This is a genomic window from Streptomyces toyocaensis, assembly GCF_000725125.1.
In the GTDB taxonomy this organism is placed as follows: Bacteria; Actinomycetota; Actinomycetes; order Streptomycetales; family Streptomycetaceae; genus Streptomyces; species Streptomyces toyocaensis.
Genome location: NZ_JFCB01000012.1, coordinates 56,502 through 112,490, shown reverse-complemented (window position 1 = coordinate 112,490; position 55,989 = coordinate 56,502). Strand labels below are relative to the sequence as shown.

The window sequence follows — 55,989 nt, the reverse complement described above, 5'->3', positions numbered from 1 at the left end:
TGCTGATGCAGCACGTGCAGCATCTCCAGGAGATGCACATGAGAGTCCTGCAGCAGCGGATCGAGGCGGACATGCGGCTCGGCCGGCACGGCGGGCTTGCGGCGGAACTCAGAAGCCTCGTCGTCCGCCATCCGCTCAATGAGTGGCTGCACGGCCAGCTCATCACCGCCCTTTATCTGAGTGGCCGCCGCGGAGATGCCCTGCACGCCTACCAGGAACTCCGCGGAATACTTCAGGAAGAACTCGGCCTGGATCCGTCCCGTGCCGTGCAGCAGATACAGCAGGTGATTCTGTCCGGCGGCGATGAAAGTATGCTCCGGCATCCGCACAACTGGCGGTGGGGGGCGGCTGTCGGACAACTTCCGAACGCCTCCTGAAAAGCGCCGCATACGTATGGCATTCACCCATGAAATGTCCGTGGAAGTCCAGTTCTGACCGAGGAGGGAAACGTGCGCAAGGTGCTCATCGCCAACCGTGGCGAAATCGCTGTCCGCGTTGCCCGGGCCTGCCGGGACGCCGGTATCGCGAGCGTGGCCGTCTACGCCGACCCGGACCGGGACGCGTCGCATGTCCGCGCCGCGGACGAGGCGTTCGCCCTGGGCGGTGACACCCCCGCCACCAGCTACCTCGACATCGGGAAGGTCCTGAAGGCCGCCAAGGAGTCCGACGCGGACGCCATCCACCCCGGCTACGGCTTCTTGTCGGAGAACGCCGAGTTCGCCCAGGCCGTGCTCGACGCCGGCCTGGTCTGGATCGGCCCCCCGCCGCAGGCCATCCGCGACCTCGGCGACAAGGTCGCCGCCCGCCGCATCGCCCGGCGCGCCGGAGCCCCCCTCGTCGCCGGCACTTCCGCCCCCGTCTGCGGGGCCGACGAGGTCGCCGCCTTCGCCGAGGAGCACGGCCTGCCGATCGCCATCAAGGCCGCCTTCGGCGGCGGCGGACGCGGCCTGAAGGTGGTGAGGACCCGGGAAGAGGTGCCGGAGCTGTACGACTCGGCGGTGCGTGAGGCGGTGGCCGCCTTCGGGCGCGGTGAATGCTTCGTCGAGCGTTACCTCGACAAGCCCCGCCATGTGGAGACGCAGTGCCTGGCCGACCAGCACGGCAAGGTGATCGTCGTCTCCACCCGTGACTGCTCGCTGCAGCGCCGCCACCAGAAGCTGGTCGAGGAGGCCCCCGCGCCGTTCCTGTCCGACGAGCAGGTCGCCGAGCTCTACCGGTCGTCCAAGGCGATCCTGAAGGAGGCCGGCTACGTCGGTGCGGGAACGGTGGAGTTCCTGGTCGGCCTGGACGGCACGATCTCCTTCCTCGAGGTCAACACCCGCCTCCAGGTCGAACACCCCGTCACCGAGGAGGTCGCCGGCATCGACCTGGTCCGCGAGATGTTCCGTATCGCCGACGGCGAGGAACTCGGCTACGACGACCCGGTGCTGCGCGGCCACTCCTTCGAGTTCCGCATCAACGGCGAGGACCCAGGACGGGGCTTCCTCCCGGCCCCCGGCACCGTGACGACGTTCGTACCGCCGTCCGGTCCCGGTGTGCGGCTGGACGCGGGTGTCGAGTCCGGCTCGGTGATCGGTCCGGCGTGGGACTCGCTGCTGGCGAAGCTGATCGTCACCGGCCGCACTCGCAAGGAGGCGCTGGAGCGGGCCGCCCGTGCGCTGGAGGAGTTCCAGGTGGAGGGCATGGCCACGGCGGTCCCGTTCCACCGCAAGGTGGTCACCGACCCGGGGTTCGCGCCGGAGCTGGCCGGCTCCGGCAAGCCGTTCACGGTCCACACCCGCTGGATCGAGACCGAGTTCGTCAACGACATCGAGCCTTTCGCCGCCCCCGCCGACACCTCCGAGGCCGACGAGGAGGCCGACCGCGAGACGGTCGTCGTCGAGGTCGGCGGCAGGCGCCTGGAGGTCTCCCTGCCCTCCTCCCTGGGCATGTCGCTCGCCCGCGCCGGCCTCGCCGCCGGTGCCAAGCCCAAGCGCCGCACAGCGAAGAAGTCCGGTCCCGTCGCCTCAGGCGACACGCTCGCCTCGCCCATGCAGGGCACGATTGTCAAGATCGCCGTCGAAGAGGGCCAGGCGGTCCAGGAAGGCGACCTCGTCGTCGTCCTGGAGGCCATGAAGATGGAGCAGCCCCTCAGCGCCCACAAGTCCGGCACCATCACGGCCCTGTCCGTCGAGGCCGGCGCCTCCCTCACCTCCGGCGCCGCCATCTGCGAGATCAGAGGCTGACCCACGCTCCCGTCCTCCGCCTCACCTCTTCCTCACCTCTGTCAAGGAGCCAACATGCTTGCCACCCATCGCCGTTGGCGTGCGTCCGGCACCGCCTCGGGCGTTCTCGCCGTCGCGGCGGCCCTGGTCCTGTCCCTCACCCCGGCGGCCCAGTCCGTCGAGCCCCGGCCGTCCCGGAGCACAGCGCCGGTGACCGCTCTTCCGGAGACGATCCAGGGCACCGGTCACGCGATCCACCCCGAGGGCTTCGCCTGGGACCCGACCAGGAACGCGTTCCTGATCGGGTCCCTGCGCTACGGGACGATCTCCGTCGTGGGCGCCGACGGCATACCACGCACCCTTGTCGACGACCCCAGCCTGATCGCGACCGGCGGCATCCGGGTCGACCCGGCCCGCAACCGCCTCCTGGCGACCTACGGCGATGTCTACGCCGGGCCGAACGCCCTGCTCAGCGTTGGATCCAGCCCGCAGACACGCGGCCGCTACGCCGGTGTGGCCATCTTCGACCTGACCACCGGTGCCCTGAAGAAGCGCGTCGACCTCAGCCGGTCGCCGGGCCTTCACCTGGCCAACGACCTCGTCCTCGACCCGGCGGGCAACGCCTACGTCACCGACTCCTTCACTGGCAAGATCTTCAAGGTGACCAAGTCCGGCACCGCGTCGACCTTCGCCTACGACGAGAAGATCGACGCCGGTTACGACTCCGCCGGCATGCCCAACGTCGGCGTCAACGGCATCGTCTACCACCCGGCCGGCTTCCTCATCACCGTCCGCTACGACACCGGCCGGCTCTTCCGGATCCCGCTGCGCGCTCCCGGCGACGTGACGGAGATCAAGCTGGACCGCCGCATCCCCGGCACCGACGGCATGGCGCTCGGCGCCGACGGCACCCTCTACGCGGCGACCAACACGATCCGTTCCGACGGCGTCGACGCCCTGTTCAGGCTTCGCTCGGACGACGGCTGGAAGAGCGCCCGCGTGGTGAGCGAACAGGCATCCCCCGAGGCGGCGCCCACGACGATGGCTCTCACGCCGTCCGGTGACTACGTCCTCAGCAGCAACGTCGACGTCCTTTTCCGGAGCGGCGGCACGGAGACCAGGGACGGCTTCGTCCTCCGCCGCTACTGACACATCGGGAGGTGCGGGCCATGGCGCTCGACCAGTCCTTCGTGGGGCGGAGCTATCCGCCCACCGAGCCCTACGAGGTGGGCCGGGAGAAAATCCGTGAGTTCGCGGAGGCGGTGGGTGACCCGACCCCGGCGTACACCGACCCGGAGGCCGCCAAGGCGCTCGGCCACCGGGACGTGATCGCCCCGCCGACCTTCGTGTTCGCGATCACCTACCGGGCCGCGGGCGAGGTCATCGAAGACCCCCGGCTGGGCCTGGACTACAGCCGGGTGGTGCACGGCGACCAGAGGTTCGCCTACAACCGCCCGGTGCGGGCCGGCGACCGCCTGTCGGTCACCTCGACCATCGAGTCGGTCACGTCGATGGCCGGCAACGACATCCTGGACATCCGGGGCGACGTCCACGACGAGGCCGGTGAGCACGTCGTGACCGGCTGGACCAAGCTCGTGGCCCGCGCGGCCGGGGAGGCGTGATCACCCCATGGCGGCGAAGATCGCATACGACGACGTCCAGGTCGGCACCGAGCTGCCTGCCCGGACCTTCCGCGTGAACCGTGCCACTCTCGTCCGGTACGCGGGTGCCTCAGGTGACTTCAACCCGATCCACTGGGACGAGAGGTTCGCCAAGGAGGTCGGACTGCCGGACGTCATCGCGCACGGCATGTTCACCATGGCCGAGGTGGCCCGGGTGGTCACGGACTGGACCGGCGACCCGGGTTCGGTCGTCGAGTACGGCGTCCGCTTCACCAGGCCCGTCGTCGTCCCGAACGACGACCAGGGCGCGACCATCGAGGTCAGCGGCAGGATCGCGGCCAAGCTCGACGACCACACGGTTCGCGTCGACCTCACCGCGACCAGCGCCGGACGGAAGGTGCTGGGGATGTCGCGGGCGGTCGTACGGCTGGCCTGACATCCGCTCCTCACCCTCGCCACCCCTACTCCCCTCCCACAGGAGAACGATGCTCCAGCGCCGGCTGTCCACCCTCGCCGTCCCGGCCCTCGGCCTGGGCTGCATGGGGATGAGCGATCTCTACGGCCCCGGCGACGACGCCGAGTCGGTCGCCACCATCAGGCACGCCCTCGATCAGGGGGTCACTCTGCTCGACACCGCGGACATGTACGGGCCGTTCACCAACGAGCGGCTCGTCGGCCGGGCGATCGCGGACCGCCGGGACGAGGTCGTACTCGCCACCAAGTTCGGCGTCGAGCGCCTGCCGGACGGCACCCTCAAGGGTGTCAACGGCCGTCCCGACTACGTACGGTCGGCCTGCGACGCTTCCCTCCGACGCCTCGGCGTCGACCACATCGACCTCTACTACCAGCACCGCATCGACCCGACGGTCCCCATCGAGGAGACCTGGGGCGCGCTGTCCGAGCTCGTGGCCGCGGGGAAGGTGCGCCACCTGGGCATCTCCGAAGCCGCACCGGCAACGGTGCGGCGGGCCCACGCAGTCCACCCGATCACCGCGGGACAGTACGAGTACTCCCTCTTCAGCCGCGGCATCGAGGACGAGCACCTGCCCACCCTGCGGGAACTGGGCATCGGACTCGTCGCCTACGCCCCCATGGGGCGCGGCCTGCTCACGGGCACGGTGACGAGCACCGGCCAGTTCCCCGAGGGCGACGTCCGCCGGCTGGCGCCGCGTTTCCAGGAGAGCAGCCTCCTCACCAACCGGGCCCTCGTCGAGCGGTTGCGCGAGCTCGCCGCCGCGGCGGACGCCACGCCCGCCCAGCTCGCCCTCGCCTGGCTGCTGTACCAGGGACTCGACGTCGTACCGATCCCGGGAACCAGGCGGCGCAGTCACCTCGACGAGAACCTGCGGGCGTGCGACGTCCCCCTCACCGACGAACTCGCCCGGGCCGTGACGGAGGCCATACCCGCCGGTGCCGTCGTCGGCGAGCGCTACGACGCGGCGCGGATGGCCACGCTGAACCTGTGACCCGCGAACGCCCTCACCGCTGCGCTGAGGCGTCCGTGTCGATCACCGTGCAGCGGTGACGCGTTCGCCGGTGTCGGGCCCGGTCCGGATCCCGGGCACGGCCACCTCCGCCGGCACCCTGCGCATGACCAGATCAGCCCCATGCCTGGAAAGGTAGGACCACGACATGACCATCACCGTCCTCGGCGCCTCGGGAGCCACCGGCCGCCTGGTCGTCGAGCAACTCCTCAGTCTCGGTCACTCGGTGCGTGGTGCCGTACGGAAACCGGAGAAGGCGGCCAAGTCGGCCGTCGGCGGCGTCGATCTCGTCGCGCTCGACCTGGCGGCCCCAGACCACCGGTTCGCGGAGGTCTTCGCCGCGACCGAGATCGTCGTCAACGCCGCCGCGAGCCGCAGCATGAGCAGGAGGCAGGCCGACCTGATCGATCGGCAGGGCATCATCGCAGCCGTCGACGCGGCGGCAGCCGCAGGTGTGAAGCGGTGGATCCAGGTGTCCATGATGGGCAGCGGCGACCCCGCGCGACTGCCGGGGTACCTGCGGGCCACCGGTCAGGCCAAGGGCGCGGCCGACGTGCATCTCGCGGCATCGGGCATGACCTGGACGGTCATCCGCCCGCCGTGGCTCACCGACGGTGCCGCCACCGGCCGGATCACGGTCGGCGAGCAGGTGCCCGAAGGGTCGTTGGCCCGGGCGGACCTCGCCGCCGTCGTCGTCGCCTCGCTGGACGTCGCCACGACGCACAACACGTGTTTCGAGGTCTCCGGAGGAGGGCGCCCCGTCAGGGAGTCCCTGATGACCCTCGCCTGACCGATCAGCGGGCCTGCCCGGTGTCCACATCGTGAGCTCCCGCAAGGTGTCGACGCCGGCAGCGCTGTCGCTCCCCGGGGCGCAACCGGTCCCGACCTTGGGTGATGAGCCCGGCGTTCCAGATCACCCCAGGCGCGGTCCGGCGAAGCGGGAGCGCCCACCCCGGCCTGCGCTCCGCGCATGTCGACCAGGCTCCACGAAGGCAGGCCGGCGCGCGGGTCGGAGCGGGTGGACGGGACGCCCTTCGGCTGCGGACGAGGGAACGCCCGGGTCAGCCCCGTGATCCGCGTCACCGGCCGGGGGGACGTCGGACCGGAGGGGGCGTGGGCCGGGAAACGGGCCGTTCGTGTGACGCCGGTGCGCCGGAGTCAGCTCCGCGACGTGCGGGTGACCCGTATCCGGTACGTCTCCGTCTCCGCATCCGCCGCCGTCACCGCCACCCTGATCCCCGCCCGGCGGTCCTCGAAGCGCTCGCCCGGGGTGAACGGCGCGTCCGAGAGTTCCGCGTGGACGTTCGGGGCGCGGGTGCAGCCGCCGCTGTCGCGGCGGGAGTCGTGGACGGTGATCGGGCCCATGCCGGTGTCCACGGTCGCGTCGACGCGGTAGACGAGGATGCCGGGGCGGCACACCGCCTCGTCGTTGCCGGCGCGGGTGCGCAGTTCGACGGCGTAACCGGAGTGGCCGTCCAGGGGGATGAAGACGAGTTTCGGGCCGCCCGCCCGCGCCAGGGGGGTGAGCGCGTACTCCCGCGTGCCCCGGTTCGCCGCGCAGCCGACCTGGGACGCGTCCAGCCAGCCCAGCTTCCACTTGTGCCAGGCGAGGAGGTCGTTGTTGGCGCCCCAGTCCTCGCTCATGATGTCCCAGTGGCCGACCGCGCCGCCGCCCTCGGCCGTGTACAGGTCGGGCAGGCCGAAGACGTGGCCGTTCTCGTGCGGCAGGACGCGGTAGCCGGTGAGGTCGTAGGAGCCGGAGCCGTCGTCCTGGCGGGAGTAGACGAAGGACGCGTTGGCGACGGGGACGCCGTCGGCGGTCGGGGCCTCCCCGTTGCCGGCGAAGGTGACGGACAGGACCGTGTCGAGGGCGGCCGGGCCCGCGTTGGGGGTCACCAGCACGTTCAGCAGGTCGTACGACTGGAAGTCCACCTCGGGATCGGCCTCGGCCACGATGTCGCGGACCAGTTCGCGGTAGCCGGGGTCGAAGGGGGCGCCGCGCTCTATGCCGTACGCACGGAAGGACTTGGGCATGCGCAGCCAGTCGGGGACCGGGATCTCGGGGCGGTAGTCGAGGCGGCCGTAGGAGCTGGTGGCGAACCACTCGCGGGTCTGGGGGAAGAACTCCCGGTAGCGGTCGAGGGCGTCGCCCTCGCCGGGGGCGTCGGAGAAGTCGATCATCAGGGTGAGGGCGCGGACCGTGCCGGTGGAGCGGGTGTAGCCGGGGGCCGTGGGGATGCCTTCGGACATCTGCACGTCACGGTCGCCGCTGATCAGGCAGGGGCCGTGGGCGGAGGTGGGGGACAGGGAGCCGGGTCCGGCGCCGGCGACGGAGGCGCCGGGGGAGAGGTGGCCGTGGCCGGCCGAGGTGCTGACGGCGAAGGTGAGGGCGGAGACCGATGCCAGTGCGGCCAGGCGGCGCGGGGATATCCGGCGTCGTCGCGGCTGCGGCTGCATGCGGGGACCTCCGCTCGACACGGCAGCCGCCCGTCACCGACTGCACCCTCCCGATCACCCTGCGACGCGGGGTGTGGGGGCGCTCGCCGGGAGGGCCGATCGTGGGGCGCCGGGGGACCCGTATGTGAGGTGGGTCACGGGAAACTTTCCGGGAAGGCGGAAATAAGCGGGGATCACTTCCCCGTTTAGACCTGTGTTCGCGCGAAACGGGGATTCCCTCCCCGGATTCGAAGGGACACGCAGGACCAGCGACAAGCCGCCCCACCGAGGAGTGCACCGTGCAGACCGCGACCCCCGTCACGCGCAAGGCGACCCGGCCCCGCGCCGACGCCCTGCGCAACCGGGAGCGGATCGTCACCGCCGCCCGCGAGATGTTCGTCGAGTTCGGGTGCGAGGTGCCGCTCGACGACGTCGCCCGCCGGGCGGGCGTCGGCAATGCCACGGTGTACCGCAACTTCCCCGACCGTGACGCGCTGATGCGCGAGGTCGTCTGCTCCGTGATGGACCGTACGGTGCGGGCGGCCGAGCAGGCGCTGAACGAGACCGGGGACGCCTTCGAGGCGCTGGAGAGGTTCGCGCACGCGGCCGCCGACGAGCGGATCAGCGCGCTGTGCCCGATGGTCTCCAGCACCTTCGACCAGCACCACCCCGACCTGGAGGACGCACGCCGGCGAGCCGAGAGCCTCGTCGCGCAGCTGATGGACCGCGCCAAGGCGGCCGGTCAGCTCCGTGCCGACGTGGAGTACGGCGATCTGATGGTGGGCGTCGCCCAGCTGAGCCGGCCCCCGGCCGGTACCGGCTGTGACAACGCCGACCGCTTCGTCCACCGCCATCTGCAGCTGTTCCTGGACGGGATGCGGGCCCCTGCCCGTACCACCCTGCCGGGTTCCGCCGTGACCGTGGAGGATCTGCGCCGCTGAGCGAGCCCTGACACAGCGTCCGCGCCGCCCGTCCCGAGCACGGGCTTCGCCTCGAACGGCCGTCCAGGGGACGCGTCGTTCCTTGAAGACACCCGTTTTTCCGTCACACGTTCCCGATTTCCGTCACACGTACCGAAGTGGGTACCCCCATGTCTGAAACAGGTTCAACGGCCGTGAAGGCCCCGAGCGGCCCGGACGCCAACCGCTGGAGAGCGCTCGTCTTCATCGCCCTCGCCCAGCTGATGGTCGTCCTGGACGCGACCATCGTGAACATCGCGCTGCCCTCCGCCCAGCAGGACCTGGGCATCTCGGACGGCAACCGCCAGTGGGTCGTCACCGCGTACGCCCTGGCCTTCGGCGGTCTGCTGCTGTTCGGAGGCCGGATAGCCGACCTGTGGGGACGCAAGCGGGCCTTCGTCCTGGGGCTCGGGGGCTTCGCGCTGGCCTCCGCGCTCGGCGGCGCGGCCACCAACGAGGCCATGATGTTCGGCGCCCGCGCCCTGCAGGGCGCGTTCGGCGCACTGCTCGCGCCCGCCGCGCTGTCCCTGCTCGCGGTGACGTTCACCGACGGCAAGGAGCGTGCCAAGGCGTTCGGCATCTACGGTGCGATCGCCGGTGGCGGCGGTGCCGTGGGTCTGATCCTCGGCGGGTTCCTCACCGAGTACCTGGACTGGCGCTGGACGTTCTTCGTGAACATCCCGTTCGCCGTCGTCGCCGCGGTCGGCGCCTACTTCGTCGTCCGTGAGCCGGAGGGCGGCCGCAACCGCTCGCCGCTCGACGTCCCCGGCGTGATCCTTTCCACCGTGGGTCTGGTCGCGCTCGTCTACGGCTTCACCCGGGCGGAGTCAGAGGGCTGGAGCGACTCCGTGACGGTCGGCATGTTCGTCGCCTCCGCCGTGCTGCTCGCCGCCTTCGTGGCCGTGGAGGCCAGGGTCAAGGCGCCGCTGCTGCCGCTGCGCGTGATCACCGAACGCAACCGCGGCGGGGTCTACCTCTCGCTGGGCCTGGCGATCATCGCGATGTTCGGCCTGTTCCTCTTCCTCACCTACTACCTGCAGATCGTGCAGGGGTACTCGCCGGTCAGGACCGGCTTCGCCTTCCTCCCGATGATCACGGGCATGATCGTGGGGTCCACGCAGATCGGCACCCGGCTGATGACCAGGGTCGCGCCACGGCTGCTGATGGCCCCCGGCTTCGTGGTCGCCGCGCTCGGCATGCTGCTGCTGACCCAGCTGGAGATCGACTCCTCGTACGCGGCCCTGCTGCTGCCGGCGATGCTGCTGCTCGGCCTGGGCATGGGTACGGCGTTCATGCCGGCCATGTCGCTGGCCACGCTCGGTGTGGAGCCGCGCGACTCCGGTGTCGCCTCCGCGATGGTCAACACCTCGCAGCAGGTGGGCGGCGCGATCGGTACGGCCCTGCTGAACACGATCGCCGCCTCGGCCACCACGTCCTACGTCGCCGACCACGTCGGCGGTGCCACCAGCCGGTCCCAGCGGCAGCTGGTCCAGCTCCAGGGGCAGGTGCAGGGCTACACCAGCGCGATCTGGTTCGCCGTCGGGATCCTGGTGGCGGCCGCCGCCATCGCCGCGGTCCTGATCAACGCGGGCCGGCCGGGCGGCACCGCGGTCGCCGGGTCCTCCGACGAGACCGTCGGTTCCGAGCCGGCCGTGCCGGTGGCCGTCCACTGACGGGCGGGCCGCCTCTCACCACCCGTGCGGAGGAGGAGGGGACGCCTCCCCCGTACGGCTCCCCGGACCTGCCCCGGCTCCCGCCTCGTCAGCGGAGCCAGGGCAGGTCCGCACCCGCTTCGCTCGGCTGTAGTCCCTCGGCGACGATCCGCATGATCTCGCCGAGGGACTTCTGCTGTTCCGGGGTGAGCCGGTCGAAGACCGCCTGGCGCACGGCGGCCACATGGCCGGGCGCGTGCCGGCGCAGTACGTCCCGGCCCTCGTCCGTCAGGACGGCGAACTGGCCCCGCTTGTCGGAGGGGCAGTCCTCGCGGCGCACCCAGCCGCTCTTCTCCAGCCGGGCGACGGCGTGCGAGAGGCGGGAGCGGGTGATCTTCGCGGACATCGCCAGCTCGGTCATCCGCAGGCGCCTCTCCGGGGCCTCGGCGAGCTTCACCAGCAGGCCGTAGTACACGTGCGGCATTCCCGCATCACGCTGGAGCTGACGGTCGAGGTGGTCTTCCAGGAGTGTGGTGGCGTCGATGTACGCGCGCCAGACGCGCTGTTCCCCGTCGGTGAGCCAGCGTGGTTCCCCGTGGTCTGCGGATGTGGGTGCCGTCTTCATGTACTCCACTGTACGGCGGACCTTCTTGAAGGTTAAACAAAACTGGCGTACAGTCGATAGGGAAGTTGAGTCTTCAAGTAAAACTGCCCGTCCCTGGCCGCCCCGGGTGGCCGGGGGAGCCCGCCGGAAGGAGTCGCCGTCATGACCGCCACCCCTCAGGAACGCATGCCCGCGCTCTACCTCAGTCACGGCGCCCCGCCCCTGGCCGACGACCCCGTCTGGCCCGGCGAGCTGGCCGCCTGGTCGGCGGAACTGCCCCGCCCGAAGGCGATCCTCGTCGTCTCCGCCCACTGGGAGGAGGCGCCCCTCGCCCTCGGCGCCACCGAGACGGTCCCTCTCGTCCACGACTTCTGGGGCTTCCCCGAGCACTACTACCGGGTCACCTACGGCGCCCCCGGCGCCCCGGCCCTCGCCGACTCGGTGCGCAAGCTGCTGCGCGCCCCCGGCATGCCCGTGCAGGACGTCCCCGACCGGGGCCTGGACCACGGGGCGTACGTCCCGCTGGTGGAGATGTACCCCGGGGCCGACATCCCGGTGCTCCAGGTGTCGATGCCGACGCTGGACCCGGTGCGGCTGATGGAGATCGGGCGCAGGCTCGCGCCGCTGCGCGACGAGGGCGTGCTGATCATCGGCTCCGGCTTCTTCACCCACAACCTGGCCGCGCTGCGGCAGGGCGGGCTTCCCGCCTGGTCGACGGAGTTCGACGCCTGGGGGCGGGAGGCGCTTCAGGCGGGTGACGTGGACGCGCTGCTGGACTTCACCCGCACGTCCCCGGCGGGCCTGCTCGCCCATCCGCGCACCGAGCACTTCGCTCCGCTCTTCGTGACCATGGGCGCCGCGGACGCCGTCGGTGAGCTCGGGGAACAGAAGTCCGTGATCGACGGGTTCTGGATGGGGCTGGCCAAGCGGTCGGTGCAGTTCGGCTGAGTCCGGGAGCGGGTCACAGTTCCTTCTCGTACCAGGCCACGTCCCACCACCGGCCGAACTTGCGGCCCACCTGCCGGTAGATGCCGACGTGCCGGAAGCCGAAGCGCTCGTGCAGGCGCGTCGAGGCGTCGTTCGGCTGGGCGATGCCGGCGTAGGCGCGGTGCAGGCCCTCGTCCGCCAGGGCCTCGAAGAGGGCCTTGTAGAGCAGGGTGCCGATGCCGCGCCGGCCGGAGTCCGGAGCGACGTAGACCGTCGTCTCGACGGACGTCGCGTAGGCGGGCTTGGGGCGGAAGGGGCTCGATGTGGCGTACCCGAGGATCCGCCGCCTACCGCCGTCCGTGGCAACCAAGAGACGGTGCGGGCCGTCTACAGGGTGGGAGAGCAGCCAGGGGCGGCGCTCCTCAGGGGTGAAGGGCGACGTGTCGAATGTGATCGCCGTCTCACGTACGTAGTGGTTGTAGAGGTCGGTGAGGGACGCCAGATCGTCCTCCCCGCCCGGCCTGACCAGGACCTCTGCGTGCTCCGACGGCATCGCGCCTCCCCGCGTGGCCTGACAGGGTACTGCATGATCAGAAAATTGGGAGGTCGGGTTGGGAATTCTGTCCGGATTCCAGTCGTTGTTTCCTACGGATGCGGGCACCCGAGCAGAGTCCGAAGAGACCTGAAGAACGTGCCGAGCGTCCGCGAGACCACCCGCTGACCTCATCATCGCAAGGGAGCACGCATGGCAACCCGTGCCGTCGCCCGTCGCCAGTCCGCCTCCGGCGAGACGGTCGACTCGGCAAACAGTGTTCGCGCCCATGGCGGCGAGATCGCCGATCGCGACCTGGTCGGCATGTACCTCGACGAGATCGCGCGCACGCCGCTGCTCGACGCCGCCAAGGAAGTCGAGCTGTCCCAGATCATCGAAGCGGGTGTGTTCGCACAGCAGATCCTCGACGGCCTGGAGGAGAACAAGGCCGGGGCCACCCCCGAGGAGCTCCGGGCCCTGGTCGACGCGAGCGAGCGGGCCAAGGACGTCTTCATCCGCTCCAACCTCCGTCTGGTCGTCGCCGTGGCCCGCCGCTACCCGCGCAGCGGCCTGCCGCTGCTCGACCTGATCCAGGAGGGCAACGCCGGCCTGGTGCGCGCTGTCGAGAAGTTCGACTACCGCAAGGGCTTCAAGTTCTCGACCTACGCCACCTGGTGGATCCGCCAGGCCATCACGCGGTCGATAGCCGACCAGTCGCGCACCATCCGGCTGCCCGTCCACCTGGTGGAGGAGCTGGGTCGCATACGGCGCGTGCAGCGCGAGTTCAACCGTGAGCACGGCCGGGACCCGGAGCCCGCGGAGATCGCCGCCGAGCTCGGTTCCACGCCGGAGCGCGTCACCGACGTGCTGGACTGGGCCCGTGACCCGGTCTCGCTGAACATGTCGGTGGACGACGAGGGCGAGACCCAGTTCGGCGACCTCCTGGAGGACACGTCCGCGGTGTCGCCGGAGCAGTCGGTGCTGACGCTGCTGCGCAGCGAGGAGCTGGACGACCTGATCGGCCGCCTCGACCAGCGCACGGCCTCCATCATCAAGATGCGCTACGGCATCGAGGACGGCCGCGAGCGGACACTGACCGAGGTCGGCAAGGAGCACGGCCTGACCCGCGAGCGCATCCGCCAGATCGAGAAGCACGCGCTGCTGGAGCTGAAGAAGCTGGCGCGTGACACCGGCTTCGACGCGGCCGCGTGACCGCCCGCGCCCGTCGCGCCGGGGTGGCGACCGCGTCCCGCGCGGTAGCGTGAACACCCCGGCCGCGTACGCCGGGTGGCGGAAGACCGCGCAAAACATGGCTGTTCCCCGCCGCTTCAACCGGCCGGCACCGGGAACAAAGATTCAGGGCCCGGGAGTTCGGACCTCGGGAACTCGATTCCCGGACCCGCGAGAGCCACGTCCCGACGCACAACCCCCCCGGCGCCGGGACGTCCCAAGGCCGGGTTCGGCGCCCCTCCCCCCGGGCGCCGGGCCCGGCTTTTCTCATACCGCCGGGGCTGGTCAGCGGGTCACCCCGAACCTGAACCCCGGGGTGACCCGCCAGATGGCAGATTGTGCCACATGGGCATAGCCTGCCGGGCGTGAGCAGCACCACCCCTCCTTCCCCTCCTTCACCGCCCACGCCGTCGCTGAACGAACGGCGCAAGTCCGAGACCCGGATGGACATCGCCCGCGCGGCGGCCGGTCTCTTCGTCCGGCAGGGCTTGCGGGCCACCCGTGCCGAGGACATCGCCCGGGCGGCCGGTATCGCCCCGCGCACCTTCTACCGCTACTTCGCCAGCAAGGAGGAGGCCATCGGACCGCTCTACGCGGCCGGTGCCCAGCGCTGGGTGGAGGCGGTGCGCGCCGCCCCCGCCGGGGCGCCCGTGCCGCAGGTCCTGGAGGACGCCGTGCGCCATACGCTGACGCCCGGCCTCGGGGTGTCGGTGGCCTCCTGGGACTGGGCGCGCACCCTGATCCGGCTGGCGCAGGCGGACCCCGCCCTGCGCCGGGTGTGGGCGGAGGCGTGCCAGGCGTCGGAGCGGAAGCTGACGGAGGCGCTGGCGGAGCGGCTTCCGGCCGGCCGGCTCCACGACGCCGACGACGTTGCCGAGCGCAGCCGACTGAGCTTCGCCGCGGCCGTCGCGAGTGCGGCCGTACGCACGGCCATGGAGAGCTGGGCGGCGGGCGACGGCCCCGCGGACGGCCCCGGGGGGCCGTCCGGACTGGCGGTGGCCAACCTGGCGGCGCTACGGGACTTCCCGTGGGACGAGCTGACATGACGTGCCGTCACGGCGCGGTGCTCTCCGCCCGGAGCCGTCACGGCTCGCTGCTCTCCGCCCGGCTCTCCGCACCTCCGCCCGCCGCCCGGCTCATCCGGGCACCCATGTCCCGCACCGCCTCGACGAGTTCCGCGGGCTCGTGCACGGTGAACTCGTGGCCGAGCATCGCCAGGCGCACCGCCATCCAGTCCTTGGCGTCGCTCACCGTGGCCCGCAGCCGGCAGGTCTCCGCGTCCAGCGGTTCGGGCGCGCCCAGCCAGCCCGGGATGCGGGCCGCGACCGTCTCGGCCGGGGCGGCGAAGGTGACGACGAGCTCGTAGGACTCCCGCGCCCGGTACATGGACCGGCGCAGGTACTCCGCCGCGCTGCCCGTCGGCAGTTCCCTCGGTGTGAACCGTGCTCCGGTGGCGAAGGGCTCGCTCACCCGGTCGACGCGGAACGTGCGCCAGTCCGCGCGGTCGAGGTCGTACGCCACGAGGTACCAGCGCCGCCCGGTCGACACCAGCCGGTACGGCTCCGTCACGCGCCGGGACGCGGTGCCGTCGGCCGCCCGGTAGGCGAACCGCAGCCGCTCGTGCCCGGCCACCGTGGAGGCCATGACGGTGAGCGTCTCCGGGGCGATCGTGGCTCCGTCGCCGCTGGTCAGCGGAGTGGTGGCGGCCTGGAGCGTGCTGACGCGGTGGCGCAGCCTGCCGGGCAGCACCTGCTCCAGTTTCGCCAGCGCCCGTACGGACGCCTCGTCGACGCCCTCCACGGCGTGCCCGGCTCCCGCCCGGAGTCCGACCGCGATGGCCACCGCCTCCTCGTCGTCGAGCACCAGGGGAGGCATCGCCTTGCCCGCGACGAGCCGGTAGCCGCCGTCCGCGCCGAGGGTCGCCTGGACGGGATAGCCCAGTTCGCGCAGCCGGTCGATGTCCCGCCGGATCGTGCGCCGGGAGACCCCGAGGCGGTCGGCCAGCTCGCCACCGGGCCACTCGCGGGGGGTCTGGAGGAGGGAGAGAAGGGTCAGGAGCCGCGCCGGTGTGTCCGTCGTCATGGGATCGAGGATGCCTCATAACTAGGACCTGATCTGACCTAGTCAGGTCATAGCTTGCGGTACATGACCTTCACCGACACCCCGCACGCACCACGCCCCGTCGCGGGCGACCGCCGCCGCTGGTTCGCGCTCGCGATCGTGATGACCGCGGCCTTCATGGACCTCGTCGACGTCACGATCGTCAACATCGCGATCCCGTCGATCCAGCGCGACGAGGGCGCCACCTTCAGCCAGATCCAGTGGATCACCGCGGGGTACGCGCTGGCCTTCGCCGCCGGGCTCGTCACCGGCGGCCGGCTCGGCGACATACACGGCCGCAAGCGGATCTTCCTCATCGGCATCGGTGGCTTCACCCTCGCCTCCGCGCTGTGCGGGCTCGCCGTCGACCCGGAGATGCTGGTCGCCTCCCGGATCCTCCAGGGCGCCATGGCGGCGCTGATGGTGCCGCAGGTGCTGTCGATCGTGCACGCCACCTTCCCGGCCCACGAGCGCGGCAAGGTGTTCGGGCTGTTCGGCGCGATCGTCGGCCTGGGCGCGGTGTCCGGGCCGCTGCTCGGCGCGCTGCTGACCGAGTGGGACCTGTTCGGTCTCGGGTGGCGGCCGATCTTCCTGATCAACCTCCCCGTCGGCATCGCGGGCCTGGTCCTCGGCAGCCGTTTCATCACGGAGTCGAAGGCGCCGCGCGCCCTCAAGCTGGACCTGGTGGGCGTCGCGCTGGTGACGCTGGCGCTGCTGATGCTGCTCTACCCGCTCACCCGCGGCCGTGAGCTGGGCTGGCCGCTCTGGGGACACCTGTCGATGGCGGGCGCGGTGGTGGTCTTCGGCGCGCTGGTGGTGTACGAGCGGGCCAAGAGCGCGCGGGACGGTTCCCCGCTGATCGAACTGTCGTTGTTCCGGGTGAAGAGCTTCGCGGCGGGCATCGCGGTGCAGACGGTGTTCGGCATCGGTCTCGGTGTGTTCTTCCTGGTCTGGACGCTGTACATGCAGGTCGGCCTCGGCTGGAGCGCGCTGCGGGCCGGGCTGACCGGCGTCCCGTTCTCGATCGCCGTCTCCCTGGCGGCCGGGATGTCGGTGCAGCTGCTGGTTCCGCGCTACGGGCGCAAGGTGCTGCAGGCCGGTGCCCTGGTGATGGCGGCCGGTGTGCTGATCTACCTGTGGGAGGCCGGGCGGTACGGCCAGTCCATCGCCTCCTGGCAGATGGCGCTGCCGCTGGTGGTCATGGGCGCCGGCATGGGGCTGATCGTGGCCCCGCTGACGGACGCGGTGCTGTCGGAGGTGCCGCGCGAGCACGCCGGGTCGGCGTCCGGGCTGATCAACACCGTGCAGCAGATGGGCAACGCGCTCGGCCTCGGGCTGGTGTCGGTGGTGTTCTTCGGGGTGATCGACGAGCGGCTCGCCCCGGCCGAGGTGGGTCCGGCCTTCACCGACGGTTTCCAGCACGCGCTGGGCTGGGTGGCCGCGGTGATGGGTGTCATCTTCCTGCTGATGTTCGCCCTGCCCGCGCGTCCCGCCCAGCACGAGGAGGGCACCGGGGACGACGCCCCGGCGACGGTGGCGAAGGAGCCGGAGCTCGTGTCCTGAGCGGACGTCCCCGGCGGACCGGACGACGCAACGGGGGCGGACGCGGTCCCGCAGGCGGGGGCCAAGGACGCGGTGGCCGCGTAGCCCAGCCGCGCTGCGTCCGTTTGGGTAGGTGTGCGCGGTTCATGCCTACTGCGATATAGATCACGATCATCACGGTCCGGGGTCGAAGTCCCGGGCCGTGGTGTGTACTGGGGCGCATGCCTGAGCACACGACACTCTCGCGGACCACGGGCGCCACCGTCCTCACCCTGGTGGCCGTGGCCTGCGCGGCGGGTCTGGCCGACGTCCTGCGGCGTCGACGCGTGCGGACCCGCGCACGCGGTCCCGTCGAGACCGGCGAGCGGCACACGCCCCACGGCACCCCGACGATCCCGCGCCAGCGGCGGACGGGCCCCCACGCGGAGGCGGTGCGGCTCACCGACGCCGAGCGCGACGCCTTCGCCGTGCTGGTACGACGCCTCAGCGAGGGCGGCTGAACCTCAGCCCGGCCGCAGGTCAGGAGACTTGAGCCGCCCGGCGCTCCATGGCCTCCCGCGCCGCGTCCTCGCTGACGTACACCTCGCACATGTGCCGTCCGTCCGGCGTCACCGTGTGCTCCACCTCCCACAGGGACAGCTCCCCGCCGTCACCGAGCAGGAACGCGTGCTCGTACAGGGAGAAGGACAGACCCGGCCGTGCGGTGCGGGACGGGCGGCCGAAGGCCTGCGTGATCCGGTGCCCGCACGCCGTGGTCAGCAGGGCGGCCGTCTCCGTGCCCGGCCGGTCCGTGTTCTCCGCCCGGCGCAGTAAACGCCGCGCGTGGTCCGGGGAGTCGTCCGGAACGTACACCTGCCGCAGGGCGGAAGCCGGGGGCAGCTGCACCGTCACCGGCAGCTCGAAGTCAGGGGCGTCCGCCGGCAGCGGCAGCCGGGCCGTCGCCGTGCGCAGCTCCTCCTCGTCCACGTACACCTCGTGCTGCGGCTCGCTGCCCGGCGCGGTGTTGTGCACCAGCTCCCAGAGCGTGACCGCCGAACCGTCGGCGAGCAGCCAGGTGTGCCGGTAGGTCTCCCGGTGCATACCCGCGCTGTGGTGCGCGGAGTGCAGGGAACCGTCGTGCGCCAGCGCCAGGTCCAGCCGCCGGACCGTCTCGTCCGGCAACTCGAAGGAATTCAGGGCGCGTCCGAGGAGCCGCGCGAGGTGCTCCTCCGGAGACTCGGGCGAGTCGGGTGGTTCGTACGCTGCCGTCTCGTACGGAACGCTCAAGGTTTCTCCCGGCGTTGCTGCATGTCACCTTGTGGGTGCATACCGTAGCCCCTCGGTCGGACATCGTGTCCGGGAACCGAGAAAACGTATGCCCGGAAAACGGCCGGACCGCGCGAGAAATTCCCACCCTGCTCCACGGGACGCGAACTCTTCCCGTCCCCAGGCCCGTTGTGCCTCCGTCTCACCGCTGTCCGTACAGCTCCCCGTACGACGGCCACGCCCCGCCCGGACCGTCCACCGGCTCGGCGGCGCGCACCGCCCGCACGATCGCGCGTGTCACCGTGTCCGCGCCCGCGGCCAGGACCTCGTTGAGGGCGAGCGGGTCCGCGGCGTCGAGCGGCCGGGCGCCCGTGGCCAGGGTGAAGACGGTGTCACCGTCGCTCAGCAGGTGCACCGGCCGGACGGCCCGCGCGATGCCGTCGTGCGCGGTGCCGGCCAGCTTCTGCGCCTGTGCCTTGGACAGACCGGCATCGGTGGCGACCACCGCGAGCGTGGTGTTCAGCGGCGGAGGGGCGTTCCGTCCGGCCACCTCCGCGAGCCGCCGTTGGGCGGCCCGGTGCACCTCCGGCTCCGGGTGACGCGCCCGGCCCTGGAAGAACTCCCCGTACAGCACCCCCGTTTCCGGGTCCACCGCCGACCCCACCGCGTTGGCCACCACCAGCGCGGCCACCGTGATGCCCGAGTCCAGCACGGTGCTCGCCGTGCCCACCCCGCCCTTCATCTGCCCGAGCACCGCGCCCGTGCCGGCGCCCACACAGCCCTGTGGCACCGGCGCGCCCGGCTCGCACGCCGCGGCGGCCTCGACCGCCGCACGGCCCGTGGCCGCGTCCGGCCGGGCCCGGAAGTCGCCGCCCCGGCCCAGGTCGAAGACACAGGCGGCCGGCACCACCGGCACCACGTGCGCGGGGTCGGGACCGACGCGTACCCCGCGCCCCCGCTCCTCCAGCCAGGCCATCACCCCGGAGGCCGCGTCCAGTCCGTACGCACTGCCCCCGGTGAGCACGACCGCCTCGACCCTCTGCACCAGGTTGCGCGGATCGAGCGCGTCGGTCTCCTTGGTGCCGGGGCCGCCGCCGCGCACGTCCACCGCGGCCACGGCCCCGCCCTCGGGCGCGAGCACGACCGTGGTGCCGGTGAGCCAACCGTCCCCGGTACGTGTCGCATGTCCCACGCGCACGCCGGCCACATCCGTCAGAGCGTCAGCTGTCATGGGGCCAGTCTCGCCCGGCCGGACCCGGCCGTACTCTGGAGCCATGAGTACCGCCCCCGACCCCCGGCCGCGTGAGCACGAGCCCGCGCTGGTCTTCGACGACCCGCTGGACCAGCAGTCCGCGGACGACACGGACCGCGGCTGGGGCGAGCGACCGTCCGGTGACAGTGCCGCCGATCTCAAGCGCTTCCTCGACGAGAAGCCGCCCCACCACATCTGAGCCGGCGAAGGACCTAGCGTCCGTCGTGTCCCGGGCCGCGCCGTGCCACGAGGGTGTCGCGGATCTCCTTGAGGACTTCCAGCTCGGTGATCTCGACGATCTCGCGCGCGCCCTCCTTGGCCTTGCGGCGGGCCTCTATCCGGGCCAGGTACTTCGCCATGGGCAGCACCATCAGGAAGTAGACGACCGCCGCGGTGATCACGAACTGCAGGGTCGCGCCGAGGACGGAGCCCCACAGGATCCTGACGCCGGTCGCGGCGTCCCCGGTGCCCTCGCAGGGACCCTTCAGGCACGAGCTGTAGCTGTCCAGGTTCTTCGTGCCGAACGCACCCACCAGCGGGTTGATGACGCCCTTCACGACGGAGTTGACGATGTTGGTGAAGGCGGCGCCGATGACGACCGCCACGGCCAGATCGACGACGTTGCCTCGCATCAGGAAGGCCTTGAAGCCTTGCAGGACGCCCGTCTTCTCCTGGTCGCTCACCTGGGGGCCTCATTTCTCGTGCGCCGGGTACGGAGGAAAACGCTCCGCAACCTACGTCACAGCCGTGCGGGCCTGTCCAGTCCCGGCGTCCACCCCGTGGGCGCGAGGGGTGCGCGGGGTCCGTAACGGCGGCGCTCACCAGAGCGTCACCGCCAGCCGGGCCGTGGCGCTCGCGCCGGCCAGCCCGGCCGCGGTGGCGCGCGGCACCGCCAGCACGACCAGCGCCCCGGCGTCGCCCGCTCCCTCCGCCGGTTCCGGCACCTCGGTCACCCGTGCACCACGCGCGACCACACGGGCCTCGCCCCCGGAGACGGTCTCCTCGGCGGCGATCACGTCCACCCGGTCGCCCGGCCGCAGCAGCCGCACCGTCGCCGCGTCGGCGATCCGCACCGGAGCCGTCAGCGTCGCCCCCGGGCGCCGCGGCCGTGCGGGGCGGTCTTCCGGGGACGCCGGGGAGGCTTGGGCGGCCGGGGATCCGTCAGGGTGCCCGCGCGACCGGTCCGCGTCCCGGGGGCCCGCCGCGACGAGCGCCGCCGCCGTGACCGCGAGACCGGCCGCCACGGCCCGCCTCCGGTGCCGTACGAGCCGGCCCGCCAGGGGCAGCCCGGCACGCACCCGGACCGGCGCGAAGTGCGGCACCTCGCACGGGGGAGGGACGTCGGCCCCGGGCGGGCGGGGAACGGCGGGGGAGGGGGAGCAGGGCGAGGAGGGACGACGGGACACGGAGACCACCACCTGCGACGAGGAACGGCTTGCGGCTCCCACGATCAGGCCTCCGGCCCCGGGCCGCCGGGCCCTGTGGACGCCCCACCGTCCTGTGGATAACTCCCCCACCCGAACGGGGCGCTCCGCCCCCCCGTACGGCCACCGCCTCGCGTGGGGCCACGCCCCCTCGTACGGCCGCCAACCCTCCTGTGGTCACGGCCCCTCGTATGGCCACGGCCCCCCGTGCGACTACGGCAGCGGGAACCCCGGGTCCATCCCGCCCAGCGCCGACGCGCACGGGCAGTCCCGTTCCTCCGTGGCGGGCAGTGCGGCCACCGTGTCGAACAGCACACCCCGCAGCCGGTCGACGTTGGCCGCGAACACCCGCAGCACCTCGTCGTGGGACACGCCCTCACCGGTCTCCGCGCCGGCGTCGAGGTCGGTGACCAGCGTCAGGGAGCTGTAGCAGAGCTCCAGCTCGCGGGCGAGCGCCGCCTCGGGGTGGCCGGTCATGCCCACCACCGACCAGCCCTGCGTCCGGTGCCACAGCGATTCGGCGCGGGTGGAGAAGCGCGGCCCCTCGACCACGACCAGGGTTCCGCCGTCCACCGGCTCCCAGTCCCGGCCGCGCGCCGCCTTCAGCGCGGCCGCCCGCCCGGCGGGGCAGTAGGGGTCGGCCAGGGACACATGGACCACGTTCGGCACCGTGCCGTCGGGCAGCGGCAGCCCGTCGAAGTACGTGCCCACCCGGGTTCTGGTGCGGTCCACGAGCTGGTCCGGCACCAGCAGCGTGCCCGGCCCGTACTCGGGCCGCAGGCCGCCCACCGCGCACGGCCCGAGGATCTGGCGCGCGCCGACCGACCGCAGCGCCCACAGGTTGGCACGGTAGTTGATGCGGTGCGGCGGCAGATGGTGACCACGTCCGTGCCGGGGCAGGAAGGCGACCCGGCGCCCGGCCACCTCGCCGAGGAAGAGGGAGTCGCTGGGCGCCCCGTAGGGGGTGTCGACCTGGACCTCGGTCACGTCGTCGAGGAAGGAGTAGAAGCCGGAGCCGCCGATCACGCCGATCTCGGCCTTCGCCATGTTCGCCATGCTCCGCACCCTAGCCGCCCCCGGGAACGCCGAAGACCCCGTCGTCGGACGACGACGAGGTCCCCTGGAAAGCCCGGCGAAAGTCCGGCGTTACGCGGCGGTGGTGCCGGCGGAGCTGCCCGAGCCGGACGAACCGGACGACGCGCTCGAACCGGAACCGGAGTCCGACGAGGAGGACGAGGAGGCGGAGGCGGTGCCCGAGGCCTTGGACGACGCCGGCGAGCTGCTCGACGAGGAGCCGCGGCTGTCGTTGCGGTAGAAACCGGAGCCCTTGAAGACGATGCCGACCGCAGAGAAGACCTTCTTCAGGCGGCCCTGGCAGCTGGGGCACTCGGTGAGGGCGTCGTCGGTGAACTTCTGCACCGCCTCGAGGCCCTCGCCGCACTCGGTGCACTGGTACTGGTAGGTCGGCACTGTCTTCCTCCTGGCACTCTCACTCGATGAGTGCTAACGACGGTCCATAGTGACGTATTCCGTGGGTTCAGTCCACTGCGACGGGCTCGCGGTGACCCACGCCACGCGCCACGGTGAGCCCGCGCGGGCTCGTCACCAGCCGCGACCGCAGCGCGAGCAGTGTCGCGAGGGCGAGCACCGTACCGGCCATCGGCACCAGGAACCCGGCGCCGTCCCTGAGGCGGTCCTCCAGTTGCCCGGCGACCGTGACGGCCGCGGCCTGGCCGAGCGCGACGGCGCCGGTCAGCCAGGTGAAGGCCTCGGTACGGGCCCCGGCCGGGACCAGGCTCTCCACCAGCGTGTAACCGGTGATCAGGGCCGGCGCGATGCACATGCCGACCAGGAGGCCGACCCCGGCCAGCAGCAGCGCCGAGTGGGCGGTCCACAGGGCGGACGCGGTCAGCGCGAGCGCCGCGTGGGCGACGATCAGGCGCCGCTGCGGGGCGGCCTTCCAGGAGATGGCGCCGCAGGCGATGCCGGCGAGCATGTTGCCCGCGGCGAAGACGCCGTAGAGGACGCCGTTCAGCCCTGGGTTGCCGATCGACTCGCTGAACGCGGCCAGCGAGACCTGCATGCCGCCAAAGACGGAACCGATGCCGAGGAAGGTCACGATCAGCACGCGCACGCCGGGAACGCGCAGCGCGGGAACGTGCTCCACGCGCGCGTGCCCGCCTCGGGCCACCCGCGGCTGCGTTCCCTTCTGGGCGGCGAACAGCAGTCCGCCGATCAGGGTCAGCGCGGCCTCGGTGACCAGACCGGCGGCCGGGTCGACGGCCGTGCACAGGGCCGTGGCCAGCAGCGGTCCGACGACGAAGGTGAGCTCGTCGGTGACGGACTCGAAGGCCGCCGCGGTCGCCATCAGCGGGGAGCCCTTGAGCCTGACGCCCCAGCGGGCGCGCACCATGGGGCCGATCTGCGGCACCGAGGCGCCCGTCGGCACGGCGGCGGCGAACAGCGCCCACAGGGGTGCGTCGGTGAGCGCCAGCGCGGTGAGGGCGAGGCCGGACACCGCGTGCGCCAGGACACCGGGCACCAGCACGGCGCGCTGCCCGTGCCGGTCCGCGAGGCGGCCGCTGTAGGGGGCGAACAGGGCCATGGCGACACCGGTGACGGCGGCGACGGCGCCGGCCGCCCCGTACGAGCCGGTGGTGTGCTGCACCAGCAGCACGATGGAGAGGGTGAGCATCGCGAACGGCTGGCGTGCCGCGAAGCCGGGGAGGAGGAACGTCCAGGCGCCGCGCGTGCGCAGCAGCCGGCCGTATCCCGGACGGGAGGTGGCCGCCGGGTCCTTCGACGTGGTGACCGTGGATGCCACGGCCCGTGCCTTTCTGCCACCTGGTAGCGCGGGCCCGCGCCGGGCCGGGCGGGTGCGCCGAGAGCTGTCCTCTTGCGCTGACTGCGGTAGATGCCGGCGCCACAGCTCAGGGCGTTCCGGCCGCCATACGGTCGCGCCAGCTCTGCGTCAGGCAGAGTTGGTTCGATCTGGGGTCGCTTGCATAATACAGGGACCTGGGGCTTGTGCTTCTGTGAAAAGGAGCACTCCTCAGCCTCCTGCCTGCGTTTCGTCGGTGCCCAGCCAGCCGGCGAGCTTGCCGCCCCGCCCCACCGCGCGCAGGCGCCGTTCGGCGGCGTCCCGCACCGGGTCCGTGGCGACGACGAGGAGTTCGTCCCCGCGCCGCAGCACCGTCGACGGCAGCGGCACGAAGGACGCCCCCTCCCGCACGACCAGGGTGACGGCGGACCCGGCCGGCAGCCGCAACTCGCCGACCTCCACGCCGTGCATCTTCGACCCGGCGGGGATGGCGACCGACAGCAGATGGCCGCTGAGCCGCTCCAGGGGCGCCGACTCGATGCCGAGGTCGGCGGCGCCGGGGTCCCCGCCCAGGCGCAGCGTGCGGGCCAGCCAGGGCAGCGTCGGGCCCTGGATCAGGGTGTAGACGACGACCAGGACGAAGACGATGTTGAAGATCTTCTCGCTCGCCTCGACGCCCTCCACCATCGGGATCGTCGCCAGGATGATGGGCACGGCGCCGCGCAGCCCCGCCCAGGACATCAGCGTCTGCTCCTGCCAGGGCACCCGGAACGGCAGCAGGCACAGCACCACGCTCAGCGGCCGGGCCACCATGGTCAGCGCCAGCCCGATGACCAGGGCGGGCACGATGTCGTCGCCCAGTTCGTGGGGGGTGACCAGCAGGCCGAGCAGGACGAACATGCCGATCTGGGCGATCCAGCCGAGCCCCTCGGCGAAGCCGCGCGTGGCGGGCCAGTGCGGCAGCTTGGCGTTGCCCAGCACCATGGAGGCCAGGTAGACGGCGAGGAATCCGCTGCCGTGGGCGATCGCGCCGACCGCGTAGGCGGCGACGGCGATGGCCGTCACGGCGATCGGGTAGAGGCCGGACGCGGGCAGGGCCACGTGCCGCAGCCCCCAGGAGCCCAGCCAGCCGACCGCGAGTCCGACGGCGGCGCCGATGGCCAGCTCCAGCAGTATCTCGCCGAGCAGCACGTACCAGTGCTCGACCGGTCCCGCCGTGGAGAAGGCGACGACCAGGATGACGACGGGCGCGTCGTTGAAGCCGGACTCGGCCTCCAGCGTGCCCCTCACCCGTGCGGGGAGCGGCACTCTCCGCAGTACCGAGAACACGGCCGCCGCGTCGGTCGACGACACCACCGCGCCGATGATGAGCGACTGCCGCCACTCCAGCCCGGTCAGGAGGTGCGCGGCGGTCGCCGTGACCCCGACGCTCACCGCGACGCCGGCCAGCGCGAGCGCGGAGGCGGCGGGCAGCACCGGTCTGATCTCGGTCCACTTGGTCCCCAGACCGCCCTCGGCCAGGATCACGACGAGGGCCGCGTATCCGATGACCTGTGTCAGCTCGGCGTTGTCGAACTGGATGTCGCCGATGCCGTCCTGGCCGATGGCGATGCCGATGCCCAGGTAGACGAGCAGGCCGGGGAGCCCGCTGCGCGAGGAGATCCGGACCGCGACGACGGCGACGAGCAGGACGATCGAGCTGATGAGCAGGAGCTGGTTGAGGTGGTGGACAGTCAGCGGCCGTTCCCTTCCCTGACTCAGGCGCACCGCGCGTGAGCTCACGTACATCGCATGCGATCCACCGCTTCCGCGGCAAACTACTTCGTTACCTTACCTAACTCTTGACGCGTTCTTGACGCTGACGAGGGCAAGATCGAACGTCCGTCCGGGCTGGTTCCCGACTCCGCGTCAAGGGGCGCGGAGCCCTGCGCCTATCGTTGCTCCAGCGCTCAGTTAAAAGCACAGCCCGACCTGCCGCTCGCGTTAGGACAGCAAGGACAGCGATGCCCACCGACACCACCGCCTCCACGGGTCAGCAGGCCGGCACGTCCGGCAGGAAGAAAGGGCGCAGAGCCCGTCTGGTCGTGCTCGTCCTCGTGCTGGCCCTGATCGGCGGTGTCGCCTACGGGGGGTACTGGTCCGTCAGCACCGTGCGCGCCTCCTTCCCGCAGACCAAGGGCTCCCTCACGCTCCAGGGCCTGTCGGGGACCGTCGACGTCAGACGCGACGGCTACGGCATCCCCCAGATCTACGCCTCCTCCGACGAGGACCTGTTCATGGCGCAGGGCTACGTCCAGGCGCAGGACCGGTTCTACGAGATGGACGTGCGCCGGCACATGACCGCCGGGCGCCTGTCGGAGATGTTCGGCAAGGGCCAGGTCGACAACGACGAGTTCCTGCGCACGCTGGGCTGGGACCGGGTCGCCAAGGAGGAGTACGACAAGAAGCTCTCCCCCGCCACGAAGAAGTACCTCCAGGCGTACGCCAAGGGGGTCAACGCCTATCTGGCGGGCAAGGAGGGCAAGGAGATCTCCCTGGAGTACGCGGCGCTGGGCTTCGAGAACGACTACAGGCCCGGTGAGTGGACGCCGGTCGACTCCGTGGCCTGGCTGAAGGCGATGGCCTGGGACCTGCGCGGCAACATGCAGGACGAGATCGACCGCGCGCTGATGACCAGCCGCCTCGGTCCCCAGCAGATCGCCGATCTGTACCCGGAGTACCCGTACGGCAGGAACAAGCCGGTGATCCAGGAGGGCCAGTACAACGAGCTCACCGGGGCGTACGAGCAGGGCGGGGCGACGGGAACCGGGAACGGGACCGGCACGGGTACAGGAACCGGCACCGGAACGGGCACGGGAACCGGCACCGGCACGGGAACCGGCACGGGCACGGGTACAGGCACCGGCACGGGTACAGGCACCGGCACCGGCGGCTCCGCCCTGGAGAGTCAGCTCACGGGCCTCCAGGAGGTTCTGCGGGACCTGCCCACCGCCGTCGGCGTCAACGGCGACGGCATCGGCTCCAACTCCTGGGTCGTCTCCGGTGACCACACCATCACCGGCGAGCCGCTGCTCGCCAACGACCCGCACCTGTCGGCCGCGCTGCCGTCGGTCTGGTACCAGATGGGCCTGCACTGCCGCAGCGTCTCGGCCACGTGCCAGTACGACGTGACCGGCTACACCTTCGCGGGCATGCCCGGCGTCATAATCGGCCACAACCAGGACATCGCCTGGGGCCTGACCAACTCGGGCGTCGACGTCACCGACCTCTACCTGGAGAAGATCACCGGCGACGGCTACCAGTACGACGGCAAGGTCGTGCCGTTCGAGACCCGTGAAGAGACCATCGAGGTCGCCGGCGGCACGGCGCAGAAGATCGTCGTCCGCGAGACCAACAACGGCCCGCTGCTGTCCGACCGTTCCGACGAACTCGTGAGGACCGGCAAGAAGGCCACCGTCGACAGCTCCGCCCCCGACCGGGGCGACGGCTACGGCGTCGCCCTGCGCTGGACCGCGCTGGACCCCGGCCGCACCATGGACTCCGTCTTCGCCATCAACCGCGCGAAGAACTGGGACGACTTCCGCGAGGCGGCCGCGCTGTTCGAGGTGCCGTCGCAGAACCTCGTCTACGCGGACACCGAGGGCCACATCGGCTACACGCTGCCGGGCAAGATCCCCACCCGCGCGGAGAAGCACGACGGCTCCGTCCCGGCCCCGGGCTGGAACCCCGACTACCGGTGGACCGGCTGGATCGAGCAGGACGCGCTGCCCTTCGAGTACGACCCGGAGCGCGGCTACATCGTCACCGCCAACCAGGCCGTCGTCGGCGAGGACTACCCCTACACGCTGACCACGGACTGGGGTTACGGCGCCCGCAGTCAGCGCATCACCGACCTGATCCAGACGAAGATCAAGGACGGCGGCAAGATCTCCACCGAGGACATGCGGCAGATGCAGCTCGACAACTCGAGCTCCGTCGCCAGGCTGCTGGTGCCCGACCTGCTGAAGATCGACACCGGCGACAAGGCCGTGCGCGAGGCGCAGAAGCTGCTGGAGGGCTGGGACTACACCCAGGACGCCGACTCGGCCGCCGCCGCCTACTTCAACGCCGTGTGGCGCAACATCCTTAAGCTCGCCTTCGGCCACAAGCTGCCCAAGGAGCTGCGGGTGGAGGGCCAGTGCCTGTGGGTCGACCCGGTCAACACCACCGGTCCCGCCGACGAGACGGGCAAGGTCCGCGAGTGCGGCCGGCGCGCCGCCGACCAGGCGCAGCCGGACGGCGGCGACCGCTGGTTCGAGGTGGTCCGCCAGCTGAAGGAGGACAAGGACAGCGAGTGGTGGACGACGCCCAAGAGGGGCACCCGTCCCGGCGCCGACAACCGTGACGAGCTGTTCAAGCGGGCCATGATCGACGCCCGCTGGGAGCTGACCGCCAAGCTCGGCAAGGACATCGACTCCTGGAGCTGGGGCCGGCTGCACCGCCTGTTCCTGAAGAATCAGACGCTCGGCACCGAGGGCCCCGGCTTCCTGCAGTACGTCCTCAACCGCGGCCCGTGGAAGCTCGGCGGGGGCGAGGCGACGGTCAACGCGACCGGCTGGAACGCGGCAGGCGGCTACCAGGTCGTGTGGGTGCCGTCCATGCGGATGGTGGTGAACCTCGGCGACCTCGACAAGTCGCGGTGGATCAACCTCACCGGCGCCTCGGGGCACGCCTACAGCGCCCATTACGTCGACCAGACGGACAAGTGGGCCGAGGGCGAGCTGCTGGAGTGGCCGTTCTCCGACAAGGCGGTCAAGGACGGCACGAGCGACACCCTGCTGCTCAAGCCCTGACCCGGGGCCGGCCCACCGCCCCATCGGCCTCCACGCGCACGCGTGGGGGCCGATCGCGTGTCCGGGGGTGCGCCGGGAGGTCAGCCGAACCGCCGTACCCCGGACGGTGTCACCACGGCGTGCACCGGCCGGTCGTGCGGTTCCGCGGGGACGTCGGCGACCACCTCGGAGTCGTACAGCAGGACCACCAGGGCCGGACGAGCGCCCGCGCGGTCCAGCCGGGCGAGGACACGGTCGTAGGAGCCGCCGCCGCGCCCGAGCCGCATCCCCCGTGCGTCCACGGCCAGTCCGGGCAGCAGGACGACGTCCGCCTCCGTGACGGCGTCCGGTCCGAGGCGCTCGCCGGCCGGTTCGGACAGGGTCATGCGTCCGCCGTGCCGCACCCGTGCGAGGGATCCCTCCCCGGTGTACACGCCCCAGTCGAGGTCGTTGTCGGGCAGCAGCGCGGGCAGGAGGACGCGTACGCCCCGCGCGCGCAGCGTGTCCAGCAGCGCGAGCGTGCCGGGTTCGCTCCCCACGGAGACGTACGCCGCCACCGTGCGCGCCTGCTGGAGTTCGGGCAGCGCGCGTGCCTGCCGGGCCAGGGCGGTCGCGGATTCCCGCATGTCAGCCGCCGTCAGGCCTTGCCTCACCTGAAGGATTTGGCGTCGCAGCACCCGCTTGTCAGACTCGTCCGCGCGGTCGTTGTGTTTCAAGTCTGTACCCGTACCGTTCCAATATGCTCATATGAGCAGTAATTGACCGGAGCCGCAGATTCCCTGCAAAGGCACCGGATATGGTGTCCGCCATGTCACAGTCACACCCTCGGATCAGCAAGGCTGTCATCCCCGCAGCCGGTCTCGGTACCCGGTTCCTGCCGGCCACCAAGGCCACTCCCAAGGAGATGCTGCCGGTCGTCGACAAGCCGGCGATCCAGTACGTGGTCGAAGAGGCCGTCTCCGCCGGTCTCGACGACGTCCTCATGGTGACGGGCCGCAACAAGCGCCCGCTGGAGGACCACTTCGACCGCAACTACGAGCTGGAGTCCGCCCTCCAGAAGAAGGGCGACGCCGGCCGCCTCGCCAAGGTGCAGGAGTCCAGCGACCTGGCCACCATGCACTACGTGCGTCAGGGCGACCCGAAGGGGCTCGGCCACGCCGTGCTGTGCGCCGCCCCGCACGTCGGCCACGAGCCCTTCGCCGTCCTCCTCGGTGACGACCTGATCGACCCGCGCGACCCCCTGCTCCAGCGCATGATCGACGTCCAGCAGCAGTACGGCGGCAGCGTCATCGCGCTCATGGAGGTGGCTCCCGAGCAGATCCACCTCTACGGCTGCGCCGCCGTCGAGACCACCGCGGACTCCGACGTCGTGAAGATCGGCGGCCTGGTCGAGAAGCCCGCCCCCGAGGACGCGCCCTCGAACTACGCCATCATCGGCCGCTACGTCCTCGACCCGGCCGTCTTCGACATACTGCGCAAGACCGAGCCCGGCCGCGGCGGCGAGATCCAGCTCACCGACGCCCTCCAGCAGCTCGTGGCCGACGAGAGGATCGGCGGCCCGGTCCACGGCGTCGTCTTCAAGGGCCGCCGCTATGACACCGGCGACCGTGGCGACTACCTGCGTGCCATTGTCCGACTCGCGTGCGAACGTGAGGACCTCGGCCCGGACTTCCGGACCTGGCTCCACCAGTACGTCACCGAGGAGATGCAGCAACGTTGAGCACCGCCGCGCCCCGCTCCGCAGGCCCGGACCACCTCTGGTCGGTGGACGAGCACCTGGACGACATCCTCAGGACCGTCCGTCCCCTCGAACCCATCGAGCTGCACCTCCTCGACGCCCAGGGCTGCGTCCTGGTGGAGGACGTCACGGTGCCGGTGTCCCTGCCCCCGTTCGACAACAGCTCCATGGACGGGTACGCGGTGCGGGTCGCGGACGTCGCGGGCGCCAGTGAGCAGTACCCGGCGGCTCTCGAGGTCGTCGGGGACGTCGCCGCGGGACAGGCCGAACTCCTCCACGTCGGTCCCGGTCAGGCCGCCCGCATCATGACCGGCGCCCCGCTCCCGCCGGGCGCCGAGACGGTCGTCCCCGTCGAGTGGACCGACGGCGGCCTGGGGGAGGGCCCGGCCGCCGGGATGCGCGCCCGCAGCCTGGCCCCCGAGGGCGCCACCGGGCAGGTGAACGTGTACCGCCCGGCCGGGCCGCGCGCGCACGTGCGTGCCCAGGGCAGCGACGTCAGGGCCGGTGACCGTGCCCTGGCGGCCGGCACCGTCCTCGGCCCTCCGCAGATCTCCCTGCTGGCCGCCATCGGCCGCGGCACGGTCCGGGTGCGCCCGCGCCCGCGCGTGGTGGTGCTCTCCACCGGCAGCGAACTCGTCCAGCCCGACGAGGAACTGCGTCCGGGTCAGATCTACGACTCCAACAGCTTCGCCCTGACCGCCGCCGCGCGGGACGCCGGGGCGATCGCCTACCGCGTGGGCGCCGTCGCCGACGACGCCGCGACCCTGCGGGACACCATCGAGGACCAGCTCGTCCGCGCCGACCTGATGGTCACCACCGGCGGCGTGAGCGTCGGAGCGTACGACGTCGTCAAGGAGGCGCTGTCGTACACCGCCGACGAGGACGAGCCCGGCAGCGGCGTCGACTTCCGCCGCCTCGCCATGCAGCCGGGCAAGCCCCAGGGCTTCGGCTCCATCGGCCCCGACCACACCCCGCTGCTCGCCCTGCCGGGCAACCCGGTCTCCTCCTACGTCTCCTTCGAGCTGTTCGTCCGCCCCGCCATCCGCACCCTGATGGGTCTGACGGACGTGCACCGGCCGAGGACCCGCGCGAAGCTCACCGCGAGCCGGGCACTGACCTCGCCGAAGGGCCGCCGTCAGTTCCTGCGCGGCCGGTACGCCGACGGCACGGTGACGCCGGTGGGCGGCGCCGGATCGCACCTCGTGGCGGCCCTCGCGCGGGCCGACGCCCTGATCGTCGTCCCGGAGGACACCGAGTCCGTCACGCCCGGCACCGAGGTCGAGGTGGTCCTGCTCGGCTGAGCACCCCCGGTTGGCGGTACCGTGTCGCGCACAGCAGGCCCGTGCGCCGCACCGCGACGGGCCAGGACCGGGAGCGCCACACGATCATGACCGTGCCATCCCGGGGGGCCACCCCCGGACCCTCCGAACCCGCCGGACCCTCCGGACCCTCCGGGCAGTCCCGTCTGACCCACATCGACGAGGCGGGCGCCGCCCGGATGGTCGACGTGTCCGCCAAGGACGTCACCGCGCGCACCGCGCGGGCCACCGGCCGCGTCCTCGTCTCCCCGCGCGTGATCGAGCTGCTGCGCGGCGAGGGCGTCCCCAAGGGCGACGCCCTGGCCACCGCGCGCATCGCGGGCATCATGGGCGCCAAGCGCACCCCGGACCTGATCCCGCTGTGCCACCCGTTGTCGGTCTCCGGTGTGAAACTGGACCTGTCGGTCGCGGACGACGCCGTGGAGATCGCGGCGACCGTGAAGACGACGGACCGCACGGGCGTCGAGATGGAGGCGCTCACCGCGGTGTCGGTCGCCGCGCTCACCGTGATCGACATGGTCAAGGCGGTCGACAAGGAGGCGGTCATCACGGACGTGCGGGTGGAGCAGAAGACGGGCGGCACGTCGGGCGACTGGAGCCGGGCATGACACTCGACGCGACGGCCGGCGGCGCGCTCCTCGAGCCGTACAGCGCGCTGGTGGTCACGGCCTCCAACCGGGCCGCCGCCGGTGTCTACGAGGACAAGGGCGGCCCGCTGGTCGCGGAGGGCCTGCGGCGCTTCGGTTTCGCGGTCGACGGGCCTCAGGTGGTCCCCGACGGCGACCCCGTCGAGGCCGCCCTGCGCGCGGGCGCCGACGCCGGGTACGACGTCGTCGTGACCACCGGCGGCACCGGCGTCTCGCCGACCGACCGCACCCCCGAGGCGACCCGCCGGGTGATCGACCACGAGGTCCCCGGCATCCCGGAGGCCATCCGCGCGTACGGCCGGGACAAGGTGCCCACGGCCGCCCTCTCCCGGGGCGTCGCCGGGGTCGCGGGCCGGACCCTGATCGTCAACCTGCCCGGGTCCAGCGGCGGGGTGAAGGACGGCCTGGCCGTCCTGGAACCGCTGCTCCGGCATGCCGTGGACCAGCTCCGCGGCGGGGACCACCCCAGGCCGGACGCCAGTGGCGGGGGTGCGAGCTGAACAGCCCGCACTGGCCGGTCGAGCTGGTGGACGGCGACATCGTCCTCCGGCCGATCAAGCTGCGCGACCAGAAGGTCTGGCGCGAGGTCAACCGGCGCAACCGCGACTGGCTGCGCCCCTGGGAGGCGACGATCCCGCCGCCCACCCCGAGCGGCCCGATCACGCACCGCCCGACCTACCGTCAGATGGTCCGCCACCTCCGCTCGGAGGCGAACGCCGGCCGGATGCTGCCGTTCGTCATCGAGTACCAGGGCCGTCTGGTAGGCCAGTTGACGGTCGCGGGGATCACCTGGGGCTCCATGTGCTCGGGCCATGTCGGGTACTGGGTGGACGAGTCCGTGGCGGGGCGGGGAGTGGTGCCGACGGCCGTGGCGATGGCCGTGGACCACTGTTTCCGCACGGTCGGCCTGCACCGCATCGAGGTCTGCATTCGTCCGGAGAACGGGCCGAGCCGCAGGGTGGTGGAGAAACTCGGATTCCGCGAGGAGGGGCTGCGGCCCCGATATCTCCACATCGACGGGGCCTGGCGGGACCATCTCGTCTTCGCGCTCACGGCGGAGGAAGTCCCCGGCGGTTTGCTCGCCCGCTGGCATCGGGCACGCTCTCAGGAGCGGACCGGCCAGGAGCTGCCGGGACACGACCGGCGCAACCGGGGAATCCCGCACGGACCAGGAAATTGAATAAACGTTCGAATTAATGCGAGAGGTGACCGTCTTCGGGCACGGAATTTCCGGGTTCGAGTGGCTGTCTGATCGCATCGGTCACAAAAAAAGTTCGAAATATCAGCCAGATCGTGCGACACACCGGCTCAATTGGCGGATGGCCCCGTCCAAACCCCTCTACCGTGTGAGGCGTGAGCAGCAGCGGCCTCATCTACGCAGTCATTGTCGGGGCCTGGGCCGCCTACTTGGTGCCGATGTGGCTCCGTAGGCAGGACGAGCTGAACGAGGCCCGTCCCACGGAACGCTTCAGCACCGCCATCCGATTGTTGTCCGGACGGGCGGGCATGGAGCGCCGGTACGCCAAGGACCTGCAGGCGCGCTCCGCCGACGAGGGGGAGCAGGGCGCGCACGACCCGGACGCGATCACCGACTCGGTGGACGTCCGGGCCTTCGCCGTGTCCCAGACCCGTCCGCAGACCCAGGCGCCCGTACCGTCACCCCCCGAGGAACTGCCGGAACCGGCGTCCGGGCCGCCCCGCGAGGGCGTGGGAAGGCGCCCGGCGTCCGCACCCGCCGTCGCGCCGGGACGCATCCCGTCCGCCCGCCGGCCCTCCGAGGTGCGCGCGGCGCAGGCCGCCGCCGCCCGCGCCCGGCGCACGAAGGTGCTGGCCCGCCGTCGGCGCACCACCACGCTCCTCTTCCTCGCCTTCACGCTCGGCGCGGTCGTCGCGGCGGTCGGCGGACTGACCTTCCTCTGGGCCCCCGGCGCCCCGGCCGTGCTGCTGAGCGCGTACATCGCCTACCTGCGCTCCCAGGAACGCCGCCGCTTCGCCTACCAGATGGACCGCCGCCAGGCCGAGGTCGCCGCGCAGCGGCTGCGTGAGCGCCAGCCGCGCCGCCGCCCGCCCGTCGACGAGGCCGACCCCGACGAACCGGAGGGGCCGGAAGCCGGAGCCGTCGCCGACCCGGACCTCACCGCGCTCGCCGCGGACCGGCGCGCGCTCGTCGAGCAGACCGATCACGCCGAGTGGGTCGACCAGCAGCGCGAGCGGCAGCGGCGCCCCGGCCAGGGCGGCGACAGCTGGGACCCCGTGCCGGTGCCGCTCCCGACGTACGTGACGGCCCCGGTCGCCCCGCGCGCCACCGGCGACGTGGACCTCGGCGCGCCGGACACCTGGAGCTCGGCCCGCTCGAGCGCGGTACCGGCCGAGGAGGCGGCGCCGGCCGCCGCCGAGGAGGCCGACCCCGACCCCGTCCCCGCCGACGAGCGCAGCGACGCCCGCCGCGCGGCCTCGGCCCGCCGCTCCCGCGAACGCGGCCGCACGCCCCTCTTCGACCAGTACGAGGACGGCGAGCGTCCGAAGGCCGCCAACGAGTAGCCCCCGGTCAACGGATTTCCGAGCACCCCGATCGGGATGCTAAAGTTTCACTCGTTGCAAGGGCCTGTGGCGCAGTCCGGTAGCGCACCTCGTTCGCATCGAGGGGGCCAGGGGTTCAAATCCCCTCAGGTCCACCGCAGCTGAGCCCCCGCCGAGAAATCGGCGGGGGCTTCTTCGTGTTGCCTCGGCGTTGCTGTCGCAGCCGTCACTCGGCCTTCGACGGCGGTCCGTGGTTCACGGATGCCCAGTACTGGCAGAAGTGATCCAGCAGGTGTCGCGCCGTCTCCGTGGTGGTCCGGGGCGCGGTGCGCATGGTGACCCAGGCACGGTAGGTGTTCGCACCAGCTTATTGCGCAAGGCTCTCCCAGCCTTTGGCCGAGACGGCGTCCGCGAAGCGGACCTCCCAGTGTCCATCCGGTGCCGGAGGCGCGGCGCGATCGCTGCGGCTCGCGGTCAGGGGCGGAAAGCCGGGCGCGGCCGGTGCGGGCGGTGGCGCGTGCCAACCAGCGCACAGCCCTCTGCCTTCTCCACCTCGGTCCGTGCAGGGCACCGGCACCGTGGAGGCGACGCCCGAGTGGTTCTCCAGCCTGTGGTCACCAGGTTCCGGGTACTGATCACAGTTGCGCAACTTCGCACTGTCATGATCTTGCGCGAAGATCAACTCAACTAAGTTGGAGCCCCGTTGGAGAAACGATCATGACATCGGAAAAGGATGATTGCCTTGTTGCGTTCGTTTTTGGGTAGGTTTGCCGTTCTCGGCGCCGCCGTCATCACTGTCCTCGGTGTCGGCATGGTTCCGCAGGCTGCGGCGGTCGAGACCTGCGTCAGCGTCACAGGGGCGAGGGTCTGCTTTGAGTCCTACGGGGACCACTTCTACGTGAAGGACACGGCCCAGGATGGGTACAGACCCGGCGTGACGTTCTATTACGGCTTCAGCAATCACTATGTCTGCGACAACCCAGACGGATACAACGACACGAAGGACTGCAACTACGACCTTCCCGAGAACACCACGGTGAACTTCAAGGCCCTCGTCTGCGACGGACCCTGCTTGACGGCGATGGGTGAAGCCGACTTGGTGATCCGCTCGTCCGGCTGGGCGTCCGCCTCGACCGGCTGAGCCCCGATCCCCGGTGGACAGCCCACGGAGGAGTGTGTCGGAGAGATCCGGGACTGATGCGTGGATCCGGTCAGCCGGGGGTGCAAGGCGGGCGCGGCACTCGAGAGCACGGAGGTCTCCGCACTTCCGGGTGCATGGGGTGTCCGCGCCCGCTGTCCCTGCTCGGCGGACGGTGAAAGCGCCGTCCGCCGAGGTGGTGCGCCGACGGCCATTCGGTGATCTCGTTCTGAGGCTGAGCGGTGAGTTCGATGGCCCGAGGCAGCGAGCCTCGTGCTCGAGAAGCCGTACTGCGCCGTGTACGGGAACGCGGCTGATCATCCGGACCTGGTGCGCCGGTATCCGTCGGATGCGAGGGACGCGGAGTGCGCGGCTGTGCGGCCGTTTCGCCGGTGCCGGTGCCGGTCTGGCCGGAGGCCGAGGGCGGGCAGCCCGAGGGCCGCTGCCACCGTCAGGGTCAGGACGCGATCCAGTACCTCGCCGGCGATGCCCGCGCACTTCCCTGTCCGGGGCCTGGTCCTGCCTTTCTCCGCCGGTGGCGGGAACGTCGGAACTCTCCCTCATTCCGTTCGCGTCACAGAGCCTTGGCGTAGCAGCGGCTGTCCTCGTGGAAGCGGTAGTAGCCGAACTTCTCGCAGGGCTCGTAGCCGCTGGAGGCGTACAGGGCGATGGCCTCCGGCTGCTTGGTGCCGGTCTCCAGGACCATCCGGACGCGGCCGGCGGCGCGCGCGTCCTCCTCAAGGGCGGCCAGGACGCGCCGGGCCAGGCCCCGGCCGCGCATCTGCTCGATCACGTACATGCGCTTGAGCTCGGCGTCGCCGTCGAGGTTGCCCTCGCCGTTGGCGTCCTTGACGCGCCAGCCGCCGGAGGCGACGGGGACCCCGGCCGCGTCGTACGCGATCAGGTAGACGCCGTTCGGGGGCGCGAAGTCCGCCGGGTCCATGGGGGTGGCGTCGCCGCCGTCGCCGTAGCGGACGTGGTACTCGGCCTGGACTTCGGCGTCCAGCTTCACGGCGTCGGGGTGGTCGTAGGGGACCCGGCGGATATCCATGCCGAACACCGTAAAACACGCCCGGACGTGCTGTGTCGTATCGTGCCGTGATGCTCACTGTGACCTCTGTCAACGTCAATGGACTGCGGGCCGCCGCCAGGAAGGGATTCGTGGAGTGGCTGGCCGGGACCTCCGCCGATGTGCTGTGTCTGCAGGAGGTGCGGGCGGAGGCCGGGCAGCTGCCGGAGCAGGTGCGGGAGCCCGGGGGGTGGCACGTGGTGCACGCGCCCGCCGCGGCGAAGGGGCGCGCGGGGGTGTCCCTGTACACCCGGCGTGAGCCCGACAGCGTGCGGATCGGGTTCGGGTCGGAGGAGTTCGACGGCAGCGGGCGGTACGTGGAAGCGGACCTGCCCGGCGTGACCGTCGCCTCGCTCTACCTGCCCTCCGGGGAGGTCGGCACCGAGCGGCAGGAGGAGAAGACGCGGTTCATGGACGAGTTCCTCGCGTACCTCAAGGAGCTGCGGGAGCGGGCCGCGGCCGACGGGCGGGAGGTCGTGGTCTGCGGGGACTGGAACATCGCCCACGAGAAGGCCGACCTCAGGAACTGGCGCGGGAACACCAAGAACTCGGGGTTCCTGCCGGAGGAGCGCGCGTGGCTGTCCCGGGTCCTCGCCCCGGCCGACGGCGGCTACGTGGACGTCGTCCGGGCGCTGCACCCGGACGTGGACGGGCCGTACACCTGGTGGTCGTACCGCGGCCGGGCCTTCGACAACGACACGGGGTGGCGCATCGACCTCGCGGTGGCGACCCCCGGGCTCGCGGGCCGCGCGGTCAAGGCGTACGTGGAGCGCGCCGCCACGCACGCCGAGCGCTGGTCGGACCACGCGCCGGTGACGGTGGTCTTCGAGGGCGCTCCCGGCGGGCGGATTGACCCGTGATCCGGGCACCGGAATGAACCCTGCCGCAGGTACTTCACAGCCGTAGCGTCGTGGCCATGACGGACGAGGGCACCACCACCGGCAGCATCCGCGTCGACTTCGCCGAGGCGGTGCCCAAGGCGTTCAAGGCGCTCATCTCCTTCGACGCGGCGGCCCGCGAGGGACTGGACCCGGCACTCGCCGAGCTGGTCCAGATCCGGTCCTCGCAGCTCAACGGCTGCGCCTACTGCCTGCACCTGCACACCTCCGACGCCCGCGAGGCGGGGGAGAGCGAGGAGCGGCTGCACATGATCTCCGTGTGGCGGGAGGCGCGGAACTTCTTCACGGAGCCCGAGCAGGCCGCACTCGACCTCGCCGAAGCGGTCACCCTCGTCTCCGGCGGCGGAGTGCCCGACGCGGTCTACCGCCGTGCGGCCGCGTCGTTCGCCGAGGACGAACTGGCCCGCCTGCTCGCGCTGATCCTCGCCGCCAACACGTGGAACCGCATCGCCCTGGGCACGGCCAAGGTGCCCGGCGCCGGCCGGCGGGGAGCCCGCCGGTGAGCACCGGTGCCGCCGGGGACCCGACGGACGGCTGACCGAGGTCGTCGGAGGGCGGGCCGCCCCTCCCGCCCACGCGGCCGTCAGTCCCCGTCCGGCGGTGGGGGAAGGATGCCGCAGAGGGCGTCGAGCGCCGCCCCGAAGGCGTGGTCGGGGGGTGCGGCGTAGCCGACGACCAGGCCGTCGTGCGCGGGCATGGTGGCGGCCGGGTGCCGGAAGCCGGCGAGCCCGTCCACGGCGACGTGCTGCCAGGCCGCGGCCTTGGTCACCGACCGTTCGCTGCCGGGCGGGAGGCGGAGCACCGCGTGCAGCCCGGCGGCGATGCCGGTGGGCGCGACGTGCGGCGCCCGGCGGGCGAGAAGGGCGACCAGACGGTCCCTGCGGTCCCGGTACCGCTGCCGGCTCCGGCGGATGTGCCGGTCGTAGTGGCCCGACTCGATGAAGTCGGCGAGGGTCAGCTGGTCCGTGACACCGGCCCACGCCTCGCGCTCGCCCTTGGCCCGCAGCACGGGCTCCACCAGGTGGTCCGGCAGCACCATCCACCCCAGCCTCAGTGCGGGGGAGAGGCTCTTGCTGAGCGAACCCAGGTACACGACGCGTTGCGGATCGAGTCCCTGGACGGCACCCACCGGCTCCCGGTCGTAACGGAACTCCCCGTCGTAGTCGTCCTCCAGCAGCACGCCCCCGCTCCCGCGCGCCCAGTCCACCGCGGCGACCCGCCGCTCCGGGTGGAGAGGCCCCCCGGTGGGGAACTGGTGGGCGGGGGTCAGCAGCGCCGCCCGTACCCCCTTCAGCGCGGACAGCTCCGTGGTGCGCGCCCCGTGCTCGTCCAGCGTCAGAGGGACGGTCCGCACCCGCGCGGCCTCGAGGACCGACCGGTGGAACGGCAGCCCGTAGGACTCCACGGCCAGGGGGCCGCGCAGTACCTTCCCGCCGAAGAGCAGCCTCAGGGCGTGCGCGACACCGGAGCACACGACGATCGTCTCGGGGCCGGTGCGCACACCCCGCACGCGGGACAGGTACCCGGCGAGCGCGCGTCGCAGCTCGGGCCGTCCGCGGGGGTCACCTGGCCCGAACGCCTCGCTGGGCGCCGCGTTCAGTGCCCGCCGCGCGGCGGCCAGCCAGGCCGCACGGGGGAAGGACGAGACATCGGGCAGCCCCTGCCGCAGCTGGTGGGCGGGCGGTGCCGGGCGGACCGGCACCGGCTTGGGTACGCGCGGGGAGGCGGTCGGCGTGGCTCGGGGCGCCACCCGCGTCCCCGACCCCTGGCGGGCGACCAGCCAGCCCTCGGCGACGAGTTCGGCATAGGTCTCGGCGACGGTGTTGCGGGCCAGCCCGAGGTCGGCGGCGAGCGACCGGTACGGCGGGAGGCGGGTGCCCGGTGCCAGCCGTCCCTCCGCGATCGCCTCGCGCAGCGCGCGGCCGAGCACGGCGCGGCGGCTGCCGCCCCCGGCCGTGTCCAGGTCCAGGTGGAGGTCGCTGCCGATGCGCCCGGCCTGATTGACCCATGAATCCGTCACGGGAATGCACCCTACGCGGGGTCTTTCGCGTCCGTAGCGTGGTGGTCACGAGGAACGGGGGCCGAGGCGGGGCCGGGGCCGGAGACGGCCCGGGCGACCCGCGCGGGTCCGCTCCTCGCCGTCGCAGCCGACCATGCCCGAGGAGAAACCCGTGAACGCGTCCACCCACCCCGTTCTCGTCCGCGCCGGCTCCGCCGAGACGCTGCAGGACGGGGCCACCAGCCTCATCACCCTGCTCGCCGACTCCGACCGGACGCACGGGGCGCTGACGGCCAACCGGGCCACCCTGCGCGAGGGTTCCCCGGGTGCCCCCGCGCACTTCCACACCGCCATGACCGAGATGTTCTTCGTGCTCGGCGGCAGCCTTCGGGTGCTGCTCGGCGACCGGATCGTGACCCTGGAGACGGGCGACTTCGTGACGGTGCCGCCGCGGCTGACGCACGCCTTCGCCCCGGCCCGGGGCGAGGAGGCCGACGTCCTGGTCGTCTTCACGCCCGGCAGGGACCGCTTCGACTACTACCGTCTGCTGGAGCGCGTGTACCGGGGGGAGGCCACCGTCGAGGACATCAAGGCCGGCTCCGAGCGGTACGACAACCACTACAGCGCCAGCCCGCTCTGGCAGGCGGAGCTCGCCGGCGACTGAGGGACCGCGGAGCCGGGCGCGGCTCCCTGGCCGGGGGCGGTCAGTCCTGCTTGCGCAGGCGCCGGTCCAGGGCCAGGGACAGTTCCGCGTCGACCACGCTGCGGGCCAGCGGGCGCAGGCGGTGGAGGGTCTCCTCCGGTGCGTGGCGCAGGATCAGGGTGGCGAAGAGGTCGGCCAGGACGTCGGCGTGGGTGCGGACCTCCGCGCCGGTGCGGAGCACCTCCGCGAGCGGGATGCCCTCGCGGACCAGTGCCGAGGACACGTCGAGCAGGCGGCGGCTGATGTGGACGATCTCCTCGCCGTCGACGCCGAGGTAGCCGAGGTCCAGTGCGGCGGCCAGGTTCTCCGGGGTGACCTCGCCCGAGAAGTGGTCGGCGAGTTCCTCGGGGGTGAGGCGGACCGGGGTCTCCTCGGTGGGGGTGTCCACGCCGAGGAGTTCGCCGACGTCGCGGCCGTGGTCGAAGGCCTCGGCCAGTTCCGCTATGCCGTTCAGGGTGTGCCCCCGCTCCAGCAGCGCCGTGATCGTGCGCAGCCGGGCCAGGTGGTGGTCGTCGTACCAGGCGATACGGCCCTCGCGGCGGGGCGGCGGGATCAGCTTGCGTTCGCGGTAGAACCGCAGCGTGCGCACCGTGATGCCGGCCAGCCTGGCCAGCTCCTCCATGCGGTACTCGCGCCGCTCACCGGGTCCTGCGCTGTCGTCTGCCACTCCTGCAGCCTAGGGCGTACCGGCGGTAAGTTTCCTCGCATGCCCCCTACCCATCGGTACGGAGCTGCTCTACTCTCCCCATTGCGCCAGTGTTCACTGGCAGGGTTCTGAGCGATGCGTGGAGGCTTCGGGATGGCCGAGCACGAGCACGAACAGGAGCACCAGCACGTGCGGGTGGCGGTGGTCGGATCGGGATTCGGCGGGCTCGGGGCCGCCGTGCGGCTGAGGCGCGAGGGGATCACCGACTTCGTCGTCCTGGAGCGGGCGGGCAGCGTCGGCGGCACCTGGCGTGACAACAGCTATCCCGGGTGCGCCTGCGACGTGCCGTCGCACCTGTACTCCTTCTCCTTCGCGCCCAATCCCGACTGGCCCCGCTCCTTCTCCGGGCAGGAGCACATCCGCGCCTACCTGGAGCACGTCACCGACGTCTTCGGCCTGCGTCCCCACATCCGCTTCGACTCGGAGGTGAAGCGGATGACGTGGGACGGCGAGCGGCTGCGGTGGGAGATCGAGACCAGCAGCGGGAACCTCAGCGCGGACGTGGTGGTCTCCGCCACCGGCCCGCTGTCCGAACCCAGGCTGCCGGACATCCCGGGGCTCGACACCTTCCCCGGCAAGGTCTTCCACTCCGCCCGCTGGGACCACGACTACGACCTGCGCGGCAAGCGGGTCGCCATGGTCGGCACCGGGGCGTCCGCGATCCAGATCGTGCCGGCCGTCCAGCCGCTCGTGTCCCGGCTGACCCTCTTCCAGCGCACGCCCGCCTGGGTCCTGCCCCGCGTCGACCGGCCCATCAGCGGTGCCGAGCGCGCGCTGCACCGCACGCTCCCCTTCACCACCAAGCTGCGCCGCGGACTGCTGTGGGGCGTACGGGAGTTGCAGGTGCAGGCGTTCACCAAGCACCCGGGCGAACTCGGCTTCGTCGAGCAGCTGGCCAAACGCAACATGGGCCGCGCCGTCAAGGACCCGGCCCTGCGCGCCAAGCTCACCCCGGACTACCGCATCGGGTGCAAGCGGATCCTGCTGTCGAGCACCTACTACCCGGCGCTCGCCCGGCCCAACGTCGACGTCGTGGCGAGCGGGTTGAGCGAGGTGCGCGGCTCGACCGTGATCGGCGCCGACGGGACCGAGGCCGAGGTCGACGCGATCGTCTTCGGCACCGGGTTCCACGTCACCGACATGCCCATCGCCGAGCGGGTCGTCGGCGCCGAGGGCAGGACCCTCGCCGAGTCCTGGGCGGGCGGGATGCAGGCCCTGCGCGGCGCGGCCGCCGCCGGGTTCCCCAACTGGATGACGGTCATCGGCCCCAACACCGGCCTGGGGAACTCCTCCATGATCCTGATGATCGAGTCCCAGCTGAACTACCTGGCCGACTACCTCCGCCAGCTCGACGTCCTCGGAGGCCGGGCCGCCCTCGACGCCCGTCCCAGCGCCGTGCGCGCCTGGAACCACCGGGTGCAGGAGCGGATGAAGCGCACGGTGTGGAACACCGGTGGCTGCACGAGCTGGTACCTCGACGCGAGCGGGCGCAACACCACCATCTGGCCCGGTACGACCAGTGAGTTCCGGCGGGAGACCCGGCGGGTCGACCTCGCCGAGTACGCCGTGCTCCGCCCCGTCCCGGCCGCGGCGAAGGCCGGCCGGGAGGACGCCCAGGAGAACGCCGAGGTGACCGCATGACCCGCCTGACCCACGTCACCTCAGGCCCGTACGCCCCGCCCGTCGCGGCCCGCGTCCTGACCGCCCTCTCCGCGGACGGCGCCCGGCTGCACGTCGAGGTGCACGGGCCCGAGGGAGCGCCCGCGGTCGTGCTCGCCCACGGCTGGACCTGCTCGACCGCCTTCTGGGCGGCACAGATCCGCGCCCTGTCCACCGACCACCGGGTGATCGCCTACGACCAGCGCGGCCACGGCCGGACGCCCGCGAGCCCCGCGTGCGGCACGGACGCGCTCGCCGACGACCTGGAGGCCGTGCTCCGCGCCACCCTCGCCCCGGGCGAACGGGCCGTGATCGCCGGGCACTCCATGGGCGGCATGACGGTGATGGCCGCCTCCGGCCGGCCCGCGTTCCGCGAGCACGCCGCCGCCGTACTGCTGTGCAGCACGGGCAGTTCACGGCTGGTGGACGAGTCGACGGTGCTGCCGCTGCGGCCCGGCCGGGTGCGGACCTGGCTGACCCACCGTGTGCTCGGGTCCCGGGCCCCGCTGGGACCGGTCACCCCCCTCGCCCGGCGGATCCTCCGGTACGCGACGATGGGACCCGCCTCGGCCCCGCACATGGTCGAGGCGTGCGCCCACATCGTGCACGCCTGCCCGCGCGCGGTGCGCCACGCCTGGTCGCTCGTCCTCGGCACGCTCGACCTCGACCACGGTGTGCGGGAGTTGCGCGTCCCCACCGAGATCGTCGCCGGTTCCGCGGACCGGCTGACCCCGCCCGCGCACGCCCGCACGCTCGCCGCCGCGCTGCCGGACTGCCTCGGCGTCACCGAACTGCCCGGGATCGGCCACATGACCCCCGTCGAGGCGCCGGACCTGGTCACCGGGAAGATCCGGGACCTCGTCGCCGCCCATGTGACCGCCCCCCACCGCCCCGTAGCCGCCGAGGAGAGCGCATGAGCAGGGTCAGTCTCGAAGGAAAGGTCGCCGTTGTCACCGGAGCGGCCCGCGGCGTGGGGGAGTTGCTCGCCCGCAAGCTCTCCGCACGCGGCGTGAAGGTGGCGCTGGTCGGCCTCGAACCGGACGCGCTGAAGGACGTCTCCGCGCGGCTGCACGGCGACAGCGGCCACTGGTACGCCGACGTCACCGACCACGAGGCGATGGCCCGGGTCGCGGCGGAGGTGAAGGAGCGGTTCGGCCGGGCCGACATCGTGGTCGCCAACGCCGGTGTGGCGACGGGCGGTCCGTTCGCCGAGTCCGACCCGGATTCCTGGCGGCGGGTGATCGAGGTGAACCTGATCGGATCCGCGGTCACCGCGCGGGCCTTCCTGCCCCTGCTCACCGAGAGCCGCGGGTACCTGCTGCAGATAGCCTCGCTCGCCGCGATCACCCCCGCGCCGATGATGACCGCGTACTGCGCCTCCAAGTCCGGTGTGGAGGCGTACGCGCACAGTCTGCGCGCCGAAGTCGGCCACCGGGGCGTGAAGGTGGGCGTCGGGTACCTGTCGTGGACCGACACCGACATGGTGCGCGGCGCCGACCAGGACGACGTGATGCGGGAGTTGCGGCAGCGGCTGCCGTGGCCGTCCAACAAGACCTATCCGCTGGGGCCCGCGGTGGACCGGCTGGTCGCCGGCATCGAGCGGCGGTCGGCCCACGTGTACGGGCAGTGGTGGCTGCGGGGCATGCAGGGCGTGCGCGGCTACCTGCCCGCGGTCATCGGGACCGTGGGGCAGCGGGAGATGCGGCGGTTCGCCGACCGGCTCGACGGGGTCCGCACGGGGCTGGTCGGAGCCGGCGGCAACGCCGATGAGCAGCATCGCGCTACGGTCCGTAAGTGATCGACATGCGCAGGGTGACGGCTCGTGTGAATCTGGTCGGGCAAGTTCCCCCACCCCACAACGGGAGTGAACCCACATGGGTATGAAGGACCAGTTCCAGGAGAAGTCCGAGCAGTTCCAGCAGCAGGCCAAGCAGCGTGCCCAGCAGGGCAAGGAGCAGATGCAGGGCCGCGGTCGCCGGCGCGACGAGGACATGGACGAGCAGCGCCGTCAGCGCGAGTCCGAGGAGCGCTTCGACCAGGACTACGAGGTCTGACCTCGCGGCGCTGATGCGCTGACCGTGCTGACGCAACGAAGCGCGGACTGAGGCGCAGGCGGAAGGGGTGCCCCTCGGCGAAGGGGGCGCCCCTTCTCGCGTCGCGCCCCTTCCCCCGTCGCGCCCCTCCCGTCTCACGTTCTCGGCGGCAGCGCCGGGCGGGAACGGTCGGGGACGTCGCGGTAGGTGGGAGGGGTCGCCGGGGGGTGGGACTCCAGCAGGTCGAGGGCGAGCCGCACCGCGTCGTCGAGCACCGCGTAGCGCCCCTCGGCCCAGTCCAGCGGGGTGCGCAGCGCCTCGAGGTCGGGTTCCACGCCCTTGTTCTCCACGGACCAGCCGTAGGCGTCGAACCAGGCGGCGTTCATCGGCACGGTGATGACCGTGCCGTCCCCGAGCCGGTGCCGGCCGGTCATGCCGACCACCCCGCCCCAGGTCCGCTGGCCCACCACCGGTCCCAGTCCCAGCAGTTTGAAGGCCGCGGTGATCATGTCGCCGTCGGAGCTGGTCGCCTCGTCGGCCAGGGCCACCACGGGCCCGCGCGGGGCGTTGGAGGCGTACGACACCGGCTGGGCGTCGCGGGTGAGGTCCCAGCCGATGACGGTGCGGGTCAGCTTCTCCACGACGAGTTCGCTGATGTGCCCGCCGGCGTTGCCGCGCACGTCCACGATCAGCGCGGGCAGGGACATCTCCCGGCGCACGTCGCGGTTGAACTGGGCCCAGCCGGAGCCGCCCATGTCGGGGATGTGCAGGTAGCCGCAGCGCCCACTGCTCAACTCCCTGACCACCGCGCGGCGTTTGGCCACCCAGTCCTGGTAGCGCAGCGGTGTCTCGTCGATCAGCGGGACGACGGCGACGCGCCGGGGCGTGCCCTCGCCCTCCCCCTCGGCGGCGGCCGGACGGAAGGTCAGCTCCACCGTCGTGCCGCCGGCGCCCGCGAGCAGCGGGTAGGGGCCGGTGACGGGGTCGACCGGGCGGCCGTCGACATGGGTGAGGACCGCGCCCTCACGGATGCCGGTGCCGGCCAGCGGGGAGCGGGCCCGGGAGTCGGAGGAGTCGCCGGGCAGGATCCGCTTGACCGTCCACCCGTCCTCGCGCGGGGCGAGGTTGGCGCCGAGCAGACCCTGGCGGCGCTGGTAGTGCGGGGGCCCCTCGTTGCGGCGGGCGGCGGTGACATAGGCGTGGGAGGTGCCGAGTTCGCCGAGCACCTCGCGCAGCAGGTCCGCGAACTCGTCCGGCGAGGCGACGCGTTCGACCAGCGGGCGGTACTGCTCCAGGACCCCGTCCCAGTCGACGCCGCTCATCCCGGGATCCCAGAAGTAGGCGCGGATCAGCCGGCCGGCCTCCGCGTACGCCTGGCGCCACTCGGCCGCGGGGTCGGCCTCGTGCAGGATGCGGCGGGCGTCGATCCACACCGTGGAGTCGCCGTCGCCGGGCTCGGTGGCGGGCACCGCGCGCAGTTCGCCCTCGTCGACCACCACCAGCCGGGTGCCGTCGCCGCTGACCGCGAAGAAGTCGAGATCCGCGACGAGTTCGGACTTCTTCGCCTTGCCGATGTCGAAGTGCTCCAGGGCGGGCCGGCCGCTGGTGTCGTCGGGGTTGGCGAAGGTCTCGCCGAGCGCGCCGGAGATCGGCCAGCGCAGCCACACCAGTCCGCAGCCCGCCACCGGGTACAGCCCCGAGTACTTGGAGGCGGCGACCGGGAACGGCGTGACCCTGCTCTCCAGGCCCTCCGCCTCGACGGTGACCGCGCCCGCCTCGCCGCCCTCCTCGGCGTCCTCGCGCTCGACCGGGTCCAGGCCGCCGGCCGCGGGGCGTCCCTCGGGGCTGAGGGCGAACGGGGAGGGCGTCGCCGAGGACAGCGGCACCAGGTAGGGGCGGCAGCCCAGCGGGAACGACAGATCGCCGGTGTGCACGTCGTACACCGGGTCGAAGCCGCGCCAGGACAGGAACGCCAGATAGCGGCCGTCCCGGGTGAAGACGGGGTTCTCGTCCTCGAAACGGCCGTCGGTGACGTCGAGGACCAGCCGGTCCTTGATCCGGGCGAGTTTGATCTGCCGCAGGGACCGCCCGATGACGGGGTGGGACCAGGCCAGCCAGCTCCCGTCCGGGGAGAAGGCGAGGTCGCGCACCGGCCCGTTGCCGGAGTGGATCAGCTCGGTGACCTCGCCCTCGCCCTCCTCGCCGGTGTCCACCAGCAGCAGCCGTCCGTCGTGCGTGGCGACGGCCAGCCGCCGCCCCTCCGGATCGGCCACCGTCTCCAGCACCCGGCCCAGCTTCCCGGCGGCGAGTCGCCGGGGCGCACGCTGGCCGGTGGCCCGGGGCAGCGAGGCGATCTCGACGGCGTCGTCGCCCTCGGCGTCCGTCACGTACGCCACCTGGTCGCCCGCGCCGAGCATCTCCGGCAGCCGGACCCGTACGCCCGGGGTGTCGGTGAGGGTGCGGGCCGGGCCGTCGCGGTGGGTGAGCCAGTACAGGCTGCCCCGCACGACGACGGCGCTGGCCCGGCCGGTCTCGTCGACGGAGATGCCGTCCAGGTGCCGCGCGGCCGGTACCTGGTAGGGGCGCCGCCCGGCCCGCGGCCCGCTCAGCGTCACGTCGAGCCGGCGCGGTACGGCACCGGGGGACAGGTCCTCCACGATCCACAGGTCGCCGCCGCACTGGTAGACGACCCGGGAGCCGTCGCTGGAGGCGTGCCGGGCGTAGAAGGCGTCGTGGTCGGTGTGGCGGCGCAGGTCGGTGCCGTCGTACGCGCACGAGTAGAGGTTGCCGACGCCCTCGTGGTCGGAGAGGAAGGCGATCCGGCCGGCGGCGAACATGGGGGAGTGCAGGTGGCCGTCGAGCCCGTCGAGCAGCCGGTGCCCGTGCAGCCACAGCCTTCCCGTGGCACCGCCCCGGTAGCGCTTCCAGGAGGCCGGTTCGTGCGGCGGGGTCCCGGTGAGCAGCAGCGACCTGCGCTCTCCGGCGAGGTCGGCGACCTGGATGTCGGACACGGGACCCCAGGGGAGTTTGCGGCCGGGGCTGCCGTCGCAGGCGAGCTTGTAGGCCCAGGTGAAGTACGAGAAGGGCTCACCGTGCGAGGCGACGGCGAGGATCTCTGCGTGGCCGTCGCCGTCGGGGGGTGCCCAGCCGCAGACCCGGGTGTCGGAGCTGCCCCAGTAGGTGAGGCGCCGGCCGGGGCCGCCGTCCACCGGGACGAGGTGCACCTCGGGATCGAGGCTGCGCCAGCTCGTGTACGCGATGTGCCGGCCGTCGGGGGAGAAGCGGGGGTGGCCGAGCTTGGTGCGGTCGACGGTGAGCCGCCAGGCGCGGCCGGGACCGTCGAGCGGGGCGAGCCAGAGGTCGTCCTCGGCCACGAAGCACAGCAGGTCGTCCATGAGGTGCGGCAGGCGCAGGTAGGTCACCTTTCCCATGCTTTTCCGCAGGGCGGGCACCAGCAACTTATGCGGAACCGACAACCGTGACCCAGGACACGAACGAAACCGTTTCGTTTCGTTAGAGGGGTGGAGTACCTTGTTCCTGTACGAAACCGTGTCGTTCTCCGGCGCGGTGGGGACAGTCGCGGAAAGGTGAGCGGGATGAGCGAAGTCGCGACGGCACGTCGCAGCCGGATCACCCCCGAGCGCGAGGCCGAGCTGTACGGCGCCGTGCTCGACCTGCTCCGCGAGGTCGGCTACGACGCCGTCACCATGGACGCCGTGGCCGCCCGCACCCGGTCCAGCAAGGCCACCCTCTACCGCCAGTGGGGCGGCAAGGCCGAGCTGGTGGTGAGAGCGATGCGCAGCCAGAAGCCCGGCGGCCTCGCCGACATCGACACCGGGACCCTGCGTGGCGACCTGCACGCCATCGCCGTGCGTGAGGACGACTGCGCCATGGCGCAGAACGCCGCCCTGATGCGCGCGCTCGCCATGGCCGTGCACCAGAACGACGATCTCCGCCAGGCGTTCAAGGAACTCCTGGTCGAGCCGGAGATGGAGGAGTTCCGGCGGATGATCCGGCGCGCGGTCGACCGGGGCGAGGTCAGCCCCGACAACCCGGCGCTGGACTACATGGTGCACATGCTCGTCGGCGCGTTCGCCACGCGGACGCTGATCGACGACCTGCCGCCCACGCGGGAATTCCTCACCTCGTACATCGACGCCGTGGTCCTCCCCGCCCTCGGCGTGCCCTCTTCCTGACCGTCCCCCTCAGTCAGCCACCCTCTGACGTTTCCGCTCACGTCGTCGGGCTGATCACCCCTGCCCCGCAGCAATCACGACCTGACCGGGAGTACGCCCCTGTGGCCACTTTCCTCTATCGACTCGGCCGGTTCGCCTTCAGGCGTCGGCACTACGTAGCCCTCTTCTGGGTGGCGCTGCTGGCGCTCGCGGGCGTCGGCGCGGCCGGCGCCCCGGCGGCCGGCAACTCCTCCTTCTCCATCCCGGGCACCGAGGCCCAGAAGGCCTTCGACCTGCTCGAGGAGCGCTTCCCCGGCTCCAGCGCCGACGGGGCGACCGCACGCGTCGTCTTCAAGGCACCGGCCGGCGAGAAGATGACCGACGCCGACAACAGGACGGCCGTCCAGGACACCGTCGACGCGCTCTCCGGCGGCTCCGAGGTCGCCCGCGTCACCGACCCGTACCAGGGCGGCGGCGTCAGCCGGGACGGCACCGTCGCATACGCCTCGGTGAGCTACGAGGTCTCCGGCATGGAGCTGGAGGAGTCCTCCCGTGAGGCCCTCAGGGCCGCCGCCGAGGACGCCCGCGACGCCGGGCTGACCGTCGAGGTCGGCGGAGACGCGCTGCAGGCCGTCCCGGAGACCGGCACCGCCGAGATCATCGGCATAGGCATCGCCGCGGTCGTCCTGGTCATCACCCTCGGCTCGCTGCTCGCCGCCGGGCTGCCGCTGCTCACCGCGATCGTCGGCGTCGGCATCGGTGTCGCGAGCATCACCGCGCTGGCCAGCACGCTCGACCTCGGCTCCACCACCTCCATCCTGGCGTCGATGATCGGCCTCGCGGTCGGCATCGACTACGCGCTCTTCGTCGTCTCGCGCTACCGGGCCGAACTGGCCGAGGGCCGCGGACGCGAGGAGGCGGCCGGCCGGGCCGTCGGCACCGCGGGCTCCGCCGTGGTCTTCGCGGGTCTGACCGTCGTGATCGCCCTGGTGGGTCTGTCGGTCGTCAACATCCCGATGCTGACGAAGATGGGCATCGCCGCCGCCGGCACGGTCGCCATCGCGGTCCTGATCGCCCTCACCCTCATCCCCGCCCTGCTCGGTTACGCGGGCCGCCGGGTCCGCCCCGCGGGTGAGAAGAGCAAGCTGCTCGGCGGGGGCCGCACGGAGAAGAAGCCGCAGCGCCCCAACATGGGCACCCGCTGGGCGAGCTTCGTCGTACGCCGCCCCCTGGCCGTGCTGCTGCTCGGTGTGGTCGGCCTCGGTGCCGCCGCCGTCCCGGCCGCCTCGCTGGAACTGGGGCTGCCCGACGACGGCTCCCAGCCGACGTCCACCACCCAGCGCCGCGCCTACGACCTGCTCTCCGAGGGCTTCGGCCCCGGCTTCAACGGCCCGCTGGTCGTCGTGGTCGACGCCAAGGGCAGCGACGACCCGGACGGCGTCTTCCAGCGGGCGGGCGAGGACATCAAGGGCCTCGACAACGTCGTGAACGTCAGCCCGGCGCAGCCCAACAAGGCCGGCGACACCGCGACGATCACCGTGGTCCCTCAGTCCAAGCCCTCCTCGGTGACCACCGAGAACCTGGTGCACGACATCCGTGACACCGGCGCCGGCATCACAGCCGACACCGACGCCGACGTGCTGGTCACCGGCGCCACGGCGATGAACATCGACGTCTCCCAGAAGCTCAACGACGCGCTGGTGCCGTACCTGGTCCTGGTGGTCGGGCTGGCGTTCCTGCTGCTGATCGTGGTGTTCCGGTCCATCCTGGTCCCGCTGAAGGCGGCCCTCGGCTTCCTGCTCTCCGTGCTGGCGGCCCTCGGCGCGGTCGTCGCGGTCTACCAGTGGGGCTGGCTGTCCGGCCTGATGGGCGTCGAGGAGACCGGCCCGATCATGTCGATGATGCCGATCTTCATGGTCGGCGTGGTCTTCGGACTGGCCATGGACTACGAGGTGTTCCTCGTGACCCGGATGCGGGAGGCCTACGTCCACGGCGAGAAGCCGGCCCAGGCAGTCGTCACCGGCTTCCGCTACAGCGCCCGGGTGGTGACCGCCGCGGCGGTCATCATGATCGCGGTGTTCTCCGGCTTCATCGGATCCAGCGACGCGATGGTCAAGATGATCGGCTTCGGCCTCGCGGTCGCCGTCCTCTTCGACGCGTTCGTCGTCCGCATGACGATCGTCCCGGCGGTGCTGGCCCTGCTCGGCACGAAGGCCTGGTGGCTGCCGAAGTGGCTGGACCGCGCCCTGCCCAACGTGGACGTCGAGGGCGAGGCGCTGAGCGCCCGGGACGCCGCGGAGGACGAGGACAAGGAACTCGTGCGGGCCTGACACGCCCGGACGATCACAGACCAGCCGGTGAGGGCTCCGTGGGGACGGGGCGCCCTCACCGGCTTCCGCTGTGCCGGGGCTGAAGCGGGTCCGGGCCGCTGTTTCAGGTGTCGTATACCGTGGACCGATGTCCGACGCGAACGACCCAGACCGTCAACTCCCCTTCGTCGATCGTGTAGATGACGCGGTAGTCGCCGACACGGAGGCGGCGCCGATCGGGCTGGGAGACGAGCGCCGTGGTGTTGTACCCGAGCGGATCCGTTTCCCGTTCCGTCAGCTTGACCAGGATCCGGAGCGCCATGTCCCGGGGGGCTTTGCGAAGCTCCGCCTGAGCCTCCGGCCGGAAGACGGTGCGGTACGTGCTACTCACTGCGCTCCAGCGTTTCCCTCATGACGTCCTCGATCGGGATGCCGGCCGCCGGATTCGCCATGCGCTCGTCGATGATCCGGTTGATCTCGCGCTCTTCCCATTCCTGGTACCTGCGGAGGACCTCTATCGACACGACCGCGGCCACTTGCTTGCCGCGCCGCGTGATGACTGTGGGCGTGTCGTCACGGTCGGCCCGCTCGACCACCTCGGCCAGGTGGGCGCGTGCGCGCGAGCGCGCTTCGTGACCCCGCTGGTCACCACGGCCGTCCTGATCGCCGCGGTCACCCACGCCGGCTGGAACGCCATCGCGCACCGGATCACCGACAAGCTCGTCGGGTTCGCGCTGATCTCCGGTGGCGGGCTGCTGTTCGGCCTGGCGGCCGTGCCGTTCGTGCCGTTCCCGGCGGCCGGGGCCTGGCCCTACCTGCTCTGCTCCGCGGCGATCCACATCGCGTACTACGCGCTGCTCATGACGTCCTTCCGGCTGGGCGACTTCGGCCAGGCGTACCCCATCGCCCGGGGCAGCGCGCCCCTGGTCGTCACGGTGCTGGCCGCCGTGTTCGCCCACGAGGTGCCCGACGGCTGGGCCGCCGCCGGGATCGCCCTGTCCTGCGCGGGCCTGACCGGCGTCGCCCTGTGGGGCCTGCGCGGGCACCGGCCCGACTGGGCGGCGATCGGGGCGGCCCTCGCGACCGGACTGACGATCGCGGTGTACACGGTCGTCGACGGGCTCGGGGTACGCGCCTCCGGTTCGTCGTCCGGCTACATCGCCTGGCTGATGGCGGTGCAGGGCACGGTGATCCCGGCGTACGCCCTCTGGCGCTGGCGGCGGGAGACGGCCGCCCGGCTGCGGCCGTACGCGGGGCTCGGACTGCTCGGCGCCGCGATGTCCGTGGCCGCGTACGCCCTCGTCCTGTGGGCCCAGACCCGCGCGGCGCTCGCCCCCATCGCGGCCCTGCGGGAGTCGTCGGTCATCGTGGGCGCCGCGATCGGGGCCCTGTTCTTCAAGGAGCGGTTCGGCGCACCGCGCATCGCGGCGGCCGGCCTGCTGGTCGTGGGGATCGGACTGATGCTGCGCGCGGGCTGAGCCCGGGTCCGGCCCGGGAGGGTGCACGGGAGCGGTACGGGGAGATGCTTCGGGGCCGCGCGTCGTCCCTCGCCCCGGAGCACCCGCGGTGCCTCACAACCGCCGGCCGCCCGGAAGGCCCTGACCGGCGGCCGCTGTGCCGGCGGCCGAGGGCCTCCCCGAGTCTCGTGGTGCGCGCCGCGCGGGCGCGTGCGTCCGGCCACGGGGAGGCGCACCCTGGAACCAGAGGAATCCGGAGGTGATCGTCATGATGCACACCGCAGTGGGATGGCATGTGGAGCTGGAGTTCATGGAGGACGACCAGCACACGCGCGCGGTAGCGATGGTCCGGCTGCCCGACGGGACCGAGGTGCGGGCCGACGGACACGCGAGCCGGCACCACACCGACGCGAATCAGCCGCGGGTCGGCGAGGAGATCGCCGGCGCACGCGCGCTGAACGAACTCGCCATGCAGATGCTGACCAAGGCGCACGGCGAGATCGACGACGCGTCGGGCCGCACCTCGCACCCGATCCACGTCTGATCAGAACGCGGGCGACCGCCGCACCGCCCGTATCAGTGCCTGGGCCCTGGGATCCGCCGTCACCGTCCTGCGGAAGCCGTTGGTGACATAGCCGAACGCGATGCCCGACTCCGGGTCGGCGAAGCCGAGGGAGCCGCCTCGGCCGGGGTGACCGAAGGAACCCGGGGCCAGGAAGGGGGAGGCGCTGCCGTGCAGCATGTAGCCGAGCCCGAAGCGGGTGCCGACCATCAGGACACGGTCGGGTCCCGCCGACTCCTCGGCGCGTGCGCGCTCGACGGTGGCCGCATCGAGGAGGCGGACGCCGTCGACCGGGCCGATCAGCGCGGCGTAGAACCGGGCCAGTCCGTCCGCCGTCGCGATCCCGTTCGCGGCGGGCAGGGCCGCCGCCCGGAACGCCGGGTCGTTCTGGTCCGGGAAGGGCGAGATCGCGGCGAAGGCGCGGCGGGCGAGGGAGGACGGGTCGGCGTAGGCCTCGGTGACCGAGCGCTTGGGGCGGGCACGGAGCGCCCCGGACGGCTCGGGCCCCTCGATCCTGCCGACCGTGCCGACGCGGTGGGCCTGCGTCTCGGGCAGCCCCACCCACAGGTCCAGGCCCAGGGGAGCGGCGATCTCCGCCGCGATCCACTCGCCGGAACCCCGGCCCGTGACGCGTCGCACCAGTTCGTCGAGCAGCCAGCCGTAGGTCAGCGCGTGGTAGCCGTGGTCCGTGCCCGGCTCCCACACGGGGGCCTGGGCGGCCACCGCCTCGGCGGCCCGCTGCGGATCGGCCGCCTCCCGGAGCGTCAGCGGGTGGTCGAGGACCGGCAGCCCGGCACGGTGGCCGAGCACGTGGCGGACCAGCAGCCGCTCCTTGCCGTGCGCCTTGAACTCCGGCCAGTACCGGCCGACCGGCGCGTCCAGGTCCAGCTCGCCGCGCTGGTGCAGCAGCAGGAGCACGGCGGCGGCGACGCCCTTGGTCGCCGAGCGCACGACCTGGGCGGTGCCGCGCCGCCACGGCTCGGCGCCGTCGACGTCCTTCACCCCGGCCCACAGGTCGACGACCCTGCGCCCGTCCCGGTACACGGCGACGGCCGCACCCCGGTCACCGAGCGCCCCGAAGTTCCGGGCGAACGCCTCCCGGACCGGTTCGAAACCCTCGGCCACTGTGCCGTGCACGTCGACGTCCACGTTCCTGTCGGTCCTTCCGCTCGCCTGTGACAGTGGGTGCAACCGTGCCGCTCCGCCCGCGATTCCTGGGCGGACGACCGGACGCGATCGTTACGGACTCACGAACGGCCCGGCGCGGCCGGCACCGAGCGCGGGTCGAAGCCGTAGGGCAGCTCCAGACGGTGGGCGCGCATCAGCTCGTCGTCGGCGAGCAGGTCCGCCGTGGCACCGTCCGCCGCGATCACCCCGTCGCTGAGGACCAGTGAGCGCGGGCACAACTCCAGCGCGTAGGGCAGGTCGTGGGTGACCATCAGCACGGTCACGTCCAGGGAGCGCAGAATGTCGGCGAGTTCCCGGCGGGAGGCGGGGTCCAGGTTGGACGACGGCTCGTCCAGGACCAGGATCTCCGGCTCCATCGCGAGCACGGTCGCCACGGCCACCCGGCGCCGCTGGCCGAAGGAGAGGTGGTGCGGCGGGCGGTCCTTGAACTCCGCCATGCCGACCCGGCCCAGCGCCCGGTCCACCCGCTGCTCCAGCTCGGCCCCCCTGACCCCGGCCGCCGCCGGGCCGAACGCCACGTCCTCGCGCACCGTCGGCATGAAGAGCTGGTCGTCCGGGTCCTGGAAGACGATGCCGACCCGGCGCCTGATCTCGGCCATGTGCCGCCTGCCGACCTCGAGGCCGGCCACCCGCACCGTGCCCGCGCCGCCGTTCAGGATGCCGTTGAGGTGGAGGACGAGGGTGGTCTTGCCGGCGCCGTTCGGGCCGAGCAGCGCCACCCGCTCGCCGCGCGCGATCGAGAAGTCGACTCCGAACAGGGCCTGGTGGCCGTCGGGGTAGGCGAAGGCGAGGCCGGAGACCTCCAGGGAAGCAGTACTCACAGGGCCCATCCCAGCAGACAGACGACGAGGGCGGCACAGGGGAGGGCGAGGGCGTACGACCACTGCGCCCGGGACGCGGTCACCTCGTCGATCACCGGCATCGAACCGGCGTATCCGCGGCTCACCATGGCCAGGTGCACCCGCTCGCCGCGTTCGTAGGAGCGGATGAACAGCGCGCCGGCCGACTTCGCCAGCACGCCCC

Annotated in this window: 55 protein-coding genes, 1 tRNA gene and 1 pseudogene (2 of these 57 running past the window's edge); 35 read left to right on the top strand and 22 right to left on the bottom strand. The window is 72.1% G+C overall.

From position 1 onward, the window contains the following. The 7 genes from BU52_RS15535 to BU52_RS15505 form a co-directional block, all read left to right on the top strand. On the top strand, window positions 1-377 hold the 3' portion of the coding sequence (locus BU52_RS15535) for an AfsR/SARP family transcriptional regulator (RefSeq protein WP_157847875.1). It extends 454 nt beyond the left edge of the window; the window shows 377 of its 831 coding nt (coding positions 455-831); its start codon lies off the left edge, out of view; it ends in the stop codon at window positions 375-377. A 72-nt stretch (window positions 378-449) separates the two neighbouring features. Then, window positions 450-2,225 carry an acetyl/propionyl/methylcrotonyl-CoA carboxylase subunit alpha gene (locus tag BU52_RS15530; protein WP_037934141.1) on the top strand — a complete coding sequence of 592 codons (1,776 nt, stop codon included), beginning with the start codon at window positions 450-452 and terminating at the stop codon, window positions 2,223-2,225. Between the two features lie 54 nt (window positions 2,226-2,279). Then, the gene (locus tag BU52_RS15525; protein ID WP_051858230.1) at window positions 2,280-3,353 is read left to right on the top strand and encodes a hypothetical protein; all 1,074 of its coding nucleotides are present in this window, start codon (window positions 2,280-2,282) and stop codon (window positions 3,351-3,353) included. 20 nt (window positions 3,354-3,373) lie between these two features. Further along, window positions 3,374-3,826: a MaoC family dehydratase N-terminal domain-containing protein gene (locus tag BU52_RS15520; protein WP_037934138.1), complete on the top strand. Its 453-nt coding sequence runs from the start codon at window positions 3,374-3,376 to the stop codon at window positions 3,824-3,826. 7 nt (window positions 3,827-3,833) lie between these two features. After that, a complete protein-coding gene (locus BU52_RS15515) occupies window positions 3,834-4,262 on the top strand; it encodes a MaoC family dehydratase (RefSeq protein ID WP_037934135.1) in 429 nt (142 codons plus the stop codon). 49 nt (window positions 4,263-4,311) lie between these two features. Next, the gene (locus tag BU52_RS15510; protein ID WP_037934132.1) at window positions 4,312-5,292 is read left to right on the top strand and encodes an aldo/keto reductase; all 981 of its coding nucleotides are present in this window, start codon (window positions 4,312-4,314) and stop codon (window positions 5,290-5,292) included. A 166-nt stretch (window positions 5,293-5,458) separates the two neighbouring features. Then, on the top strand, window positions 5,459-6,100 hold the full coding sequence (locus tag BU52_RS15505) for an NAD(P)H-binding protein (RefSeq protein WP_037934128.1): 642 nt from the start codon (window positions 5,459-5,461) through the stop codon (window positions 6,098-6,100). 368 nt (window positions 6,101-6,468) lie between these two features. Here BU52_RS15505 and BU52_RS15500 read toward each other — a convergent pair whose 3' ends face one another. Further along, window positions 6,469-7,767, bottom strand: coding sequence for a M6 family metalloprotease domain-containing protein (locus BU52_RS15500; protein ID WP_037934125.1), 1,299 nt, complete (start codon window positions 7,765-7,767; stop codon window positions 6,469-6,471). Between the two features lie 278 nt (window positions 7,768-8,045). On the opposite strand from BU52_RS15500, the gene BU52_RS15495 reads away from it, so the two are divergent. Continuing rightward, window positions 8,046-8,687, top strand: a complete 642-nt coding sequence (locus BU52_RS15495) for a TetR/AcrR family transcriptional regulator (RefSeq protein WP_037934122.1) — start codon at window positions 8,046-8,048, stop codon at window positions 8,685-8,687. A gap of 149 nt (window positions 8,688-8,836) precedes the next feature. After that, window positions 8,837-10,378, top strand: coding sequence for an MFS transporter (locus BU52_RS15490; RefSeq protein WP_037934119.1), 1,542 nt, complete (start codon window positions 8,837-8,839; stop codon window positions 10,376-10,378). Window positions 10,379-10,466: 88 nt separating this feature from the next. Here BU52_RS15490 and BU52_RS15485 read toward each other — a convergent pair whose 3' ends face one another. Next, on the bottom strand, window positions 10,467-10,982 hold the full coding sequence (locus tag BU52_RS15485; RefSeq protein WP_037934299.1) for a MarR family winged helix-turn-helix transcriptional regulator: 516 nt from the start codon (window positions 10,980-10,982) through the stop codon (window positions 10,467-10,469). 165 nt (window positions 10,983-11,147) lie between these two features. Here BU52_RS15485 and BU52_RS15480 point away from each other — a divergent pair, with 165 nt between their 5' ends. Beyond that, complete coding sequence (locus BU52_RS15480; RefSeq protein ID WP_037934297.1) at window positions 11,148-11,909, top strand: dioxygenase family protein; 762 nt, start codon at window positions 11,148-11,150, stop codon at window positions 11,907-11,909. 13 nt (window positions 11,910-11,922) lie between these two features. Here BU52_RS15480 and BU52_RS15475 read toward each other — a convergent pair whose 3' ends face one another. Further along, on the bottom strand, window positions 11,923-12,441 hold the full coding sequence (locus tag BU52_RS15475; protein WP_037934116.1) for a GNAT family N-acetyltransferase: 519 nt from the start codon (window positions 12,439-12,441) through the stop codon (window positions 11,923-11,925). Between the two features lie 192 nt (window positions 12,442-12,633). On the opposite strand from BU52_RS15475, the gene BU52_RS15470 reads away from it, so the two are divergent. Then, complete coding sequence (locus BU52_RS15470; protein ID WP_037934113.1) at window positions 12,634-13,632, top strand: sigma-70 family RNA polymerase sigma factor; 999 nt, start codon at window positions 12,634-12,636, stop codon at window positions 13,630-13,632. A 383-nt stretch (window positions 13,633-14,015) separates the two neighbouring features. Next, window positions 14,016-14,696, top strand: coding sequence for a TetR/AcrR family transcriptional regulator (locus BU52_RS15465; RefSeq protein ID WP_037934110.1), 681 nt, complete (start codon window positions 14,016-14,018; stop codon window positions 14,694-14,696). A gap of 37 nt (window positions 14,697-14,733) precedes the next feature. Here the strand turns inward: BU52_RS15465 and BU52_RS15460 are convergent, their stop codons facing one another. After that, window positions 14,734-15,732, bottom strand: coding sequence for a helix-turn-helix transcriptional regulator (locus tag BU52_RS15460; RefSeq protein ID WP_037934107.1), 999 nt, complete (start codon window positions 15,730-15,732; stop codon window positions 14,734-14,736). Between the two features lie 63 nt (window positions 15,733-15,795). Here BU52_RS15460 and BU52_RS15455 point away from each other — a divergent pair, with 63 nt between their 5' ends. Next, a complete protein-coding gene (locus tag BU52_RS15455; protein ID WP_037934104.1) occupies window positions 15,796-17,313 on the top strand; it encodes an MFS transporter in 1,518 nt (505 codons plus the stop codon). Window positions 17,314-17,513: 200 nt separating this feature from the next. Then, the gene (locus BU52_RS15450; RefSeq protein WP_037934101.1) at window positions 17,514-17,792 is read left to right on the top strand and encodes a hypothetical protein; all 279 of its coding nucleotides are present in this window, start codon (window positions 17,514-17,516) and stop codon (window positions 17,790-17,792) included. Between the two features lie 19 nt (window positions 17,793-17,811). On the opposite strand, the gene BU52_RS15445 is transcribed toward BU52_RS15450, so the two are convergent. Beyond that, window positions 17,812-18,558 carry a DUF6227 family protein gene (locus tag BU52_RS15445; protein ID WP_037934098.1) on the bottom strand — a complete coding sequence of 249 codons (747 nt, stop codon included), beginning with the start codon at window positions 18,556-18,558 and terminating at the stop codon, window positions 17,812-17,814. A 181-nt stretch (window positions 18,559-18,739) separates the two neighbouring features. Further along, on the bottom strand, window positions 18,740-19,768 hold the full coding sequence (locus BU52_RS15440) for a P1 family peptidase (RefSeq protein WP_037934095.1): 1,029 nt from the start codon (window positions 19,766-19,768) through the stop codon (window positions 18,740-18,742). Between the two features lie 43 nt (window positions 19,769-19,811). On the opposite strand from BU52_RS15440, the gene BU52_RS34785 reads away from it, so the two are divergent. Next, window positions 19,812-19,988, top strand: a complete 177-nt coding sequence (locus BU52_RS34785) for a hypothetical protein (protein WP_107061177.1) — start codon at window positions 19,812-19,814, stop codon at window positions 19,986-19,988. Window positions 19,989-20,001: 13 nt separating this feature from the next. On the opposite strand, the gene mscL is transcribed toward BU52_RS34785, so the two are convergent. The 6 genes from mscL to BU52_RS15410 form a co-directional block, all read right to left on the bottom strand. Then, window positions 20,002-20,472 carry a large conductance mechanosensitive channel protein MscL gene (gene mscL / locus BU52_RS15435; RefSeq protein WP_037934092.1) on the bottom strand — a complete coding sequence of 157 codons (471 nt, stop codon included), beginning with the start codon at window positions 20,470-20,472 and terminating at the stop codon, window positions 20,002-20,004. 135 nt (window positions 20,473-20,607) lie between these two features. Beyond that, a complete protein-coding gene (locus tag BU52_RS15430; RefSeq protein ID WP_407702043.1) occupies window positions 20,608-21,204 on the bottom strand; it encodes a hypothetical protein in 597 nt (198 codons plus the stop codon). Window positions 21,205-21,426: 222 nt separating this feature from the next. Next, on the bottom strand, window positions 21,427-22,269 hold the full coding sequence (locus tag BU52_RS15425) for an S-methyl-5'-thioadenosine phosphorylase (protein ID WP_107061176.1): 843 nt from the start codon (window positions 22,267-22,269) through the stop codon (window positions 21,427-21,429). 90 nt (window positions 22,270-22,359) lie between these two features. Continuing rightward, entirely contained in the window at window positions 22,360-22,683 is a 324-nt protein-coding gene (locus BU52_RS15420) for an FmdB family zinc ribbon protein (protein ID WP_037934085.1), read from the bottom strand. 67 nt (window positions 22,684-22,750) lie between these two features. After that, window positions 22,751-24,037 (bottom strand): MFS transporter, encoded by a 1,287-nt coding sequence (locus tag BU52_RS15415; protein ID WP_037934082.1) that lies wholly within the window; start codon window positions 24,035-24,037, stop codon window positions 22,751-22,753. Between the two features lie 228 nt (window positions 24,038-24,265). Then, window positions 24,266-25,822, bottom strand: coding sequence for a potassium/proton antiporter (locus BU52_RS15410; protein ID WP_037934079.1), 1,557 nt, complete (start codon window positions 25,820-25,822; stop codon window positions 24,266-24,268). 215 nt (window positions 25,823-26,037) lie between these two features. On the opposite strand from BU52_RS15410, the gene BU52_RS15405 reads away from it, so the two are divergent. Then, window positions 26,038-28,866, top strand: a complete 2,829-nt coding sequence (locus BU52_RS15405) for a penicillin acylase family protein (RefSeq protein ID WP_037934076.1) — start codon at window positions 26,038-26,040, stop codon at window positions 28,864-28,866. A gap of 80 nt (window positions 28,867-28,946) precedes the next feature. Here the strand turns inward: BU52_RS15405 and BU52_RS15400 are convergent, their stop codons facing one another. Then, complete coding sequence (locus BU52_RS15400; RefSeq protein ID WP_037934073.1) at window positions 28,947-29,561, bottom strand: 5-formyltetrahydrofolate cyclo-ligase; 615 nt, start codon at window positions 29,559-29,561, stop codon at window positions 28,947-28,949. Window positions 29,562-29,653: 92 nt separating this feature from the next. On the opposite strand from BU52_RS15400, the gene galU reads away from it, so the two are divergent. The 8 genes from galU to BU52_RS15360 all read left to right on the top strand — a co-directional run bounded on the left by galU (window position 29,654) and on the right by BU52_RS15360 (window position 36,210). Further along, window positions 29,654-30,565 (top strand): UTP--glucose-1-phosphate uridylyltransferase GalU, encoded by a 912-nt coding sequence (gene galU, locus BU52_RS15395; protein ID WP_037934293.1) that lies wholly within the window; start codon window positions 29,654-29,656, stop codon window positions 30,563-30,565. After that, the gene (gene glp / locus BU52_RS15390) at window positions 30,562-31,884 is read left to right on the top strand and encodes a molybdotransferase-like divisome protein Glp (RefSeq protein WP_037934071.1); all 1,323 of its coding nucleotides are present in this window, start codon (window positions 30,562-30,564) and stop codon (window positions 31,882-31,884) included. Before galU ends, glp begins: the two co-directional genes overlap by 4 nt. 86 nt (window positions 31,885-31,970) lie before the next feature. Beyond that, window positions 31,971-32,510: a cyclic pyranopterin monophosphate synthase MoaC gene (gene moaC / locus BU52_RS15385; protein ID WP_037934291.1), complete on the top strand. Its 540-nt coding sequence runs from the start codon at window positions 31,971-31,973 to the stop codon at window positions 32,508-32,510. Then, window positions 32,507-33,049, top strand: a complete 543-nt coding sequence (locus BU52_RS15380) for a MogA/MoaB family molybdenum cofactor biosynthesis protein (RefSeq protein WP_051858228.1) — start codon at window positions 32,507-32,509, stop codon at window positions 33,047-33,049. The genes moaC and BU52_RS15380 overlap by 4 nt, the downstream gene beginning before the upstream one ends. A 26-nt stretch (window positions 33,050-33,075) precedes the next feature. Continuing rightward, window positions 33,076-33,729, top strand: a complete 654-nt coding sequence (locus BU52_RS15375) for a GNAT family N-acetyltransferase (RefSeq protein ID WP_037934068.1) — start codon at window positions 33,076-33,078, stop codon at window positions 33,727-33,729. Window positions 33,730-33,902: 173 nt separating this feature from the next. After that, window positions 33,903-35,090, top strand: a complete 1,188-nt coding sequence (gene sepX, locus BU52_RS15370; protein WP_037934065.1) for a divisome protein SepX/GlpR — start codon at window positions 33,903-33,905, stop codon at window positions 35,088-35,090. A 60-nt stretch (window positions 35,091-35,150) separates the two neighbouring features. Then, window positions 35,151-35,224 (top strand) — tRNA-Ala (locus tag BU52_RS15365). 578 nt (window positions 35,225-35,802) lie between these two features. After that, window positions 35,803-36,210, top strand: a complete 408-nt coding sequence (locus BU52_RS15360) for a hypothetical protein (RefSeq protein ID WP_037934063.1) — start codon at window positions 35,803-35,805, stop codon at window positions 36,208-36,210. A 571-nt stretch (window positions 36,211-36,781) separates the two neighbouring features. Here BU52_RS15360 and BU52_RS15355 read toward each other — a convergent pair. Continuing rightward, window positions 36,782-37,258: a GNAT family N-acetyltransferase gene (locus tag BU52_RS15355; RefSeq protein WP_037934061.1), complete on the bottom strand. Its 477-nt coding sequence runs from the start codon at window positions 37,256-37,258 to the stop codon at window positions 36,782-36,784. A 50-nt stretch (window positions 37,259-37,308) separates the two neighbouring features. Here BU52_RS15355 and BU52_RS15350 point away from each other — a divergent pair, with 50 nt between their 5' ends. Next, entirely contained in the window at window positions 37,309-38,136 is an 828-nt protein-coding gene (locus BU52_RS15350) for an exodeoxyribonuclease III (protein WP_078903251.1), read from the top strand. 56 nt (window positions 38,137-38,192) lie between these two features. Further along, the gene (locus tag BU52_RS15345; protein WP_037934284.1) at window positions 38,193-38,678 is read left to right on the top strand and encodes a carboxymuconolactone decarboxylase family protein; all 486 of its coding nucleotides are present in this window, start codon (window positions 38,193-38,195) and stop codon (window positions 38,676-38,678) included. Window positions 38,679-38,758: 80 nt separating this feature from the next. Here BU52_RS15345 and pdxR read toward each other — a convergent pair whose 3' ends face one another. Next, window positions 38,759-40,195 (bottom strand): MocR-like pyridoxine biosynthesis transcription factor PdxR, encoded by a 1,437-nt coding sequence (gene pdxR, locus BU52_RS15340; protein WP_037934058.1) that lies wholly within the window; start codon window positions 40,193-40,195, stop codon window positions 38,759-38,761. Window positions 40,196-40,328: 133 nt separating this feature from the next. On the opposite strand from pdxR, the gene BU52_RS15335 reads away from it, so the two are divergent. Beyond that, window positions 40,329-40,838, top strand: a complete 510-nt coding sequence (locus tag BU52_RS15335) for a cupin domain-containing protein (RefSeq protein WP_037934056.1) — start codon at window positions 40,329-40,331, stop codon at window positions 40,836-40,838. 40 nt (window positions 40,839-40,878) lie between these two features. Here the strand turns inward: BU52_RS15335 and BU52_RS15330 are convergent, their stop codons facing one another. Continuing rightward, entirely contained in the window at window positions 40,879-41,499 is a 621-nt protein-coding gene (locus BU52_RS15330) for a MerR family transcriptional regulator (protein ID WP_037934281.1), read from the bottom strand. A 177-nt stretch (window positions 41,500-41,676) separates the two neighbouring features. Here BU52_RS15330 and BU52_RS15325 point away from each other — a divergent pair, with 177 nt between their 5' ends. The 4 genes from BU52_RS15325 (at window position 41,677) to BU52_RS15310 (ending at window position 45,296) form a co-directional block, all read left to right on the top strand. Next, a complete protein-coding gene (locus tag BU52_RS15325; RefSeq protein ID WP_037934054.1) occupies window positions 41,677-43,224 on the top strand; it encodes a flavin-containing monooxygenase in 1,548 nt (515 codons plus the stop codon). After that, window positions 43,221-44,159, top strand: coding sequence for an alpha/beta fold hydrolase (locus BU52_RS15320; RefSeq protein WP_037934051.1), 939 nt, complete (start codon window positions 43,221-43,223; stop codon window positions 44,157-44,159). Before BU52_RS15325 ends, BU52_RS15320 begins: the two co-directional genes overlap by 4 nt. Further along, entirely contained in the window at window positions 44,156-45,040 is an 885-nt protein-coding gene (locus tag BU52_RS15315) for an SDR family oxidoreductase (RefSeq protein ID WP_037934049.1), read from the top strand. The genes BU52_RS15320 and BU52_RS15315 overlap by 4 nt, the downstream gene beginning before the upstream one ends. A gap of 76 nt (window positions 45,041-45,116) precedes the next feature. Next, on the top strand, window positions 45,117-45,296 hold the full coding sequence (locus tag BU52_RS15310) for a hypothetical protein (protein ID WP_037934046.1): 180 nt from the start codon (window positions 45,117-45,119) through the stop codon (window positions 45,294-45,296). A gap of 134 nt (window positions 45,297-45,430) precedes the next feature. Here BU52_RS15310 and BU52_RS15305 read toward each other — a convergent pair whose 3' ends face one another. Continuing rightward, window positions 45,431-48,697 carry a S41 family peptidase gene (locus tag BU52_RS15305; protein WP_037934278.1) on the bottom strand — a complete coding sequence of 1,089 codons (3,267 nt, stop codon included), beginning with the start codon at window positions 48,695-48,697 and terminating at the stop codon, window positions 45,431-45,433. Window positions 48,698-48,871: 174 nt separating this feature from the next. On the opposite strand from BU52_RS15305, the gene BU52_RS15300 reads away from it, so the two are divergent. Both BU52_RS15300 and BU52_RS15295 read left to right on the top strand, forming a co-directional pair. Continuing rightward, window positions 48,872-49,471, top strand: a complete 600-nt coding sequence (locus BU52_RS15300; RefSeq protein WP_037934043.1) for a TetR/AcrR family transcriptional regulator — start codon at window positions 48,872-48,874, stop codon at window positions 49,469-49,471. Between the two features lie 101 nt (window positions 49,472-49,572). Continuing rightward, window positions 49,573-51,780: an MMPL family transporter gene (locus tag BU52_RS15295; RefSeq protein ID WP_037934040.1), complete on the top strand. Its 2,208-nt coding sequence runs from the start codon at window positions 49,573-49,575 to the stop codon at window positions 51,778-51,780. Window positions 51,781-51,883: 103 nt separating this feature from the next. On the opposite strand, the gene BU52_RS15290 is transcribed toward BU52_RS15295, so the two are convergent. Together BU52_RS15290 and BU52_RS15285 are read right to left on the bottom strand one after the other, a co-directional pair. Continuing rightward, window positions 51,884-52,150 carry a type II toxin-antitoxin system RelE family toxin gene (locus BU52_RS15290; RefSeq protein ID WP_037934038.1) on the bottom strand — a complete coding sequence of 89 codons (267 nt, stop codon included), beginning with the start codon at window positions 52,148-52,150 and terminating at the stop codon, window positions 51,884-51,886. After that, window positions 52,143-52,373: pseudogene (locus BU52_RS15285) on the bottom strand (type II toxin-antitoxin system Phd/YefM family antitoxin); the annotation flags it as partial. The pseudogene BU52_RS15285 and the gene BU52_RS15290, both read right to left, overlap by 8 nt. 18 nt (window positions 52,374-52,391) lie before the next feature. Here BU52_RS15285 and BU52_RS15280 point away from each other — a divergent pair. After that, window positions 52,392-53,237, top strand: a complete 846-nt coding sequence (locus tag BU52_RS15280; RefSeq protein ID WP_037934033.1) for an EamA family transporter — start codon at window positions 52,392-52,394, stop codon at window positions 53,235-53,237. 247 nt (window positions 53,238-53,484) lie between these two features. After that, window positions 53,485-53,760: a DUF1876 domain-containing protein gene (locus BU52_RS15275; protein WP_037934275.1), complete on the top strand. Its 276-nt coding sequence runs from the start codon at window positions 53,485-53,487 to the stop codon at window positions 53,758-53,760. Here BU52_RS15275 and BU52_RS15270 read toward each other — a convergent pair whose 3' ends face one another. The 3 genes from BU52_RS15270 to cbiQ form a co-directional block, all read right to left on the bottom strand. Then, a complete protein-coding gene (locus tag BU52_RS15270; RefSeq protein ID WP_037934030.1) occupies window positions 53,761-54,927 on the bottom strand; it encodes a serine hydrolase domain-containing protein in 1,167 nt (388 codons plus the stop codon). 98 nt (window positions 54,928-55,025) lie between these two features. Beyond that, window positions 55,026-55,796 (bottom strand): energy-coupling factor ABC transporter ATP-binding protein, encoded by a 771-nt coding sequence (locus BU52_RS15265; protein WP_037934028.1) that lies wholly within the window; start codon window positions 55,794-55,796, stop codon window positions 55,026-55,028. Then, window positions 55,784-55,989, bottom strand: partial view of a cobalt ECF transporter T component CbiQ gene (gene cbiQ / locus BU52_RS15260; protein WP_037934025.1) — the 3' portion only. It continues 556 nt past the right edge of the window; 206 of the gene's 762 nt are visible here — the last part of the coding sequence; the start codon falls outside the window, past its right edge — the gene reads right to left on this strand; it ends in the stop codon at window positions 55,784-55,786. Before cbiQ ends, BU52_RS15265 begins: the two co-directional genes overlap by 13 nt.

Bases quoted from the DNA above. Each gene is read 5' to 3' on its own strand.
- BU52_RS15525 (WP_051858230.1), top strand. From the start codon at position 2,280: ATGCTTGCCACCCATCGCCGTTGGCGTGCGTCCGGCACCGCCTCGGGC.
- BU52_RS15520 (WP_037934138.1), top strand. From the start codon at position 3,374: ATGGCGCTCGACCAGTCCTTCGTGGGGCGGAGCTATCCGCCCACCGAG.
- BU52_RS15515 (WP_037934135.1), top strand. From the start codon at position 3,834: ATGGCGGCGAAGATCGCATACGACGACGTCCAGGTCGGCACCGAGCTG.
- BU52_RS15510 (WP_037934132.1), top strand. From the start codon at position 4,312: ATGCTCCAGCGCCGGCTGTCCACCCTCGCCGTCCCGGCCCTCGGCCTG.
- BU52_RS15505 (WP_037934128.1), top strand. From the start codon at position 5,459: ATGACCATCACCGTCCTCGGCGCCTCGGGAGCCACCGGCCGCCTGGTC.
- BU52_RS15500 (WP_037934125.1), bottom strand. From the start codon at position 7,767: ATGCAGCCGCAGCCGCGACGACGCCGGATATCCCCGCGCCGCCTGGCC.
- BU52_RS15490 (WP_037934119.1), top strand. From the start codon at position 8,837: ATGTCTGAAACAGGTTCAACGGCCGTGAAGGCCCCGAGCGGCCCGGAC.
- BU52_RS15485 (WP_037934299.1), bottom strand. From the start codon at position 10,982: ATGAAGACGGCACCCACATCCGCAGACCACGGGGAACCACGCTGGCTC.
- BU52_RS15480 (WP_037934297.1), top strand. From the start codon at position 11,148: ATGCCCGCGCTCTACCTCAGTCACGGCGCCCCGCCCCTGGCCGACGAC.
- BU52_RS15475 (WP_037934116.1), bottom strand. From the start codon at position 12,441: ATGCCGTCGGAGCACGCAGAGGTCCTGGTCAGGCCGGGCGGGGAGGAC.
- BU52_RS15470 (WP_037934113.1), top strand. From the start codon at position 12,634: ATGGCAACCCGTGCCGTCGCCCGTCGCCAGTCCGCCTCCGGCGAGACG.
- BU52_RS15460 (WP_037934107.1), bottom strand. From the start codon at position 15,732: ATGACGACGGACACACCGGCGCGGCTCCTGACCCTTCTCTCCCTCCTC.
- BU52_RS15455 (WP_037934104.1), top strand. From the start codon at position 15,796: ATGACCTTCACCGACACCCCGCACGCACCACGCCCCGTCGCGGGCGAC.
- BU52_RS15450 (WP_037934101.1), top strand. From the start codon at position 17,514: ATGCCTGAGCACACGACACTCTCGCGGACCACGGGCGCCACCGTCCTC.
- BU52_RS15440 (WP_037934095.1), bottom strand. From the start codon at position 19,768: ATGACAGCTGACGCTCTGACGGATGTGGCCGGCGTGCGCGTGGGACAT.
- BU52_RS34785 (WP_107061177.1), top strand. From the start codon at position 19,812: ATGAGTACCGCCCCCGACCCCCGGCCGCGTGAGCACGAGCCCGCGCTG.
- BU52_RS15425 (WP_107061176.1), bottom strand. From the start codon at position 22,269: ATGGCGAACATGGCGAAGGCCGAGATCGGCGTGATCGGCGGCTCCGGC.
- BU52_RS15410 (WP_037934079.1), bottom strand. From the start codon at position 25,822: ATGTACGTGAGCTCACGCGCGGTGCGCCTGAGTCAGGGAAGGGAACGG.
- BU52_RS15405 (WP_037934076.1), top strand. From the start codon at position 26,038: ATGCCCACCGACACCACCGCCTCCACGGGTCAGCAGGCCGGCACGTCC.
- galU (WP_037934293.1), top strand. From the start codon at position 29,654: ATGTCACAGTCACACCCTCGGATCAGCAAGGCTGTCATCCCCGCAGCC.
- moaC (WP_037934291.1), top strand. From the start codon at position 31,971: ATGACCGTGCCATCCCGGGGGGCCACCCCCGGACCCTCCGAACCCGCC.
- BU52_RS15380 (WP_051858228.1), top strand. From the start codon at position 32,507: ATGACACTCGACGCGACGGCCGGCGGCGCGCTCCTCGAGCCGTACAGC.
- BU52_RS15360 (WP_037934063.1), top strand. From the start codon at position 35,803: ATGATTGCCTTGTTGCGTTCGTTTTTGGGTAGGTTTGCCGTTCTCGGC.
- BU52_RS15355 (WP_037934061.1), bottom strand. From the start codon at position 37,258: ATGGATATCCGCCGGGTCCCCTACGACCACCCCGACGCCGTGAAGCTG.
- BU52_RS15350 (WP_078903251.1), top strand. From the start codon at position 37,309: ATGCTCACTGTGACCTCTGTCAACGTCAATGGACTGCGGGCCGCCGCC.
- BU52_RS15345 (WP_037934284.1), top strand. From the start codon at position 38,193: ATGACGGACGAGGGCACCACCACCGGCAGCATCCGCGTCGACTTCGCC.
- BU52_RS15335 (WP_037934056.1), top strand. From the start codon at position 40,329: ATGCCCGAGGAGAAACCCGTGAACGCGTCCACCCACCCCGTTCTCGTC.
- BU52_RS15330 (WP_037934281.1), bottom strand. From the start codon at position 41,499: ATGGAGGAGCTGGCCAGGCTGGCCGGCATCACGGTGCGCACGCTGCGG.
- BU52_RS15325 (WP_037934054.1), top strand. From the start codon at position 41,677: ATGGCCGAGCACGAGCACGAACAGGAGCACCAGCACGTGCGGGTGGCG.
- BU52_RS15320 (WP_037934051.1), top strand. From the start codon at position 43,221: ATGACCCGCCTGACCCACGTCACCTCAGGCCCGTACGCCCCGCCCGTC.
- BU52_RS15315 (WP_037934049.1), top strand. From the start codon at position 44,156: ATGAGCAGGGTCAGTCTCGAAGGAAAGGTCGCCGTTGTCACCGGAGCG.
- BU52_RS15310 (WP_037934046.1), top strand. From the start codon at position 45,117: ATGGGTATGAAGGACCAGTTCCAGGAGAAGTCCGAGCAGTTCCAGCAG.
- BU52_RS15300 (WP_037934043.1), top strand. From the start codon at position 48,872: ATGAGCGAAGTCGCGACGGCACGTCGCAGCCGGATCACCCCCGAGCGC.
- BU52_RS15275 (WP_037934275.1), top strand. From the start codon at position 53,485: ATGATGCACACCGCAGTGGGATGGCATGTGGAGCTGGAGTTCATGGAG.
- BU52_RS15265 (WP_037934028.1), bottom strand. From the start codon at position 55,796: ATGGGCCCTGTGAGTACTGCTTCCCTGGAGGTCTCCGGCCTCGCCTTC.